General features: G+C 59.4%; 55 protein-coding genes (2 of these 55 cut by a window edge). 32 read left to right on the forward strand and 23 right to left on the reverse strand.

The genetic code is table 11. The features are described 5' to 3' along the window. Positions 1-706, reverse strand: the 5' portion of a protein-coding gene (locus tag BWR59_RS04770) for an acyl-CoA dehydrogenase (protein WP_081564504.1). The gene continues 476 nt to the left of window position 1, outside the view; the window shows 706 of its 1,182 coding nt (coding positions 1-706); the start codon lies at positions 704-706; its stop codon lies off the left edge, out of view. 174 nt (positions 707-880) lie between these two features. On the opposite strand from BWR59_RS04770, the gene BWR59_RS04775 reads away from it, so the two are divergent. The 10 genes from BWR59_RS04775 (at position 881) to BWR59_RS04820 (ending at position 10,765) form a co-directional block, all read left to right on the forward strand. After that, positions 881-1,777: a LysR family transcriptional regulator gene (locus BWR59_RS04775; protein ID WP_081564505.1), complete on the forward strand. Its 897-nt coding sequence runs from the start codon at positions 881-883 to the stop codon at positions 1,775-1,777. Between the two features lie 436 nt (positions 1,778-2,213). Then, a complete protein-coding gene (locus BWR59_RS04780; protein ID WP_081564506.1) occupies positions 2,214-3,335 on the forward strand; it encodes a Re/Si-specific NAD(P)(+) transhydrogenase subunit alpha in 1,122 nt (373 codons plus the stop codon). An 11-nt stretch (positions 3,336-3,346) separates the two neighbouring features. Next, on the forward strand, positions 3,347-3,682 hold the full coding sequence (locus tag BWR59_RS04785) for an NAD(P) transhydrogenase subunit alpha (protein WP_081564507.1): 336 nt from the start codon (positions 3,347-3,349) through the stop codon (positions 3,680-3,682). Further along, on the forward strand, positions 3,682-5,127 hold the full coding sequence (locus BWR59_RS04790) for an NAD(P)(+) transhydrogenase (Re/Si-specific) subunit beta (RefSeq protein ID WP_081564508.1): 1,446 nt from the start codon (positions 3,682-3,684) through the stop codon (positions 5,125-5,127). The genes BWR59_RS04785 and BWR59_RS04790 overlap by 1 nt, the downstream gene beginning before the upstream one ends. 191 nt (positions 5,128-5,318) lie before the next feature. After that, the gene (locus BWR59_RS04795; protein ID WP_081564509.1) at positions 5,319-6,812 is read left to right on the forward strand and encodes an acetyl-CoA hydrolase/transferase family protein; all 1,494 of its coding nucleotides are present in this window, start codon (positions 5,319-5,321) and stop codon (positions 6,810-6,812) included. Between the two features lie 319 nt (positions 6,813-7,131). Further along, positions 7,132-7,347, forward strand: a complete 216-nt coding sequence (locus BWR59_RS04800) for a DUF1127 domain-containing protein (protein ID WP_062386508.1) — start codon at positions 7,132-7,134, stop codon at positions 7,345-7,347. 374 nt (positions 7,348-7,721) lie between these two features. Beyond that, a complete protein-coding gene (locus tag BWR59_RS04805; RefSeq protein WP_081564510.1) occupies positions 7,722-8,039 on the forward strand; it encodes a DUF2388 domain-containing protein in 318 nt (105 codons plus the stop codon). 105 nt (positions 8,040-8,144) lie between these two features. Then, positions 8,145-8,450, forward strand: coding sequence for a DUF2388 domain-containing protein (locus BWR59_RS04810; RefSeq protein WP_081564511.1), 306 nt, complete (start codon positions 8,145-8,147; stop codon positions 8,448-8,450). 36 nt (positions 8,451-8,486) lie between these two features. Continuing rightward, on the forward strand, positions 8,487-8,807 hold the full coding sequence (locus BWR59_RS04815) for a DUF2388 domain-containing protein (protein WP_062386499.1): 321 nt from the start codon (positions 8,487-8,489) through the stop codon (positions 8,805-8,807). After that, complete coding sequence (locus BWR59_RS04820) at positions 8,804-10,765, forward strand: DUF4105 domain-containing protein (protein WP_081564512.1); 1,962 nt, start codon at positions 8,804-8,806, stop codon at positions 10,763-10,765. Before BWR59_RS04815 ends, BWR59_RS04820 begins: the two co-directional genes overlap by 4 nt. 12 nt (positions 10,766-10,777) lie before the next feature. Here the strand turns inward: BWR59_RS04820 and BWR59_RS04825 are convergent, their stop codons facing one another. Next, positions 10,778-11,179: a GFA family protein gene (locus BWR59_RS04825; protein ID WP_081564513.1), complete on the reverse strand. Its 402-nt coding sequence runs from the start codon at positions 11,177-11,179 to the stop codon at positions 10,778-10,780. 324 nt (positions 11,180-11,503) lie between these two features. Between BWR59_RS04825 and BWR59_RS04830 the strand changes: the two genes are divergently transcribed. The 9 genes from BWR59_RS04830 to BWR59_RS04870 all read left to right on the forward strand — a co-directional run bounded on the left by BWR59_RS04830 (position 11,504) and on the right by BWR59_RS04870 (position 21,894). Further along, positions 11,504-12,811 carry a CitMHS family transporter gene (locus tag BWR59_RS04830; RefSeq protein WP_081564514.1) on the forward strand — a complete coding sequence of 436 codons (1,308 nt, stop codon included), beginning with the start codon at positions 11,504-11,506 and terminating at the stop codon, positions 12,809-12,811. A gap of 67 nt (positions 12,812-12,878) precedes the next feature. Beyond that, positions 12,879-13,646, forward strand: a complete 768-nt coding sequence (locus tag BWR59_RS04835; protein WP_081564515.1) for a TerC family protein — start codon at positions 12,879-12,881, stop codon at positions 13,644-13,646. Between the two features lie 259 nt (positions 13,647-13,905). After that, a complete protein-coding gene (locus tag BWR59_RS04840; RefSeq protein ID WP_081564516.1) occupies positions 13,906-15,549 on the forward strand; it encodes a Na/Pi cotransporter family protein in 1,644 nt (547 codons plus the stop codon). Positions 15,550-15,616: 67 nt separating this feature from the next. Continuing rightward, positions 15,617-16,999 (forward strand): pitrilysin family protein, encoded by a 1,383-nt coding sequence (locus BWR59_RS04845; RefSeq protein ID WP_081564517.1) that lies wholly within the window; start codon positions 15,617-15,619, stop codon positions 16,997-16,999. Positions 17,000-17,162: 163 nt separating this feature from the next. Next, entirely contained in the window at positions 17,163-18,338 is a 1,176-nt protein-coding gene (locus BWR59_RS04850) for a DUF5924 family protein (protein ID WP_081564518.1), read from the forward strand. 10 nt (positions 18,339-18,348) lie between these two features. Beyond that, the gene (locus BWR59_RS04855) at positions 18,349-19,518 is read left to right on the forward strand and encodes an ABC transporter permease (RefSeq protein WP_081564519.1); all 1,170 of its coding nucleotides are present in this window, start codon (positions 18,349-18,351) and stop codon (positions 19,516-19,518) included. Next, positions 19,515-20,321: an ATP-binding cassette domain-containing protein gene (locus tag BWR59_RS04860; protein WP_081564520.1), complete on the forward strand. Its 807-nt coding sequence runs from the start codon at positions 19,515-19,517 to the stop codon at positions 20,319-20,321. The genes BWR59_RS04855 and BWR59_RS04860 overlap by 4 nt, the downstream gene beginning before the upstream one ends. Then, complete coding sequence (locus tag BWR59_RS04865) at positions 20,321-21,259, forward strand: MlaD family protein (protein ID WP_081564521.1); 939 nt, start codon at positions 20,321-20,323, stop codon at positions 21,257-21,259. The genes BWR59_RS04860 and BWR59_RS04865 overlap by 1 nt, the downstream gene beginning before the upstream one ends. Further along, positions 21,256-21,894, forward strand: a complete 639-nt coding sequence (locus BWR59_RS04870) for an ABC-type transport auxiliary lipoprotein family protein (RefSeq protein ID WP_081564522.1) — start codon at positions 21,256-21,258, stop codon at positions 21,892-21,894. Before BWR59_RS04865 ends, BWR59_RS04870 begins: the two co-directional genes overlap by 4 nt. Here BWR59_RS04870 and BWR59_RS04875 read toward each other — a convergent pair. The 6 genes from BWR59_RS04875 to BWR59_RS04900 all read right to left on the reverse strand — a co-directional run bounded on the left by BWR59_RS04875 (position 21,867) and on the right by BWR59_RS04900 (position 27,449). Further along, entirely contained in the window at positions 21,867-23,105 is a 1,239-nt protein-coding gene (locus BWR59_RS04875) for a spore maturation protein (RefSeq protein WP_081564523.1), read from the reverse strand. The two genes, BWR59_RS04870 and BWR59_RS04875, sit on opposite strands and share 28 nt — an antisense overlap. A gap of 140 nt (positions 23,106-23,245) precedes the next feature. Next, the gene (gene gltP, locus BWR59_RS04880) at positions 23,246-24,577 is read right to left on the reverse strand and encodes a glutamate/aspartate:proton symporter GltP (RefSeq protein ID WP_081564524.1); all 1,332 of its coding nucleotides are present in this window, start codon (positions 24,575-24,577) and stop codon (positions 23,246-23,248) included. A gap of 713 nt (positions 24,578-25,290) precedes the next feature. Continuing rightward, positions 25,291-25,758 (reverse strand): inhibitor of vertebrate lysozyme family protein, encoded by a 468-nt coding sequence (locus tag BWR59_RS04885; protein WP_081564525.1) that lies wholly within the window; start codon positions 25,756-25,758, stop codon positions 25,291-25,293. 2 nt (positions 25,759-25,760) lie between these two features. Continuing rightward, complete coding sequence (locus BWR59_RS04890) at positions 25,761-25,925, reverse strand: DUF1328 domain-containing protein (protein ID WP_002555679.1); 165 nt, start codon at positions 25,923-25,925, stop codon at positions 25,761-25,763. Between the two features lie 88 nt (positions 25,926-26,013). Then, on the reverse strand, positions 26,014-26,298 hold the full coding sequence (locus BWR59_RS04895) for a hypothetical protein (protein ID WP_081564526.1): 285 nt from the start codon (positions 26,296-26,298) through the stop codon (positions 26,014-26,016). Positions 26,299-26,594: 296 nt separating this feature from the next. After that, entirely contained in the window at positions 26,595-27,449 is an 855-nt protein-coding gene (locus BWR59_RS04900; RefSeq protein ID WP_081564527.1) for a BON domain-containing protein, read from the reverse strand. Between the two features lie 263 nt (positions 27,450-27,712). On the opposite strand from BWR59_RS04900, the gene algB reads away from it, so the two are divergent. Then, positions 27,713-29,059: a sigma-54-dependent response regulator transcription factor AlgB gene (gene algB, locus BWR59_RS04905; RefSeq protein WP_081564528.1), complete on the forward strand. Its 1,347-nt coding sequence runs from the start codon at positions 27,713-27,715 to the stop codon at positions 29,057-29,059. 10 nt (positions 29,060-29,069) lie between these two features. Then, on the forward strand, positions 29,070-30,857 hold the full coding sequence (locus tag BWR59_RS04910) for a KinB sensor domain-containing domain (protein ID WP_081564529.1): 1,788 nt from the start codon (positions 29,070-29,072) through the stop codon (positions 30,855-30,857). Between the two features lie 13 nt (positions 30,858-30,870). Here the strand turns inward: BWR59_RS04910 and BWR59_RS04915 are convergent, their stop codons facing one another. The 6 genes from BWR59_RS04915 to BWR59_RS04940 all read right to left on the reverse strand — a co-directional run bounded on the left by BWR59_RS04915 (position 30,871) and on the right by BWR59_RS04940 (position 37,974). Continuing rightward, positions 30,871-32,490, reverse strand: coding sequence for an EAL domain-containing protein (locus tag BWR59_RS04915; protein ID WP_081564530.1), 1,620 nt, complete (start codon positions 32,488-32,490; stop codon positions 30,871-30,873). Positions 32,491-32,571: 81 nt separating this feature from the next. Then, positions 32,572-33,348: an N-acetylmuramoyl-L-alanine amidase gene (locus BWR59_RS04920; protein ID WP_081564531.1), complete on the reverse strand. Its 777-nt coding sequence runs from the start codon at positions 33,346-33,348 to the stop codon at positions 32,572-32,574. Between the two features lie 98 nt (positions 33,349-33,446). Continuing rightward, on the reverse strand, positions 33,447-35,627 hold the full coding sequence (locus tag BWR59_RS04925; protein WP_081564532.1) for a GGDEF domain-containing protein: 2,181 nt from the start codon (positions 35,625-35,627) through the stop codon (positions 33,447-33,449). Further along, on the reverse strand, positions 35,624-36,502 hold the full coding sequence (locus BWR59_RS04930; RefSeq protein WP_081564533.1) for an endonuclease/exonuclease/phosphatase family protein: 879 nt from the start codon (positions 36,500-36,502) through the stop codon (positions 35,624-35,626). The genes BWR59_RS04925 and BWR59_RS04930 overlap by 4 nt, the downstream gene beginning before the upstream one ends. A gap of 9 nt (positions 36,503-36,511) precedes the next feature. Then, positions 36,512-37,153: a thiol:disulfide interchange protein DsbA/DsbL gene (locus BWR59_RS04935; RefSeq protein ID WP_081564534.1), complete on the reverse strand. Its 642-nt coding sequence runs from the start codon at positions 37,151-37,153 to the stop codon at positions 36,512-36,514. Between the two features lie 203 nt (positions 37,154-37,356). Further along, positions 37,357-37,974: a c-type cytochrome gene (locus BWR59_RS04940; protein ID WP_081564535.1), complete on the reverse strand. Its 618-nt coding sequence runs from the start codon at positions 37,972-37,974 to the stop codon at positions 37,357-37,359. Between the two features lie 175 nt (positions 37,975-38,149). On the opposite strand from BWR59_RS04940, the gene yihA reads away from it, so the two are divergent. Then, entirely contained in the window at positions 38,150-38,785 is a 636-nt protein-coding gene (yihA, locus tag BWR59_RS04945; RefSeq protein WP_081564536.1) for a ribosome biogenesis GTP-binding protein YihA/YsxC, read from the forward strand. A 351-nt stretch (positions 38,786-39,136) separates the two neighbouring features. Here the strand turns inward: yihA and polA are convergent, their stop codons facing one another. After that, positions 39,137-41,902 carry a DNA polymerase I gene (gene polA, locus BWR59_RS04950; RefSeq protein WP_081564537.1) on the reverse strand — a complete coding sequence of 922 codons (2,766 nt, stop codon included), beginning with the start codon at positions 41,900-41,902 and terminating at the stop codon, positions 39,137-39,139. A 74-nt stretch (positions 41,903-41,976) separates the two neighbouring features. Here polA and BWR59_RS04955 point away from each other — a divergent pair, with 74 nt between their 5' ends. Then, positions 41,977-42,267: a DUF2782 domain-containing protein gene (locus BWR59_RS04955; protein WP_081564538.1), complete on the forward strand. Its 291-nt coding sequence runs from the start codon at positions 41,977-41,979 to the stop codon at positions 42,265-42,267. A gap of 34 nt (positions 42,268-42,301) precedes the next feature. Beyond that, entirely contained in the window at positions 42,302-43,252 is a 951-nt protein-coding gene (locus BWR59_RS04960; protein WP_081564539.1) for a homoserine kinase, read from the forward strand. 122 nt (positions 43,253-43,374) lie between these two features. Here the strand turns inward: BWR59_RS04960 and znuA are convergent, their stop codons facing one another. Continuing rightward, on the reverse strand, positions 43,375-44,301 hold the full coding sequence (znuA, locus tag BWR59_RS04965) for a zinc ABC transporter substrate-binding protein ZnuA (protein WP_178111213.1): 927 nt from the start codon (positions 44,299-44,301) through the stop codon (positions 43,375-43,377). A gap of 66 nt (positions 44,302-44,367) precedes the next feature. On the opposite strand from znuA, the gene zur reads away from it, so the two are divergent. The 4 genes from zur (at position 44,368) to BWR59_RS04985 (ending at position 47,307) form a co-directional block, all read left to right on the forward strand. Beyond that, a complete protein-coding gene (gene zur / locus BWR59_RS04970) occupies positions 44,368-44,850 on the forward strand; it encodes a zinc uptake transcriptional repressor Zur (protein ID WP_081564541.1) in 483 nt (160 codons plus the stop codon). Next, on the forward strand, positions 44,850-45,662 hold the full coding sequence (gene znuC, locus BWR59_RS04975) for a zinc ABC transporter ATP-binding protein ZnuC (protein ID WP_081564542.1): 813 nt from the start codon (positions 44,850-44,852) through the stop codon (positions 45,660-45,662). Before zur ends, znuC begins: the two co-directional genes overlap by 1 nt. Continuing rightward, on the forward strand, positions 45,655-46,437 hold the full coding sequence (gene znuB, locus BWR59_RS04980; protein WP_081564543.1) for a zinc ABC transporter permease subunit ZnuB: 783 nt from the start codon (positions 45,655-45,657) through the stop codon (positions 46,435-46,437). Before znuC ends, znuB begins: the two co-directional genes overlap by 8 nt. A gap of 156 nt (positions 46,438-46,593) precedes the next feature. Then, positions 46,594-47,307 (forward strand): PA5502 family lipoprotein, encoded by a 714-nt coding sequence (locus tag BWR59_RS04985; RefSeq protein ID WP_081564544.1) that lies wholly within the window; start codon positions 46,594-46,596, stop codon positions 47,305-47,307. Positions 47,308-47,453: 146 nt separating this feature from the next. On the opposite strand, the gene katE is transcribed toward BWR59_RS04985, so the two are convergent. Next, positions 47,454-49,613: a catalase HPII gene (katE, locus tag BWR59_RS04990; RefSeq protein WP_081564545.1), complete on the reverse strand. Its 2,160-nt coding sequence runs from the start codon at positions 49,611-49,613 to the stop codon at positions 47,454-47,456. A gap of 393 nt (positions 49,614-50,006) precedes the next feature. On the opposite strand from katE, the gene BWR59_RS04995 reads away from it, so the two are divergent. From BWR59_RS04995 to BWR59_RS05005, 3 genes are all read left to right on the forward strand, one after another. Beyond that, positions 50,007-51,014, forward strand: a complete 1,008-nt coding sequence (locus tag BWR59_RS04995) for a methionine ABC transporter ATP-binding protein (protein WP_081564546.1) — start codon at positions 50,007-50,009, stop codon at positions 51,012-51,014. Further along, positions 51,014-51,688, forward strand: coding sequence for a methionine ABC transporter permease (locus BWR59_RS05000; protein ID WP_062386400.1), 675 nt, complete (start codon positions 51,014-51,016; stop codon positions 51,686-51,688). Before BWR59_RS04995 ends, BWR59_RS05000 begins: the two co-directional genes overlap by 1 nt. Positions 51,689-51,753: 65 nt before the next feature. Further along, positions 51,754-52,527, forward strand: a complete 774-nt coding sequence (locus tag BWR59_RS05005) for a MetQ/NlpA family ABC transporter substrate-binding protein (RefSeq protein ID WP_081564547.1) — start codon at positions 51,754-51,756, stop codon at positions 52,525-52,527. A 169-nt stretch (positions 52,528-52,696) separates the two neighbouring features. Here BWR59_RS05005 and BWR59_RS05010 read toward each other — a convergent pair whose 3' ends face one another. The 5 genes from BWR59_RS05010 to BWR59_RS05030 form a co-directional block, all read right to left on the reverse strand. Continuing rightward, on the reverse strand, positions 52,697-53,329 hold the full coding sequence (locus tag BWR59_RS05010; RefSeq protein ID WP_081564548.1) for an SCO family protein: 633 nt from the start codon (positions 53,327-53,329) through the stop codon (positions 52,697-52,699). Continuing rightward, entirely contained in the window at positions 53,326-54,225 is a 900-nt protein-coding gene (gene cyoE, locus BWR59_RS05015; RefSeq protein ID WP_081564549.1) for a heme o synthase, read from the reverse strand. Before cyoE ends, BWR59_RS05010 begins: the two co-directional genes overlap by 4 nt. Before the next feature lie 89 nt (positions 54,226-54,314). Further along, entirely contained in the window at positions 54,315-55,370 is a 1,056-nt protein-coding gene (locus BWR59_RS05020; RefSeq protein WP_081564550.1) for a COX15/CtaA family protein, read from the reverse strand. A gap of 10 nt (positions 55,371-55,380) precedes the next feature. Beyond that, positions 55,381-55,974, reverse strand: a complete 594-nt coding sequence (locus BWR59_RS05025; RefSeq protein WP_081564551.1) for a hypothetical protein — start codon at positions 55,972-55,974, stop codon at positions 55,381-55,383. Then, positions 55,940-56,716 carry an SURF1 family protein gene (locus BWR59_RS05030; RefSeq protein ID WP_081564552.1) on the reverse strand — a complete coding sequence of 259 codons (777 nt, stop codon included), beginning with the start codon at positions 56,714-56,716 and terminating at the stop codon, positions 55,940-55,942. Before BWR59_RS05030 ends, BWR59_RS05025 begins: the two co-directional genes overlap by 35 nt. 71 nt (positions 56,717-56,787) lie before the next feature. Here BWR59_RS05030 and BWR59_RS05035 point away from each other — a divergent pair, with 71 nt between their 5' ends. Further along, on the forward strand, positions 56,788-56,991 hold the full coding sequence (locus BWR59_RS05035; RefSeq protein WP_081564553.1) for a twin transmembrane helix small protein: 204 nt from the start codon (positions 56,788-56,790) through the stop codon (positions 56,989-56,991). Positions 56,992-57,070: 79 nt separating this feature from the next. On the opposite strand, the gene BWR59_RS05040 is transcribed toward BWR59_RS05035, so the two are convergent. After that, on the reverse strand, positions 57,071-57,144 hold the final stretch of the coding sequence (locus BWR59_RS05040) for a cytochrome c oxidase subunit 3 (RefSeq protein WP_081564554.1). It continues 811 nt past the right edge of the window; the window shows 74 of its 885 coding nt (coding positions 812-885); the start codon falls outside the window, past its right edge; it ends in the stop codon at positions 57,071-57,073.

A 57,144-nucleotide genomic window follows, 5' to 3' on the forward strand; every position in this document is an offset into this window, starting at 1 on the left:
GGAAGATGTTTTCTTCTGGCACAAACACGTTATCCATCACGATCTCGCCGGTGATGGAGGCACGCAGGCCGACCTTGCCGTGAATCGCTGGAGCGCTGAGGCCCTGCCAGCCTTTCTCCAGTACGAAACCGCGAATGTCGCCAGCATCGTCTTTCGCCCACACAACAAAGACGTCAGCGATTGGGCTGTTGGTGATCCACATCTTGCTGCCACTCAGGCGATAGCCGCCTTCGACCTTTTTAGCGCGGGTGATCATCGCGCCCGGATCGGACCCATGATTGGGCTCTGTCAGGCCGAAACAGCCAATCCACTCTCCGGACGCCAGCTTGGGCAGGTATTTCTGTTTCTGGGCTTCGGTACCGAACTCGTTGATCGGCACCATCACCAAGGAGGACTGCACGCTCATCATCGAGCGGTAGCCTGAGTCGATCCGCTCCACTTCACGGGCGATCAGGCCGTAGCACACGTAGTTCAGACCGCTGCCGCCGAATTGCTCGGGGATCGTTGCCCCCAGCAGGCCAATTTCACCCATTTCGCGGAAAATTGCAGGATCGGTCTGTTCATGACGGAAAGCTTCAAGGACGCGAGGAGCGAGTTTGTCCTGAGCGAACTGTTCTGCGCTGTCACGAACCATGCGCTCTTCTTCGGTGAGCTGCTGGTCCAGCAACAGCGGGTCGATCCAGTTGAAGCTTGCCTTACCACCCATGACCATCTCCTCGCAAAATGACGTTCCCGAACAATGCCGGGAAAACTCGTGGGTTGATCCTAGGCCCGGTTCGGCACTACAGCAAACGAGGATTTCGCATAGCGTTGTGATAATTTCTCACTTCGAAACTGCTAAATACGGTGGAATTCTTTTCGACGAGTGAGGTTCACGTACATGCGCCGCAAAATTCCCAGCACTGCAGCACTGGTCAGTTTCGAAGCAGCCGCTCGTCACGAGAGTTTCACAAAGGCTGCCGAAGAGCTTTCGCTCACCCAAAGCGCAATTTGCCGACAAATAGGCAGCCTGGAAGAGTTCCTGAATGTGGAACTGTTCCGACGCTCCCGTAGAGGCGTAAAGCTGACAGAAGCGGGACTTTCCTACAGCCGGCGTGTCGCGACGCAGCTCGATGCAGTGGAGCGTGACACGCTGTCAGTGATGGGCCATCAAGGTGCCAATGTCATCGAACTTGCGGTTGTGCCTACCTTCGGAACCCAATGGTTACTGCCACGACTGAAGGACTTTCAGCATCAACACCCTGATGTGACCATCAACCTGACCAATCGCACCCGGCCTTTTCTGTTTGCCGATACCGACTTCGACGCCGCGATCTACTTTGGCGATGCCGACTGGTCCGGTACGGAATCTCATCGGCTCATGAGCGAGAATCCGATGCCAGTCTGTAGTCCCGCTATGCTGGGCGACAAAACCCATCTCAGTGCCCGCGAACTGTCCGAGTTGCCATTGCTGCAGCAGACCACGCGACCTTATGCCTGGCGTCAGTGGTTCAACGGGATGGACATGAATGTGGCCCGGGACATGACAGGTCCAAGATACGAGCTATTCTCCATGCTCGCTCAGGCGGCCATGCACGACATGGGCGTTGCGCTCATTCCACCGTTTCTGATTCAGCGGGAGCTGGCCGAAAAGCGCCTTGTGGTGGCCAATTCGCATGCGTTATCGAGCGTGAAGGCCTATTACCTGATGATTCCGGAACGCAAAGTGGAATCGGCCTCCTTGAAGGCATTCCGCGACTGGCTCGTCCGCCAGGCTGAGAGCTATGCCCTGCCTTGATTCCGCCGCAGAAGGTGGCAAATTCGAATTGTGTAGTAAGCCTCTGCACAGACCTACAGATATCCGCTTTTGTCGCATTTAAGAAACACTTCTGTTCTTTATCAAAAACAGGCTGCAAGCGTTATATGACGGGCCTTTCAGGGTAATTTGCCACCATTCTGCTGATAGATAGAAAAAAAACTTCCAACACCTCATATCGCGCTACAGCCCTTTATCTGTATGGCTTTCAGCGATTCATTGCGTCAAACGGTCACAGGGTGACTTGTAGTTAAAGACACGTCGCGTTACAGAATTCCTTGAAGGCCCCCTATTACACCTGCAAAATGCCGCGCCCCGCCTTGTCTTGCGGGGACGTGGTGATCGCTACCCCAGACGCGCCATCCGCAGTGCGCTGGCCTATTTTCAAAAGATAAAAAGATCACGCAGGAGATTTGACGTGCACATTGGTGTCCCTCTAGAAACCCAGTCCGGTGAAACTCGGGTTGCTGCAACTCCGGAAACCATCAAGAAGCTCATTGGCCAGGGTCATAAGGTCACCGTCCAGTCTGGCGCCGGCATTACCGCCAGTGTCACGGACAGTGCCTATGAAGCGGCAGGTGCTTCAATCGGCAGCGCTGCCGATGCCTTCGGCGCCGAGCTGATCCTCAAGGTCGTCGCGCCCAGCGACAGTGAACTGGCTTTGATCAAGGCCGGTACTGTCGTCATCGGCATGCTTAACCCCTTCAACAACGAGATCATTGCCAAGATGGCCGAGTGCGGAATTACCGCTTTCGCCCTCGAAGCCGCACCACGGACTTCCCGTGCGCAGAGTCTCGATGTTCTGTCCTCGCAAGCCAACATTGCCGGCTACAAGTCGGTGCTGTTGGCGGCGCATCACTATCCGCGCTTCATGCCGATGCTGATGACCGCTGCCGGTACGGTGAAAGCTGCCCGCGTATTGATCCTCGGTGCAGGCGTTGCCGGCCTGCAAGCTATCGCCACCGCCAAACGCCTTGGCGCAGTGATCGAGGCTTCCGACGTTCGCCCTGCGGTGAAGGAACAGATCGAGTCGCTGGGCGCCAAGTTCGTCGACGTGCCTTACGAGACTGACGAGGAGCGCGAAGCGGCGGTAGGCGTGGGCGGCTATGCGCGACCAATGCCGGCCAGCTGGATGCAGCGTCAGGCTGTGGCCGTTCACGAACGCGCCAAACAGGCGGATATCGTGATCACTACCGCGCTGATTCCGGGCCGCAAGGCGCCGGTGCTGCTGAGTGCCGAAACCGTGTCGCAGATGAAGCCCGGCTCGGTGGTCATCGACCTGGCCGCGGCCCAGGGCGGCAACTGCCCGCTGACCGTGGCTGATCAAGTAGTGATCGAGCATGGCGTGACCATCGTCGGCCACACCAATCTGCCCGCATTGGTCGCTGCCGATGCTTCTGCTCTTTATGCACGCAACCTGCTGGACTTCCTGAAGCTGGTCTTAACCAAGGAAGGTCAGTTCGAGATCAACCTCGAAGACGACATCGTCGCCGCGTGCCTGATGTGCCGCGACGGCCAGATCGTCCGCAAGAACGGCTGAGGATAAAAACAATGGAAGACATGCTGATCTCCCACGGCATTTATAACCTGATCATTTTCGTGCTGGCCATCTACGTCGGCTACCACGTGGTCTGGAACGTCACCCCTGCGCTGCACACCCCGTTGATGGCCGTGACCAACGCCATCTCGGCGATCGTCATCGTCGGCGCCATGCTGGCAGCTGCACTGACCGTCACTCCACTGGGCAAGACCATGGGCACCCTCGCCGTCGCACTCGCGGCGGTTAACGTATTTGGTGGTTTTCTGGTTACCCGCCGCATGCTGGAAATGTTCAAGAAAAAGGCTGCTCCTAATAAGAGCCCAGCCAAAACTGAGGTGCCGAAGTAATGAGCATGAACCTCGTCACCCTGCTGTACCTCGTTTCAGCCATCTGTTTCATCCAGGCCCTCAAAGGCCTATCGCACCCGACCACCTCCCGTCGCGGCAACCTGTTCGGCATGCTCGGCATGGGCCTGGCGGTGCTGACCACGATTGGCCTGGTGTTCAAGCTGGCTGCGCTGTCCACCGACGGCGCCAGCGCCGGCATCGGCTACATCATCGTAGGCCTTTTGGTCGGCGGCACTGCCGGCTCGATCATGGCCAAGCGCGTTGAAATGACCAAGATGCCAGAGCTGGTCGCCTTCATGCACAGCATGATCGGTCTGGCGGCTGTGTTCATTGCCATCGCGGCTGTAGTCGAACCTCAGTCGCTGGGCATCGTCGCGCATCTGGGCGACTCGATCCCGACTGGCAACCGTCTGGAGCTGTTCCTTGGCGCGGCGATTGGTGCAATCACCTTCTCCGGTTCGGTCATCGCCTTCGGCAAGTTGTCGGGCAAGTACAAGTTCCGCCTGTTTCAGGGCGCACCGGTACAGTTCCCCGGTCAGCACAAGCTGAACCTGATCTTGGGGCTGGCCACGCTGTTCTTCGGACTGATGTTCATGTTCACCGGCAGCCTATTCGCCTTCAGCGTGATGCTGATCCTGGCGTTCGTGATCGGTGTGCTGCTGATCATCCCGATTGGCGGCGCGGACATGCCGGTGGTCGTGTCGATGCTCAACAGCTACTCGGGCTGGGCGGCGGCAGGTATCGGATTCTCGCTGAACAACTCGATGCTGATCATCGCAGGCTCCCTGGTGGGTTCGTCGGGTGCGATCCTGTCGTACATCATGTGCAAGGCCATGAACCGCTCGTTCTTCAACGTGATCGGGGGTGGTTTCGGTGGCGCGGCAGATGCGGGCGCAGCAGCAGGCAGCAAGGAAGCCCGCCCGGTGAAATCCGGTTCGGCTGACGACGCAACGTTCCTGCTGACCAATGCCGACACCGTGATCATCGTGCCGGGCTACGGGCTGGCGGTGGCACGCGCGCAACACGCGCTTAAAGAGCTGACCGAGAAGCTGACTCATCGGGGCGTGACCGTGAAGTATGCGATCCATCCGGTGGCCGGTCGTATGCCTGGCCACATGAACGTCCTGCTGGCCGAGGCCGAAGTGCCTTACGATCAGGTGTTCGAGATGGAGGACATCAACTCCGAGTTCGGTCAGGCCGACGTGGTGCTGGTGCTCGGCGCCAACGACGTGGTCAACCCTGCGGCGAAGAACGATCCGAAGTCGCCTATCGCCGGCATGCCGATTCTGGAAGCCTTCAAGGCCAAGACCATTATCGTCAACAAGCGCTCGATGGCCAGCGGCTATGCCGGTCTGGACAACGAACTGTTCTACCTGGACAAGACCATGATGGTTTTCGGTGACGCGAAGAAAGTCATCGAAGACATGGTCAAGGCTGTCGATTAAACGCCCTATATCGCAACAAAAACGAACCCTCGGCGCGTGCATCGGCCGAGGGTTTTTTACATCCTGTGTAACAGTGTTTTGTTCTGAAAGCCGCTAATTAGAGCCCTCAATTGCGACCTTGGTCGTGGGACGAAAAAAACTCAAATCTCTAGACTTGGCCGCTCGCATCCTCGTCTCGAGATAAAAAATCCATGCACCGTGAACGTATCCGCCTGCCTTCTTTAATGAGCAAGGTAATGAGCGCGGCCGATGCCGCTTCCCTGATCAAGGACGGCATGACCGTCGGCATGAGTGGCTTCACACGCGCAGGCGAAGCCAAAGCCGTACCGAAAGCGCTGGCTGAACGCGCCAAGGCTTCGCCGCTGAAGATCAGCCTGATGACCGGCGCCAGCCTGGGCAACGATCTGGACAAGCAACTCACCGAAGCCGGGGTACTTTCCCGGCGCATGCCCTTCCAAGTCGACAGCACACTGCGCAAGGCAATCAACGACGGCTCAGTGATGTTCATCGACCAGCATTTGTCCGATACCGTTGAGCAACTGCGCAACCGCCAGATCAAGCCAGTGGACATCGCTGTCATCGAATGCGTGGCGATCACTGAAGAAGGCCATCTGGTCTTGAGCACTTCTGTAGGCAATTCTGCGAGCTTCGCAATCCTCGCGGAACAGGTGATCGTCGAGATCAACCTCTCGCAGCCACTGGAGCTCGAAGGCCTGCACGACATCTATATACCAACCTACCGTCCGACACGCCTGCCGATCCCTGTGCTCAAGGCGGACAGCCGCATCGGCAGCCAGGCGGTAAAGATCGATCCGGCAAAGATCGTCGGCATCGTGATCAGCGACCAGACCGACTCACCTTCAACTGTACTGCCCGCCGACAGCGATACCCAGGCCATCGCGGGCCATCTGGTTGAATTCTTCAAGAACGAGGTGCGCCAGAATCGCCTGACCAATCAGCTGATGCCGCTGCAGGCTGGTGTCGGCACTATCGCCAACGCGGTGATGACTGGCCTGATCGACTCGCCATTCCACGGCATGGCGATGTATTCCGAAGTGCTGCAGGACTCAACCTTCGACCTGTTCGAAGCCGGCAAGCTGGACTTCGCCTCGGGATGTTCGATGACCCTGTCTGAACGCAAGCACGACGCGGTCTTCAACAACCTTGAGCAGTACAAACCAAAACTGTTACTGCGCCCTCAGGAAATCTCCAACCATCCGGAGGTCGTGCGCCGTCTTGGCATCATCGGCATCAACACCGCGCTGGAGTTCGACCTGTACGGCAACGTCAACTCCACCCATGTCGGCGGCACGCGCATGATGAATGGCATCGGCGGCTCGGGGGACTTCGCCCGCAACGCCCACCTGGCGATCTTCGTCACCAAGTCCATCGCCAAGGGCGGCGCCATTTCCAGCGTTGTACCGATGGTGAGCCACGTAGACCATACCGAACACGACGTAGATATTCTCGTGACCGAGATCGGACTGGCCGACCTGCGCGGCCTGGCGCCTCGTGAGCGCGCTCGCGTAATCATCGACAACTGTGTGCATCCCGCGTACCGCGAAGCACTCAACGATTACTTCCGCAGGGCCTGTGCGATTGGAGGACATACCCCGCACGTACTGCGCGATGCACTCAGTTGGCACCTGAACCTGGAAGAAACCGGCCGCATGCTGGCCGTGTGAGAAAACAGTTTGGAATTGGCGACGACCTTTCGTCGCCACTTTCGAATGACTGAACGCTGTTCCGGCAAAAACTGTACTGCTGTACCGGTTGTTTTGAGCCCTCAAAACTCGCCTTTCACTATTCCAGCGCACAAAACGCACCAATTTTGTGCCGACCGATACAGTTGCCCCATTTCCGAACAAAACAGTGACCTCTCACAGTTAACTGGAGCATCACAATACAAGTGAACTGTGTCTGGAGAGAGCAGGGCAACGAGAGGAAGATTGGCACCAATCAAGTCACTATCTAATCCCGCCACAAGCGGAAGGAAGAAGCACCATGGAACGCACCGTCAGTTCCGAACTGTTCTACGAAGAAACCGCTCAATCCGCTAAAGCCTCGTTGCCGCTGCGTATGTTCGCCAACCTGATGCTCTGGCAGCGTCGTCTGTCCAGCCGCCACCAGCTGGCCCGACTGGATGCTCGTCTGCTGGCTGACGCCGGTATCAGCGAATCCCAGCGTTACGAAGAGCTGAGCAAGCCGTTCTGGCGCTAAGTTAGCGTCTGCTGGTCCCAGGCCGAGAGCCTCTCACCAGCAACCCGAATTGTTCAAACAAAACCCGTCGCAGGTAACTGCGACGGGTTTTGTCATTTTAGAGCTTTGCAAATGAAACGTATCTATAACCGCAATAGGTACAGTTAATAAAAACCATAAAACCACCGTTACAGTACAGATTCCACGCTAGCTGTAGCCACTCCAGCGAGGGGGTAGCAAGGGAAAAAAACGGCACTGGCATTTGGCCGGGATAGTGCTCAAGCTGCCTGTTACGCTAGTCTTACGGCACCTCTTACCCCTACGCCAGCGAGACAGCTCTGCTCATCGCCAGATTTGCGCGTGTGGTTTCCCTTTGTTCCTCGTGGAGTTCAAACATGTCTCGCCTTCGCCTGTTGAGTGCAGCTGTTCTTTTGACCGTTGCAGCGGGAGCTCAGGCTTCCAGCTTCGTAGTGACCACCGACACCACCGTTCGCGCTCTGGACGCTTCGTCCAACGCCACGTCGAAAATTTCCTCCTCCTTCCATGACGACAAGATCGTTCTGGCCGCACGCGACGACGCAGCCAGCTTCGTAGCTTCCCAGGGCGACATTCGCGGCGCCAAGCTGGAAGGCGCCATGCGCCACATTCGTGAGGTCGCACCCACCCTTCAAGCTTCGGATGAACAACTGGCACAGGCGATTCTTGCGATCTGATTCAGCATCGCGACAGGTTTCGCAACCGATGCTCCGGCCTCTGGACTAGCTCTGGCCGGGGCGTTGCGCTAGCCTTGCGACTCGTTTTGCCGATACCGAAGACTCATGCATTCATTGACTCGCCTGTTGATTGCAGCGACTGCCAGCCTGATATGCGTCACTCAGGCTCAAGCGTTCGACACAACCACACAAAGCCTGATCAAAAGCGGGTATGCCACCACCCAGGTGACGACCGGGCCTTTCGATAACAAATTGATACTTGCCGCCCAGGATGATGCTGCAGCGTTCATAGCCAGTGATGGCCAACTGCGAGGAGCACGACTTGAGTCCGCGCTGATGTATCTGCGCCAGACCCAGCCAAAACTTCATGCCAGCGACCTTGAACTGGCGCAGGCAATCCTCGTCCAATAATCACTTTCTGCATCTTCTGTATTCTGGAGCCGTTACATGCGTACCCCGTTGATCGCTGCTGCCCTCGGCCTGCTGTTGCTGACCGATGTCGCGCACGCGCAAACCCTCAAAGCCACCAGTAACATTGTCGTTCGCGCGCTGGGTCGCAGCGTCGATTTCACCTCCGACACCACGTCTTCGGTCCGCAACTGGAAAATGGTCGTGGAAGCTCAGGACGATGCCGCCAGCTACGTCGCCACCAATGGCGCGATTCACGGAGCCCAGCTGGACGCTGCATTCGCCACCCTGCGCGAACGTCTGCCGGAAGCCCGCAACGCCAGTGATCAGGACCTCGCCGAAGCCATCCTCGCACTGTGAGGCGCCTGGCCGTCTGGCTGCTGGCGTCGGCGCTCTCGCTGATCTGCACGAGCGCCTTCGCTGATCTTGGCCTGTCGCTGTACACCGACGGGCTTGATCCTGCACAACAGAAAGCCAGCCAGACGCTGCTCGACGAAGCCATGGCGCACTTGCCGCCGATGTTCATCAGCAAGCTGGATCGTAAAGTCGAAGTCCGCTGGACCGACGACATGCCGTCCAACGCCTACGGGCGCGCGGACGGCCCTTATCGCCTTGATCTGAACCAGCGCCTGCTCGCGGGCCTGACCGACGGCAGCGCTGCCACCACCAAAACCAATCGCCCCCACGGCACTGTGCGCGAAGAGATGCTCGCAACAGTCCTGCATGAACTCACGCATATTTATGATCATGCTCAGCTCTGGTCCCCCGAAGACCGCAAGCTGATCATCGCCTGCGCGCGCCAGGGCAACAGCATGGGCAAGATCGGGCTGCGTGACAGCTGCCGCGGCCAGACCGAACGACGCTTTACTCTGAGCGACGATCCGCGCCTGCTGGACCTCGCTGGCTGGCCTCAATACGTCGGGCGGCGAGGGGAGCGCGAGGAACGCAACGGCCAGGTCGCCCGCAGCCCGGATATCTACGAAATCAGCAGCCCGCTGGAATTCGTCGCGGTCAACATGGAGTACTTTCTCCTCGATCCGGCCTACGCGTGCCGTCGGCCCGCGCTCTACGACTACTACAAAAAGCTGTTCAACTGGGCGCCTGCCGCCAAGAACGACTGCCCGACTTCCTTTCCTTACCTCAATGCCGGTAATGACTTCGCCCGCGAGCCGCTGGGCAAGCTGGACCCAGAGCGTGTGTATGAAGTCGATTATCTGCTGGCCGAAGCCAACCAGAATCTGGTGAGCCGCTGGGGCCACAGCATGCTGCGTCTGGTGATCTGCAAACCGGGACGACCACGCGGTCCGGATTGCCGCCTGGATCTGGATCAGCATCTGGTGCTGTCTTACAGGGCCTTCGTCAACGACCTGCAACTGTCCAGTTGGAGCGGGCTGACGGGCGCCTATCCGTCGCGCCTGTTCGTCCTGCCGTTGGGGCAGGTGATCGATGAGTACACCAAAACCGAACTGCGCAGCCTGGCGTCGGTGCCGCTGAAGCTGTCTCGCGAAGAAATCGAAGGTCTGGTTCAGCATTCGGCGGAGATGCATTGGGCGTACGACGGCAATTACTGGTTCCTGTCCAATAACTGCGCGGTGGAGAACCTCAAGCTGTTGCGCAGCGGCACCAACGACCCGCGCCTTATCGGCCTGGACAGCATCATGCCCAACGGTTTGCTCGAAGTGCTCAAGGGCAGAGGGCTGGCGGACACCAGCGTGCTGGACGATCCAAAGAAGGCGCTGCGCCTGGGTTACCGATTCGACTCCTACCGTGATCGCTATCAGGCGATGTTCGACGTCTTGCGCAAAACCACGACCGTGAAACAAACCACTGTCGAAGACTGGCTTTCACTGCCCGCCAAAGAGCGACGCCCCTATTTCGCTCAGGCGGATTTGCGCACCAGCGCCGCAATGTTGCTTCTGGAACAGGCGGCGCAGCGCCGGCAGCTGTTGCTGGCGCAGGACGAGGTCAAGCAGCGTTATCTCAGCGCGGTGGAGAAGAAGGACAACGGCGTGTCCAAGGCCACCGGGACGCTGCAGGATATTCTGGCCAACAGCGGCTTCCTCAGTCGCCCCGCAGAATTGCTCGGTAGCGGCGGCTATGGCTTGCCTCAGGAAGGCGAGTGGACGCGTCTGGAACAAGAAAGCAGCCAGCGACAGAAGCAGCTGCAACGGCTTACCGGCGATCTGGACAAAGAGGTGAGGGCGCTGCTGGAACCTGACCGCGCCGAGGAAATCGCCGCGACCGACGAGAATCTCAAGCAGGTGGGTGAGCATCTGCGGGCATTGCACAAGGCCGCTGGCGGGTTGGAGCTGCCATGAGCTTCACACTGACTAGACGGCTTCTTCAGGTTCCCCCGGTAAATGCTCATCCAGATGCAGCCAGGGCAATCGGCTGTCGGTCCAGATATGCCTGTCGGCAGGCGCGAGCTCAGGGTGGTCAAGGGTGGCGATGGTGACGTCCATGGTCTCAGGGCTATTACGACTGAACAGCGCAGCCTGCGCCCCGCAGTTATTGCAGAAGAATCGCACGCAGGTCGGGCCTGAGTCATACGCTGCGGGGCTGCCAGCCAGCCATTTGAAAGCGTCGAGCGGCACCGTGATCCAGGTCACTACGATCCCGCCTGAGGTACGCCGACAGATCGAACAATGACAATGGGCGATGTCGCGCAGTGGCGCATCGAGCTGATAGCGCAGATTGCCGCAATGGCATCCGCCGGTATGCGTGTCACTCATGGTCATTCTCCCGATGATGTTTAAGGTCTGACTGCCTCTTGGCCCAATAACTTCATTTTTCCTACAGCGACCAACGTCACGTCAACGAAAGCTGGCTGAAAGCTAAGCCATTTAGCATCCCCCCACCGCCGGCGACAGACCGGTCAGCCAGGACGAACACTCTTTGAGGTTCTCCGGCCCATCTACAACAACAATTCGGTGATTCTGATGCTCGCTCTTGCTCCGCTGTACCCCTCATTCGCCCCCGACTCCATGCGCCGCTCGTACTGAGCTGATTGCGTCGTCTCGTCCGTTTTCACGTCGCGTAACGCCTGGAGTATTTCTATGTTGACCTTCCTCGGCTTTGCCATGGTCGTCGCCTTCATGTACCTGATCATGAGCAAGCGCCTGTCAGCGCTGATTGCCCTGATCATCGTGCCTATCGTGTTCGCCCTGTTCGGCGGCTTCGCCTCGGACATCGGCCCCATGATGCTCGCGGGCATCACCAAGCTGGCGCCCACCGGCGTGATGCTGATGTTCGCCATCCTCTATTTCGCCCTGATGATCGACTCCGGCCTGTTCGACCCGGCCGTGCGCAAGATTCTCAAGCTGGTCAAAGGCGATCCGGTAAAAGTGTCCGTCGGCACTGCCGTGCTGGCACTGGTTGTCTCGCTGGACGGCGACGGCGCCACCACTTACATGATCTGCGTGGCTGCGATGCTGCCGCTGTACAGCCGTCTGGGCATGAGCCCGCGCATCATGGCTGGGCTGATTATCCTGGCCGGCGGCGTGATGAACATGACGCCATGGGGTGGCCCGACCGCACGTGCGGCCAGCGCGCTGCATGTAGACCCGTCGGACATCTTCGTACCGATGATTCCAGCGATGCTGGCAGGCGTGATCGCGATTCTGGTGATCGCTTACTGCTACGGCAAACGCGAACGTGCGCGTCTCGGCGAGCTGCATCTGCCGGGCGATGAAGTCGATCACAGCGAAATCAGCGTTTCGCAGTTCCCGGATGCCCGCCGTCCAAAGCTGATCTGGTTCAACGGCGCGCTCACTCTGGCGCTGATGGTTGCCCTCATCATGGGCCTGCTGCCGCTGCCGGTATTGTTCATGATCGCGTTCAGTATCGCGATGATCGTCAACTATCCGTGCCTGCAAGCGCAGAAGGATCGCGTCGCGGCCCACGCCGGTAGCGTGCTGGCAGTGGTCGGGCTGATCTTCGCGGCCGGTATTTTCACCGGTATCCTGTCAGGCACCGGGATGGTCGATGCGATGTCGAAAAGCCTGCTGGCAGTGATCCCAGAAGCGATGGGGCCTTATCTGGCGGTCATCACGGCGGTCGTCAGCATGCCCTTCACCTTTTTCATGTCCAACGATGCGTTCTACTATGGCGTGCTGCCGGTACTAGCCGAAGCCGCCGCGCACTACGGCATCAGTCCGGTGGAAATGGCACGTGCCTCGATCGTCGGTCAGCCCGTCCACCTGCTGAGCCCGCTGGTCCCGTCGACCTACCTGTTGGTGGCCCTGGCCGGTATCGAATTCGGCGATCACCAGCGCTTCACCCTGAAATGGGCCGTGCTGGTGTGCGTGTGCATAATGATCGCCGCGCTGCTGATGGGGATCTTCCCCGCCTTCAGCAGTCTATAAGGCAAACGAACTCCCTCGCTGGCGGACAACCGGCAGCGAGGATCAGACAAGCTCAAAGGAAAATGTAATGGAATGGCTGACCAACCCTGAGATCTGGGTTGCTTTCTTAACCCTGACTGCCCTGGAGATCGTGCTGGGTATCGACAACATCATCATGATCTCGATCCTGGTCAGCCGCATGCCCAAAGCCATGCAGCCGCGCACACGGATCTTCGGTCTGGCGCTGGCGATGGTCACGCGCATTCTGCTGTTGCTGTCGATTACCTGGGTCATGCGCCTGACCGACGACCTGTTCGTGGTCATGGGGGAGGGCATTTCCGGCCGCGACCTGATCCTGTTCTTCGGTGGTTTGTTCCTGTTGTGGAAAAGCTCCCAGGAGATCTACCACGGCATGGAAGGCGAGGAAGAGCAGCTTGATGAGCCTAAAGGCAAGGGCGGGCTGTTCATATACACCATCATCCAGATCGCGATCATCGACATCGTGTTCTCGCTGGACTCGGTCATCACTGCGGTCGGCATGGTCTCCCACGTGCCGGTGATGGTGGCTGCGATCATCGTCGCCGTGCTGATCATGATGCTGTGCTCGGGCGTCATCAGCGAGTTCATCGACAAGCACCCCTCGCTGAAAATGCTGGCGCTGTCGTTCCTGATCGTCGTCGGTACCGTGCTGATTGCCGAATCCTTCGACGTGCATGTGCCTAAGGGCTACGTCTACTTCGCCATGGCGTTCTCGCTGGCGGTCGAAGCTATCAACATCAAAATGCGCACCGCGATGGCGAAAAAGAAGGCCATGAAGGACCCCGTGAAACTTCGCAAGGACGTTCCGGGTCAATAACATCCGATGCGTTGTAGATGAGACAGAAAACGGGGCGTCGTTCAGCGCCCCGTTTTTTTGGCCGGGAAAAGGTCAAACGACTGATTTGTTACAGATTTGTTTCAACAAAGAATCCGCTGTGCCATGCTGGCAATAAGGCCTCAGGCCGACTAAAGCTTTAGTTGAGCATGCTGATCAGGACAAGGCCCAAGCGCTTTCGCTCGCTACACGCTGTACTTTCATTTCTTGCCCATTGGGCACTTAACAGGGGGCTTTCCGTATGCTGACCCTGCTCGATTTGCTTTCTGCCGTCGCGCTGTTGATCTGGGGCACGCACATCGTTCGGACCGGTATTCTGCGCGTCTACGGCTCGCAGCTGCGCCGTGTCCTCAGCCAGAACATGTCCAAACGTCCGCTGGCCTTCGTCGCCGGCATCCTTGTGACCGCGCTGGTGCAGAGCAGTAACGCCACCGCGATGCTGGTGACGTCGTTCGTCGGCCAGGGCCTGATGGGCCTGACGCCAGCCTTGGCGATCATGCTGGGTGCCGATGTCGGTACGGCCATGATGTCACGGATCCTGACGTTCGACTTATCGTGGCTCTCTCCGCTGCTGATTTTTCTCGGGGTGATCTTCTTCCTGTCGCGCAAACAGACTCGCGTTGGCCAGCTCGGCCGAGTCGGTATCGGGCTAGGTCTGATCATTCTGGCGCTACAACTGATCGTTACCGCTGCCGCGCCTATCACTCAGGCTGCCGGCGTGAAGGTGTTGTTCGCGTCCCTGACTGGCGATCTTCTGCTCGACGCGCTGGTCGGTGCGATGTTCGCGCTGATTTCCTATTCCAGCCTGGCGGCAGTGCTGCTGACCGCAACTCTGGCGGGTGCAGAGATCATCAGCTTGCCAGTGGCGATCGGTCTGGTGATCGGCGCCAACATCGGCAGCGGTCTGCTGGCGTTCCTCAGCACCAGCATGCAGAACGTCGCCGGGCGCCAGGTCGCGCTGGGCAGCCTGCTGTACAAACTGATCGGCCTGCTGTTGATCATCCCGGTGCTGACGCCGCTGGTTAACTGGATGGACACGCTGAACGTCAGCCCGTCGAGTCTGGTGATCAGCTTCCACGTGATCTACAACTCGTTGCGTTGCTTGATCATGCTACCGACAGTCGGACCAATGGGCAGGCTGTGCGCTTCGATTCTGCCGCAACAAGCTGAGGTCAACGGCTCGGTCAAACCTCGCCACCTCGATCTGGCGGCACTGGCGACACCGAGCCTGGCGCTGGCCAACGCCGTGCGCGAAACCCTGCGCATGGGCGACCTGATCGACAGCATGCTCAACGCGATGCAGGAAGTGCTGCGTGGCAACCAGACCGCCGTGACCCAGGAAGTCCGTCGCCTCAACGACGACATCGAAGTCCTGTACAACGCAATCAAGCTGTATCTGGCGCAAATGCCCAGGGAAGACTTGAGCGATCAGGACAATCGCCGTTGGGCTGAAATCATCGAGCTGTCGATCAATCTCGAACTGGCCAGCGGGCTTATCGAGCGTATGCTGCGTAAGGTCCAGCAGCAGAAGACTTCGCAGCGCCGTTCGTTTTCTGACGTGGGCCTGGAAGAGCTCTCGGGTCTGCACGAGCAATTGATGGCCAACCTGCGTTTGGGTCTGTCGGTGTTTTTGAGCGGCGACCCGGAGAGCGCGCGCCAGTTGCTGCGTGAGAAACGTCGTTTCCGGGCACAGGAACGGCGTCTGGCCCATGCCCATGTCAGCAGACTGCAACGTAAAATCGTGCAAAGTCTGGAAACCAGTTCGTTGCACCTTGAACTGATCGCCGACATGAAACGCCTGAATTCACTGTTTTGCAGCAGCGCCTATGCCGTTCTTGAAAGTACTGACACCGGAGCCTTGTCCAGCGAAAGCCAGCCAGAATAATCGAGGTGAACGCCGGGGCCGGACTGAAGTCTGTTACACATACCGGCCCGCAAGGAAGCCCGTTTTTATGCGTTGCCTGCTGTTCGTTTGCCTGTTTCTGACATCTCTTTGCTCCGTAGCCCTGGACCGCTTTCAGGTGGAAGGCTACGTATTGCCCAACGGTTTGCAGCTGCTGCTCAAGCCCGCCGAAAAAGGGCATGTGTCCATTCGCCTGGTGGTGGGCATCGGCTTCGACGACTTCCCCTGCAATGACAAGGAGCTGCCTCACCTGCTTGAGCACTTGCTGTTCAGCGGTATCGACAATTCTGGCGAAGGCGGCCTGGAGCAACAGATGCAGGCGCTGGGTGGGGAGTGGAACGCCTTCACCAGTAACACTGACACCACTTTCGTGATTGAGGCGCCAGCGCAGAATCAGCGCAAGGTGCTGGACCTGCTGCTCAATGTACTGACGCATACGCAGATCAATCAGGCCAATCTGGACACCGCCAAGCGCATCGTCGAACGCGAGGACGGCGGGCATTATTCCCACCTGCAACGCTGGCTCGACAAACGCGACCTGGGCCACAGCGCCGGCAATCAGTTGGCCGTGGAACTCGGACTCAAATGCCCTGAGCGGCCGGAAGTCGATCACCTGACCCTGGACCAGATCGAGACCATTCACGACAACTGGTACGCCTCCAACAACATGACGCTGATCATCGTCGGGGACCTGGACAAGCTGCTGCCGGCCTATCTGGAGCGGACTTTCGGCCAACTCAACGCCGTCGACCCGACCGAGCATCCGCCGCTGCCAGCCATCAGTGAAAAAGCCGAGCCTGAGCGCACGCTGATTCGCGGGGCACTAGGGGACGGCGCCAAACTGCACTTGTTGTTCACCGAACCCGACATGGGAGAGCAGCACGATGAGACATGGGATCTGGTGAAGTCCTACCTGGACTGGGCGCTTTACAGCGAGCTGCGTCTGGACAAGGGCTACTCCTACGGCCCTTGGGCGGATCGCGAAGCCTTCGGCGACACCGGGTTTCTCAGCCTGAACGCCGATCTGGCACGCGAAGATGTAGGTGCAGCAGTTGCAGCAGTCCGCTCGATGCTGGAAAGATTGCGCAAGGAGGGCATGGACCCTGCGACTTTTGCCCGCCTGCAGCAAGCATCGATCGCGAAACAGGCCTGGGCGGTGCAGGGCAACAGCGCGCTGGCCGATTATTACTGGGGCGCGCTGAACGACTATGACGACGGCCGCTTCGAAGATCCGGCCAAACGCACCCGAGGCGTCAGCCTGGATCTGGCCAACCGGGCGATGCGTCAGTTGCTTGCCCAACCGGGGTACCTGCGAATTGAAGAACCGCTGGTCAGCTATGACGAGTTGTATGAGATCGGGGTTGCGCTGGTCGTGCTGGTGGCATTGGCTGTTTTCTGGCGCTGGCGTGTTTACAAAAGACGGCCTTTGTAACTGTTTGCGGAAATCCTGTTGCAGCACGGCTTGCCGGCGCCGGCGCCTTTAAAGTTGTTACCGCCGGCAAGTCGGATGGCTACAGGACTGCGCATCAGGTCAATCGCAACAGGATGTTGGTATCCTGCGCAGGTTATCTCCCAACGCTAAAGTGATCACCGAAATGCCGGACCTCAACGCCCTCATGCAGAACTCCCTCGTACAGCGCGTACTGGAGTTCATCAAGCGCTACCCGGGGCTGATTGCGTTCTTCGGTTTTTGCTCGGGAATCGGCAGCTTCATTCTGGTGGACCGCCAGGCCAAGCTCGCCACCTGGATCACGGTGATCATGCTGATCAGCTGGGTCTGGCTGATGGTGGAAAACAGCGCCGTCGCCCTGATCGCGAAGGTGTTCAAACGGGAAATCCCGCAACCCTTGCTGCGTTACGCCACCCAGATGATCCATCAGGAAAGTCTGTTTTTCGTCCTTCCGTTTTTTTTCATCACCACCACCTGGAACAGCGGGCAACTTGCGTTCACGGGGCTTCTGGCCGCAGCCGGGCTGGTTTCGATCATCGATCCGCTGTACTACAAGTGGCTGGCGCCGCGTCGCTGGCTGTTCATGGCGCTGCACACGCTTACACTGTTCGCCGCGCTGCTGACCGCTCTGCCGGTCATTCTGCATCTGACCACCGCCGAGAGTTATAAATTGGCGCTGATCACAGCGATGCTGTTGTCGTTTCCCAGCCTGGCTTCAAGTTTCCCGATCAACAACTGGAAGCGCGGGCTGGGCCTGGTCGTCATGACTCTGGCCATCGGCGGCGCAGGCTGGATGCTGCGATCCTGGGTGCCGCCGGCGACCCTGTGGCTGACCGAAGTGGCCGTCAGCACACAATTCGACAATCAGAACCGCACCCCGGGTGAGAGCATCGAGCAGGTCGGCGTCAATCAGTTGCGCAGCAGCGGGCTGTACGCCTACACCTCGATCAATGCCCCGCGCGGCCTGGATGAGCGGATTTATCACGTTTGGCGCCATAACGGTGAAGAGGTCGATCGAATCGCTCTAGACATCCACGGCGGACGTAAGGAAGGCTATCGGGCGTGGACTCACAAACAGAATTTTCCGCCGGACGTGCTCGGCAAATGGCAGGTGAGGGTGCTGACAGAGGATGGCCAGATGATCGGCGTATTGCGTTTCGAAGTGACGGACACCGACCAGCCTGCGGTCACCCGCAAGAAGATCAAGCCTGCAGGCCTGAAGCCCGGCGCAGACACCTTCGGCCCCAGTGATTCCGATTCGGACAAGGCCGATGACAAATCGCCAGCCCAGAGCCCGTCCGCCCCGACCAAAAACAACTAATCTCGACGCTATGACCCCATCGATCACCCTCGCCAACAGCGCGCCGAAGGTTTGCGGCAGCGTCAGACTGGATACTTCGACCCAACCCACAGCCCTGTGGATTGGCGGAGACTGGACGCTCGCTCACTACCACCAACTCAAGCGCCAGACCGATGCGCTGAGTGACGGCTTCGGCGCCTCCACGCACGTGGACATGAGCGAGCTGGGCGCTCTCGATACTGCCGGCGCGTCGTTGCTGGTGGAATTGTTGGGTGTTCAACGCCTGCGCTTGCTTGCGGTTCAGGCACCCAATCTGCCGGAATCCAGCCGCGCGCTGATGCAGACGATTCAGAGTGCGCTGTGTGATTATTGCCAGCCAATGAAAGACCCCGAAGTCGCGGTCGGCACCCAGTTGCTGGCGCGTATCGGTTCGGCCGTCGAAGTGATCTGGACCGACACCCTGCAACTGCTGGGTTTCGTCGGGCTGATCCTGCAAACCTTTGTCACTACCCTGTTCCGTCCCAAGCGCTGGCGCACTACTTCGGTGATTGCCCACATCGAGCAAATCGGTCTGGACGCCGCGCCCATCGTCGCGCTGCTGACGTTTATGGTCGGCGCAGTGGTCGCATTCCTTGGCGCCACGGTGCTCAAGGCTTTCGGCGCGACAATCTTCACGGTCGACCTGATCGGGTTTTCCTTTCTGCGGGAATTCGCCGTTCTGCTGACGGCAATTCTTCTGGCGGGCCGTACGGCAAGTGCCTTCACCGCGCAGATCGGCTCGATGAAAGCCAACGAAGAACTCGACGCCCTGCAAACGCTTGGCTTGAGTCCTACCGAACTTCTGGTACTGCCTCGCGTCCTCGCGCTGCTCATCTCACTGCCGATGCTGACTTTTCTGGCGATGATCTGCGGCATTGTCGGGGGTGGCGTGGTGTGCGCCTTGTCACTGGGGATTTCGCCCGCGATGTTCCTTTCGCTGATGCAGGCTGACATCGGCGTTCAGCACTTTCTGGTGGGCATCGTCAAAGCGCCGATATTCGCCTTTTTCATCGCTGCGATTGGCTGCCTGGAGGGCTTCAAGGTCGAAGGTAGCGCCGAATCGGTAGGCGCTCATACGACGTCGAGCGTGGTGCAATCCATCTTCGTGGTGATCGTGCTGGATGCACTGGCCGCGATGTTTTTCATGGAGCTTGGCTGGTGACCCGACGTTGCGTGCAACCCGACGAGGCCGTGATTCAGGTACGCGGCCTATGCAACCGCTTTGGCCTGCAGGTCGTTCATGAAAACCTCGATCTTGACCTTTATCGCGGGGAAATCCTCGGGGTAGTCGGCGGATCGGGCAGCGGCAAGTCGGTGCTGTTGCGCAGCATCGTCGGTTTGCAGCGGCCCGCTGAAGGCAACATCCGAGTGTTGGGTCAGGACCTTCTGAATCTGTCTGATAAAGCCCGCTCTCAAGTCGAGCGACGTTTCGGCGTGCTGTTTCAGAAAGGGGCGCTGTTCTCCTCACTGACCATCACCGAGAACGTTGCCTTGCCTTTGATCGAACACGCCGGGCTGAGCCGTGAAGAGGCCGAGCATCTGGCGGGCATCAAGATGGCCTTGGCGGGCCTGCCGCTCTCAGCCGCCCACAAATATCCGGCTTCGCTGTCCGGTGGCATGATCAAACGGGCGGCGCTGGCCAGGGCATTGGCGCTGGACCCCGACATTCTATTCCTTGATGAGCCCACCGCTGGCCTCGACCCGATAGGCGCGGGCGCATTCGATCAGTTGATCCTGACTTTACGTGATGCCTTGGGCCTGAGCGTGTTCATGGTCACCCACGACCTGGACACGCTGTATACCATCACCGACCGGGTTGCGGTGCTGTCTCAGAAACGCGTGCTGGTGGCCGATAGCATCGACAGGGTTTCGGCCTACAAAGACGACTGGATTCACGAATACTTTCATGGCCCGCGCGGCCGTTCGGCCTACGCAGCGGCCACCCACCCACACGAGGTCTCATGATGGAAACCCGCGCCCATCACGTCTTGATCGGCCTGTTCACGGTGATCGTGGTCGCCGCCGCGCTGCTGTTCGGCCTGTGGCTGGCCAAATCCAGCGTCGATACAGCATTCAAGGATTATCAGGTGGTGTTCAACGAGGCCGTGACCGGGTTGTCCCGTGGCAGCCCGGTGCAGTACAGCGGGATCAAGGTCGGCGACGTCGTCCAGCTGCGTCTCGACCCGCAGGACCCACGCCGTGTGCTGGCGCAAATTCGGGTCGCCGGAGAAACCCCGATCAAGCGCGACACTTTCGCCAAGCTCGCCCTTAACGGCATCACCGGTACCTCGATTATTCAGCTCAGCGGCGGCACACCACAGAGCGAAGAACTCAAGGGCGAGGACGGCAATCTGCCGGTGATCATCGCCTCGCCATCGCCGATCTCGCGCTTGCTCAACGACAGCAACGACCTGCTCACCGGCATCAACGTGTTCCTGCACAACGCCAACGAGCTTCTGTCATCCAAGAATGTTCAGGCGCTGAGCAAGACCATGGAGCATCTGGAGCAGACGACGGCTGTCATTGCAGACCAACGGGAAGATATCCGCCAGACCCTCAAGCAACTACTGGCGCTGAGCAAGCAGGCCAGCACCACGCTGGATCAGACCTCCACCGCTATGCGCAATGCGAATCTGTTGTTCACGGTCGACGGAAAGCAGGCGATCGCTACCGGTCAGGCTGCGATGCTGTCACTGCAACAGAGCACCGACACCATCAACCAGTTGGTCAAAGCCAACAAGGACTCGGTCAACGGCGGGCTCCAGGGTCTGGGTGAACTGGGCCCAGCCATTCGTGAGTTGCGCGAAACCCTGACCTCGCTCAAGACCATTTCCCGCAGTTTGAATGCCAACCCCAGCGGCTACCTGCTCGGTAGCGACAAGAACAAGGAGTTCGAGCCATGAGGCTTGCCGGTCACTCATTCCCTCGACTGTTACTGGCAAGCGCACTGTTGATGCTGGGCGCCTGCTCGATTCTGCCCAAGCAGGAGCCGTCGGATGTCTACCGCCTGCCAACCGCAGCAACTACGGCCAAGGCAGCAACGCCCGCGCCGTGGTCGCTGCGGGTGGTCAAGCCCAAGTCCAGCGAGACCCTCGACAGCCCGCGGATCGCAGTCATCCCGCAAGGCGACGTGATCAGCAGCTATAAAGGTGCGCGCTGGAGCGATCCTGCGCCTGTGCTGCTGCGCAATCGTCTGACCGACGCGTTCTATCGCGACGGCCGAATCCAGTCGCTCAGCACCGACGACAGCAACCTGCAGGCGGATTTCGAACTGGGCGGCGAGTTACAGGCGTTTCAAAGCGAGTATCGCGGCCAGGCTATCGAAGTGGTGATCAGGCTGGATGCGCGACTGGCTGACGACCGTCAGCGCATCGTCGCCAGTCGGCGCTTCGAAGTGCATCAGCCGGTCGCTGACAAGCAAGTCTCAGCCGTTGTGGCCAGCTTTGGGCAAGCCAGCGATACGCTGACCGCCCAAGTGCTGCAATGGACCGTGGAGCAGGGCCAGAAGCATTACACCGTCGAGCCGAAGAACCAGTAGCAGACACAGATCGCGGCAATCACGCCCGCAAGTTCCGCCAGTAGCGCGCAGCCCACGGCGTGGCGCGCGCGCTGGATGCCGACCGCGCCGAAATACACTGCCAGCACGTAGAAGGTGGTTTCGGTGCTGCCCTGAATCGTTGCTGCGACCAGAGCCGGAAAACTGTCGACGCCTTGAGTCTTCATCGTCTCGATCAGCATCGCCCGTGCGGCGCTGCCAGAGAACGGCTTGACCAGAGCGGTCGGCAGGGCGTCGACGAAACGCGTGTCCAGGCCCATCCACTGAATCACATGGCGAATGCCTTCCAGTGCAAAGTCCAGCGCCCCTGACGCCCGCAGCACGCCCACGGCGCACAACATCGCCACCAGATATGGCAGCAGATTCCTGGCGACGTCAAAGCCCTCTTTGGCGCCCTCGACGAACGTTTCGTACACCTTGACATTACGCAGCGCACCGACCACCAGAAACAGCATGATGATGCCGAACAGCGTCAAATTCCCCAGCACCGAAGACAGGCTGGCCAGCGCCGTGGCCGACAGACCGGCCAGTACGGCCATGAAGCCGCCGAGCAGCAAAGCGCCAGGGATCAGGTACGCCAGCACTACCGGGTCCCACAGACGCAAGCGTTGCATGACTGCCACCGACAGCAGGCCAACGAGCGTTGAGGCGCTGGTGGCCAAGAGGATTGGCAGGAACACCAGCGTGGGATCGACCGCGCCTTGCTGAGCGCGATAGACGAAAATGGTGACCGGAAGCAGGGTCAGGGAGGAGGCATTGAGCACCAGAAAGAGAATCTGCGCGTTGCTCGCCACTGTCTGGCTGGGATTGAGGTCCTGCAAGGCACGCATGGCCTTGAGGCCGATCGGCGTCGCCGCGTTATCAAGACCCAGGGCATTGGCCGCGAAGTTCAGCGTGATCAGGCCCAACGCAGGGTGGCCAGCCGGGACTTCCGGCATCAGACGGCGAAACAGGGGCCCGAGCACTTTCGCCAGCCAGTCGACGATACCCGCCTTCTGCGCAATGTTCAGGAAGCCGAGCCACAGGGTAAGGGTGCCGAACAGCACCACCATCACTTCCACCGACAGCTTGGCCATGGCGAAGATGCTTTCTACCATCGCGGCAAAAATGCCCGAGTTACCGCCCACCAACCATTGGGCCAGCGCAGACACCGCCGCGACCACAAAAAAACCAAGCCATAGGCCGTTGAGCATCAGTGAATCCCCTCGCAAGATGCGGGGATGATAGCGGCGAGGGACGAAACAACAAACCCCAAGGACCGCTACAGGTCACTCATAAGTCATATAAAACAAACCCCGCACTTGGCGGGGTTTGTGTTGACGCTACTCAGCGATCAATCGACAGTCGACTGACCCGCTGGCAGGGATTCCTTGCTGCGCCAGTGCGGCAGGGAATTCCAGTAGCGCTCGCCCTTGGCGTCGTCGTACATGCCTTCCCAGCGCGCGATGACCAGAACCGCCAGCGCGTTTCCGATCACGTTCAGCGCAGTACGCGCCATGTCCATGATGCGGTCGACACCGGCAATGAACGCCAGGCCTTCCAGCGGAATGCCGACGCTGCCCAGAGTGGCCAGCAGCACCACGAACGAAACACCCGGCACGCCAGCGATGCCTTTGGAGGTGACCATCAGGGTCAGCACCAGCATGATCTGTTGGCCGATCGACAGGTCGATGCCGTACAGCTGCGCGATGAACAACGCGGCGATGCTCTGATACAGAGTCGAACCGTCGAGGTTGAACGAGTAACCAGTCGGCACCACGAAGCTGCTGATGGCCTTCGGCGCGCCATAGGCTTCCATCTTCTCGATCACGCGCGGCAGCACGGTCTCGGAACTTGCAGTGGAGTAGGCCAGCACTAGCTCATCCTTGAAGATGCGCATCAGCTTGGTCACAGAGAAGCCGAACAGACGGGCGATCAGGCCCAGCACCACGAACGCGAAGAAAGCGATGGCGACGTAAACCAGAATCACCAGCTTGGCCAGTGGCAGCAGTGAGGCGAAACCGAAGTTGGCGACGGTCACGGCAATCAGCGCGAAAACACCGATTGGCGCGTAGTTCATGATCATGTGAGTGACCTTGAACATGGTTTCCGAAACGCCCTGGAATACCTTGACCAGTGGCTCGCGTACTTCAGCGTTGAGGCTGGACAGACCCAAACCGAAGAACACCGAGAAGAAGATGATCGGGAGCATGTCGCCACGGGCAACAGCGGCGAAGATGTTCGACGGGATCAGGTTGAGGATCGTCGCAATGAAGGCGTGATCGTGCTGCACTTCGGCGGTGGTCTTCTCGTACTGCGAGATGTCCACGGTGCCCAGCGTGCTCATGTCGATGCCGGTGCCCGGGTGGAACACGTTGGCGAGCAACAGGCCGACGACGATGGCGATGGTGGTGACGACTTCGAAGTACAGGATCGTTTTCAAGCCAATCCTGCCCAGCTTCTTCGCGTCACCCACCCCTGCAATGCCCACAACCAGCGACGAGATCACGATCGGAATCACGATCATCTTGATCAGGCGGATAAAGATGTCACCTGCAGGTTGCAGGATATTGCTGATCCACCAGGCCTTTTCAGCACTGAAGTGGTTGAGCACAGCACCCAGTGCAATGCCCAGCACCAGTCCGATGAGGATCTGCCAGGCGAGGCTCAGTTTTGCCTTCTTCATGTCATTAACCTTGTTGTAGTTGGCATGGACATTTCTCACCGACGTTTTCGATTTCACTCTTGTGAAGCTGCATCGAAGCGTGGATGCCCTTGGATCTGTCCAGAAGGTCTCTGCAAATGAGCGTCCGAGCTCTCGGCAGGCGGAAAAAGGGCGCAACTATTCCTATCCAGCCCTTCAGCGTCTAATGCCGTAAATGACTACGTCATGCCGAATCGGCATGAGAGAAATCAAAGGGTTAGCAAATACCGCCCCAAAACGAGGCAATGGCTGTCAGCACTTTTATGCTGCGAAGTGGCTAAAACGTCGCCTGCAGACAGGTTGAGGCAGAAACAAGGGAGGCAAGTGACAAAATGGTCACGCACGACCGAGATGCCCTCCACAGGCCTTTTTTCTCGATATACGGTCGCAAGCACGGCCAGATTTAAGGGCGATCCTGAGAGGAGCGAAATAGAAGGGAACGTAAGAGAGGGAATAAAGCGAGATTTGCGCGTCGCAAGCCCATGATCGGATCAGCGCCAATCGGCCAATCTGATAATGGACTTGCGTAGCGGCTTCCTGACCCGGCCCACGAATGGGAGTACTCCCTGTACACCTGGGTCGCTCCAACCATTCCCTTGATCAAAACGTCCCGGCCCCTTGGTCACGCACATACCCTCCTCGGGTTGTGCGGCTTTCGGGAAGACCCGATTAGGTTCGGTCTTCCTTCATTTGAATCAGTACCAATTCGGATCTTTCTTGAGCTGTTCCTTCAAAAGACCTTGCATGCCCTCATCAGGCTTGCCGAGGAATCGATAGTCCGCATGGCGTGTCGGCGACTTGTCAGCCGGCAGGCCTGCTGGCACTTCCACCAACATGGCGTAGGCGTGTTCCTTGTCCAGGCTGAACGCCACGATGAGCCGTTTATTGATGCACGTGTCCTGGGTTTCGCAGAGAGGCCCTACCAGGTATTTGTCACCATCCTCGGTCACCGCGTTCATCTGATCGGACGTACCGGACAGATTGATTACCCAATCGGGCAGACGCTCTTCTTTCTTCACGACACTTGACCAGGTCTGGCGATACTCGGGGTCGGAGTTAAGTAACTCGTTGACCCGTGCCTGACCGTCGTTCGCCGCCATTGCCATGGCGCTGGCGCTCGTCAGGAGCGCCAGCGTCAATGCATGGAAGGGCTTGCGGACCATGGTCAGCCCCGTCCGCGACGACCGAAGAAGAACGACACGACGAACATCACCAGAAACACGACAAAGAGAATCTTGGCGATACCCGTGGCGGTGCCTGCGATACCACCGAAGCCCAGTACAGCTGCAACGATAGCGATGATCAGAAATGTGATAGCCCAGCTCAACATGGTGATTCTCCTTACTGTTTTTAATTTCTAGCCACACCGAGGCATCGGGTTTGACCCTCGGCGTAGATTGCGTCTCTGACGTCGAGGGTCAGAAGACCCAACTCTGCTGACGCGGCGCCTGGTCAATGGCAGTCGCCGCTTCGTCAACCGGTTGCAGGCTCAGCGCGACATCCGTCGCTTTCAGCGCACTCGCTTTCGCGAAAGGAGCGCTGTGGCTGTAGGCATGCTCAATCTGGGTGGTGTCCTGGGTCTGGTTCCAGTGGTTGAACTGTTGAACGACGATCAACGTAATCATCAACGCCAGGCTGGCGAACAAACCTTGCTGCACGTGCAGTGGGGAAATACGCAGTTTGGCGAGAGATTGAGTGTTCATTCAGCGGGCTCCAGGAAATCTTGTTGGCCGACGATGCAGACCTTTGTTACCTGAGATATTGCAGCCGCTGTGCCAGCTTTTTAATCGAGATAAAAACCATATAAATCAGTCACTTAAATACACGTGACAGACACCTCTTACACGCAAGCTGCACGATTGAACATTTGGCATCGTGCGTATTGCACGAACAGAAGGTAAGGCTCGACAAGTTGACGTGTAGCAGCCGGGCTTACTGGGAGCAGCAATTTACAAGCCATCGCCGCCAGCAAAGCCGGCCTGCTACAGAGCGTGCACGATTACCCCGCGCTACGCGCCATGACCCGCAACGTATCGGCATCCACGCCTTTCACGCCGCGAATATTGCGAGCGATCTCGACCGCCAGTTCCTTCTCGGCGTAATTGGCAACGACCCCGTCCAGACTCACCACGCCGCTCTTGGTATCCACCTTTATATTCAGGCCATCGAGATTACGGCTATAGATGAGGCTGGATTTGACCTTGCTGGTGATCCACGCATCACTGAACTCCTCGCGAACACTGTTGGCCTGCGCCTCGTTCTGCTCCTTGATAGCCTGGGTGTCGCGGGCGCTGACGCTGATCAGGTTATTCACCTCGGTCACGCCATCGGTGTTACTGGCAAGACTGCCCGCCAGTTGCTTGGCATCCGCGTCCTTTGCCTGGCCTTTCAACGTCACCACCCCTTGCGCAGCAGCGACCTCGATGTTCAACCCCTCAGTGACGCTGTTCCATAGCAGCTTGGATTTGATGGTGGCCGTGAGTGTTGCGTCGTCGAAGCGCTGAGCCATATTGGCCTTGGTGCCGGGTTCGGCCGCGACCTGGGGGTCGATCTGCAGTTGGTTGTCGACCTTGTTGATGCCTTGGGTATCGCTTGCGATCTGGGTGGCAAGATCCTTGTCGACCTGGTTTTCCACCTTGCCCGTCAGCACGGCAGTCCCCTGTTCGACCTTCACGCCGATATTGAACGGGCTCAGATGGCGGTTAAGCGCAAACGCGGTCCAGATCGAACCTTCCTGGCGCGCCTGAGCCAGTTGCGTTTGCAAATCGCCCTGAGCAGCCTGGGCAGCAATGGGCGTGATGCCGATCAGGCTTGCGGCGGCCATCGCCAGGGCGATTTTCTTCAGCGGTTGCATGGCAAATCTCCAGATATTTCCAAAAGGACTACTGGAGAGACTTTTCAATTGCCGAGACGTTCTGTTGCACCTGCCCATCCAAAAACACGCCGCGATGGCCCTGCCAGGCAGATTTTCGATGCCGTACGCGGCAGATCAATGATTTATCTGATTTTTTGGCAGATCACTAACATGCAGTGCGTTGAATCAATCAGAATGAACCATGCAACTTGCCCGATTATTCCGGGACTAACCAAGATCATTCATTTAGGAGCGTAGGAAAAATGGAAGCAGCCACTGAGAATCAGGGCCGTATTCTGCTTGTGGACGATGAGTCCGCCATCCTTCGCACCTTCCGCTATTGCCTGGAAGATGAAGGCTACAGCGTCGCCACCGCCAACAGTGCGGCACAGGCCGAAGCGCTGCTGCAACGTCAAGTGTTCGACGTGTGCTTTCTGGATTTGCGTCTTGGGGAAGACAACGGGCTGGACGTGCTGGCGCAGATGCGCATTCAGGCGCCATGGATGCGCGTGGTGATCGTGACTGCGCATTCCGCCGTGGACACGGCGGTGGACGCGATTCAGGCTGGCGCCGCCGATTATCTGGTCAAGCCCTGCAGCCCCGACCAGTTGCGTCTGGCGACCGCCAAGCAACTGGAGGTCCGTCAGCTGTCGGCACGCCTCGAAGCGCTGGAAGGCGAGGTGCGCAAACCCAAGGACGGCCTGGACTCCCACAGCCCATCGATGATGGCGATTCTGGAGACGGCGCGTCAGGTGGCGAACACCGACGCCAACATTCTCATTCTGGGTGAGTCCGGTACCGGTAAAGGTGAACTGGCACGGGCTATCCACGGCTGGAGCAAGCGGGCGAAGAAAGCCTGCGTCACCATCAACTGTCCGTCCCTGACCGCGGAGCTGATGGAAAGCGAGCTGTTCGGCCATAGCCGCGGCGCGTTCACCGGTGCCAGCGAGAGCACCCTCGGGCGAGTGAATCAGGCTGATGGCGGTACATTGTTTCTCGATGAAATCGGTGACTTCCCACTGACCTTGCAGCCAAAATTGCTGCGCTTCATCCAGGACAAGGAATACGAGCGCGTGGGCGACCCGGTGACTCGTCGCGCTGACGTGCGCATCCTTGCGGCGACCAACCTGAACCTGGAAGACATGGTTCGCGAAGGCCGCTTCCGCGAAGACCTGCTGTACCGCCTTAATGTGATTACCTTGCACCTGCCGCCGCTGCGTGAGCGTGGCGAGGACATTCTGACTCTGGCTGACCGTTTCCTTGCGCGCTTCGTCAAGGATTATGGCCGTCCGGCGCGGGGTTTCAGCGAGGATGCCCGCAGCGCGCTCCTCAACTATCGCTGGCCCGGCAACATCCGCGAGCTGCGAAACGTGGTGGAACGTGCCAGCATCATTTGCCCGCAGGAGAAGGTCGAGGTCAGTCATCTGGGGATGGCCGAAACGCCAACCAACAATGCACCACGTGTCGGTGCGGCATTGAGCCTGGACGAGCTGGAAAAAGCGCACATCGGCGCCGTGCTGGCGACCAGCGATACCCTCGATCAAGCGGCACGCACGTTGGGGATCGATGCCTCGACGCTGTATCGCAAGCGCAAGCAGTACAACTTGTGACAGGTCGCTTATGAAGTTCGCGATAAAGTTGCGCACCCGGCTGTTCCTCAGCATTTCGGCGCTGATGACGGTCGCCTTGCTAGGCCTGCTGTTGGGACTGGTCAGCGTCATGCAGATGGCCAAGTCTCAGGAGTCGCTGATTCGCCACAACTTCATTACCCTCGATATCGGTCTCAAACTGCGGCAGAACCTGGGCGATCAACTGGTCATGCTGCTCAAGAGCAGCCCGGACGAAGCGGCGCTGCAGCACAATCAGAAGCAATTCCAGGACCTGCTGGATCAAGGCATCGATCACGATCAGCAAACCAACACCCACAGCGGCTTCGAGAAGGCACGTCTGGACTATGCGCAATTCCTGAGTGCCCTTCAGCAGTCCAATGATCCGGCCAACGCGCTAAACGACGACAAGGCCGTGACCAATGCCTTCAACACGCTGCGCAACGGGCTGCTCGATGCCCACCGTCAGGCGCTGGAAAACATCAGCCAGGCCGAGACAGCCTCTCGCACCCGCGCGCTATGGGTCGCTGCGCTGCTGGGGCTGGTCGGGCTCGCGGTGCTGGCCATCGGCTTCGTCACCGCGCACGGCATCGCTCGCCGCTTTGGCGGGCCGATCGAAGCGCTGGCCAAGGCCGCGGACAACATTGGACAAGGCAACTTCGAAGTCACCCTGCCGATCTCCTCCTCATCGGAAATGAACCAGCTGACTCGCCGTTTCGGCATCATGGCCGAGGCCTTGCGCCAGCATCAGGTGACCAACGTCGATGAACTGCTCGCCGGGCAACAACGGCTGCAAGCGGTGCTCGACAGTATCGACGACGGCCTGCTGATGATTGATCGGCAGGGGCGGCTTGAACACCTCAACCCGGTAGCGCAACGCCAGCTCGGCTGGGAAGAAAGCAAACTCGGCCAGGGTCTGGGGGAAGCCTTGGAGCGTCCGGAGCTGGATCAGCAGCTCCATCTGGTCTTGCGCGGCGGCATGCTGGAGCGGGCGCCCGAAGACCTTTCCATCGAGATTGATGGCGAAACCCGATTGCTGACTTACAGCCTGACTCCAGTCAGCCATACCAAGGGTCATATTCTCGGCGCCGTGATGGTGCTGCACGATGTCACCGAACAGCGCGCGTTCGAACGGGTGCGCAGCGAGTTCGTCCTGCGCGCCTCCCATGAATTGCGCACACCGGTTACCGGCATGCACATGGCGTTCGGGCTCTTACAGGAGCGCGTGCACTTCCCGCCGGACTCCCGCGAAACGGACTTGCTGCAGACCGTCAACGAAGAGATGCAGCGGTTGATGCAGTTGATCAACGACCTGCTGAATTTTTCTCGTTATCAGAACGGCCTGCAAAAGCTGACCCTCGCGCCATGCGATGTCAACGAGCTGCTCGAAGAGGCGCGGCAGCGCTTTGCCGAATCGGCGCAGGAGCAGGATGTGGTGGTGCTCCTGGAAATGCAGGAGCCGTTGCCACGCTTGCAGGCCGACAAGGGGCAGCTCGATCGCGTCCTCGACAACCTGCTGGACAACGCGCTGCGCCATACGCCGCAATCGGGGCTGATCCGCCTGCAGGCGCGTCGGCATGGAGAGCGCTTGATCATTAGCGTGGAAGACAACGGCGAAGGCATCGCCTACGGACAGCAGGCACGAATATTCGAACCCTTCGTTCAGGTCGGCCGCAAGAAAGGCGGGGCAGGTCTGGGGCTGGCACTGTGCAAGGAAATCGTGCAGCTGCACGGCGGGCGCATGGGTGTGTACTCAAGACCGGGGCAGGGTACGCAATTCTACATGGCCTTGCCGCTGTAACGCGTCTTCTGGCTCAAGCCACGTCATCGGTCCGCCGACCCGCGCTACGACGCCCACCCGTGACTAATTCCGTAAACTTGCTTGCAGTCAGTGGTCGTGCAAACAGCCAGCCCTGGCCGTAGATCACGCCTTCGCTCTTGAGCAGCAAGGCCTGGGATTCGAACTCGATACCCTCGGCAATCACTCGCAATTGCAGCGCATGGGCCATGCGGATGATGTGCGGCGCGACCCCGCTGCTGGCCGCGTCATGGCCCAGCGCGTCGATGAACGCCTTGTCGATCTTCAGGCAATCCACCGGCAAAGTCTGCAAATAGGCGAGACTGCAGTAACCCGTGCCGAAGTCATCGATCAGCACTTGATGGCCGCGATCACGCAGGGCTTGAAGATGATTACGCGCGACCACGACGTCAACCAGCCCGCGCTCGGTGACCTCAAAGGCAATCTGCCGGGGCGCCACCCGGTGCAGGGCGAGCAGTTTCGCAGTCACCCGGCCAATACGCGGGGCCATTACGTCACAGGCGGCTAAATTCACCGAAATATAGAGATGGGGATTGGCGCGCAATAGCTGCCCCAACTGCTCCAGCAACTGCTGCAGCACAAAGTCAGTGATCTGACGGATCTGGCCGGTATTTTCCGCCAAGGGAATGAACAGATCAGGGCTGGTCAGCGTGCCATCGGGTCGTCTCCAGCGCACCAAGGCCTCAGCGCCCACGCATAAGCGGGTATTCAGGTCAAAAATAGGTTGGTAGAGAACCTTCAGTTCACCACGGCGCAGGGCGCCATGCAGCTCGCCGCCCAGCGACTGGCGCTGACGAACCAGTTGCAACACCAGAATCCCGATGCACAACGAAATCAGCACACTGGCCGGCACCAGAAGCCACCAGGCACCGGTTATCTTTTGCTGCAAGCCGTTGCGAGGAGTAATTAACACCAGCTGATATTCCGGACTTTGCGTCGGCATCCGGTAAACCAGCTTGTCCTGAGTGGTGATCAGCGTCTCGGCGGAGGTCGGGGTCCAGTCGGGCGTCGGGGGCCAGGTCTGCGCCGGGCCTAAAACCGGAACCGCTTTGGAGCCCTGATCCAGCACCACTACCAGACTGCCGCCGGCAGGCAGGTCCACCACATCGGTGAGGTGGCCGCGGGAGGTCGATACACGAAACTCTCCGCGCCCGAGCATTAGGGACGCCAGGTTGTCGTCAGGCTGTGTGGAGGTGTTCAGCCAGTAGTCGTAAGTCGGGCCGCGAATGTCCGGCGCGCGCGGCTTGCCGATCATGCTTTGGCGGGTCCAGCTGGAACAGAACTGGGTATCGTCGACGTAGGCGACTTCATAAATGAAGCGGAAGCGCGAATTGACCTGCCGCAACTGCTCGATCATCTCGGGGCTGCAGCCCCGCAAAGGCTGGGCCTCGAGCAGATCAAGGCCCGCACGTAACTGGCCGAACAGTTGCTCCAGACGCACAAGAAAACGTTCGCCCTGGGCATTCATTTGAGCACTTTCTTCCTGTCGCGCCTGATGCATTGCCAGGCCAAAGCTACCCGCCAATAGCACGGCCGCGCTCAACAACGCTGCCAGCAATGCCAGGAGGGAAGGGCGATAGAGAACTGAGCGCAGCTGCGGTGAAGCCGTGAACATCGGCCGATATCCAGATGAATACCAATGAGGTATAGCAACAAGCGCGGAAATAGCCCGCCAAAAACCGACGCTATGGGCAATTTAGTGCCTGAGGTTCAACACCTGAAGGATAGCTGCACTTTGCAGATCAGGTTCGCCGTCGAACTTCTGCGGGCGATAATGCATCTGGAACGCCCCCAAGACGTGGCGTGTGGCCAAATCCCATTCGCCTGTCTGCGGCGTTGGATAGCCCAGTAAAGCCAACTGCTGCTGGAACCATGAAACACTTGGCAACACACCCATCATTTGCGCCTGACGCTGCGCGACTTGTTGCTCGTCGGGCCAGATACCCAGGCCTTCTGCGGCCAGGCGCTTCCATGGAAAGAGCGGGCCTGGATCGAGTTTACGCAGCGGGGCGATATCGCTGTGGCCGATCACATGCCGCGGCTCGATCTTGTTGCGTTTGACGATGTCCTTGAGCAGCACGATCAATGCCTTGATCTGCGCTTCGCTGTAGGGATACCAAAGGCGACCGGTTGGCGTGTCCCGGTAGCCCGGGTTGACGATCTCGATACCGATGCTGCTGGAGTTCAGCCACGTGCGGCCATCCCACTCACTTTCACCGGCATGCCAGGCGCGCTGGCTTTCATCTACCAGTTTGTAGGTCGTGGCCGGGCCGTCGCCGATCAGATAATGCGCGCTCACTTCGCCATGAGTCAGCAACGCCAGCGAGCGATCAAGAGGCGCGGAGGTGTAGTGCACCACCACGAACTGGGCGCGGCTGTCGAAATTGACCGAAGGATGACTGGTGTCGAGCTTCGGACCGCTGGAGCAGGCTGTGAGAAGCAGGGCCAGGAAAAATGCGCAAAAAGGCTTCATAAAAGGCAGAACACATAGGCAAGTAATGCAACAGTGTAACGTAATGCCAACCCCGCGCTCAAAAATGCTCGTCCACCCACGCGACGCCGTTCGTAACGTCATCCCTGCTCTATACGGTTACGCCCCTTGTCTTTCGCTCGATACAGCGCCTGATCGGCACGCTTTAGCACCAGGTCACTACGTTCACCTGGCTTGAAGAGCGTGATCCCCATCGAAACGGTGACAGTCACCGGCTCGCCCTTGAAATGGAAAGGGCACTGCTCGATGGTCAAGCGCAGCCGCTCCAGCAGTGCCAGGCCGTCAGCCATTTGCGTGTGAGGAAGGAGAAGAACGAATTCCTCGCCGCCGAATCGGGCCAGGAAATCCGAGGGGCGCAGGCGTTTTTCCAGTTGCGAGGCAATGATCTTCAAGACCTTGTCGCCCGCCAGATGGCCGTAACCGTCGTTGATGCGCTTGAAATGATCGAGGTCAAGAATGCCCAGCAACAAGCTGGAACGATTTTTCTGCAGCAGATCGACCTCTTGATCCAGACGCTCGTTCCAGGCCGCGCGGTTCGGCAAACCGGTGAGGGTATCGATCAGTGCCTTTTGTCGCTGCTCTTCAAGGTGCGCTCGGAAGCCCAGCGCTTCCTGCTCCATGGTCGCCACCCGACCGGCGAGCGATTGCAGGCGCGAGGCGACTTCCTGCTCCCGCTGATCACGCTGCCTTTGGTGCTCGTCCATGGTACCCAGCAAACCTTCCAAACGACTCTCCAGCACATGTTTCAGGCTATTGAGATCGGCCGCTTCCTGCACGCTGCTCTGTAAACCGCCGACGTGCTCGCGTAGCTGATCGTTCAGCTCCCGAGAGGCGGACTGTTGGCCCGCATGGTCGTCGCTGGCGGCTTGCAGATTGCTCTGGAACGACTCAAGGCGCTCGTTGAGCTGTTTGAGGTAAAGCTCGAATTCGTGCTGACCGCTGTCGGTAATCGCCAACATCAAAACGGCGAGATCGTCCAGGATCGGCAGCAACTCATACCAGTTCAACCCATGTTCAAGACGCGTACGCATCGCTTCGGCCTGCGGCCGATGGTGCTCTGGCAGCGTCAGATCGTTGAGCAACCCCAGCAGGGTTTCTTCAATGTGAGCCGCTACCGAGCTATAGCTGGGTTCTGGGGAGGAGGGCAGTGCGTAAGGCCCATCCTCCTCAACCACGCCTTGCTCATCGGGATTTTCGTCAGCGTTCGTTTCGTCGCCCGCCGCTTGCGCCTTGATCGCCTGGTCTTCAGCCGCTTCGGCCTCGGCCTGTTCGACGGCTTGCTCTTCATTGTTCGCGGCAGAGTCGCTGGTCACTTCAGCAGGTTCTGAATCAACTACTGCCACAGCGTCTTCGGCTGGCGCTGGCGCCAGGGCTTGCTCAGCAAGCAGTGATTGCGCCTGGGCATTGGTTTTTTCAGACTCAACAGCTTTTGGCAAAGGCTCATCGGTGGGTATGAGCTCGCTCACCTCGGCTTTCGCAGCCGGTACGGCAGCAGCTGCTTGAGGAGACTCAGCAGCCGCCACCGAAGCCTCAGCGGCTGCGACTACTTCGGCAACCGGTTTCTCAACGATTATCGCGGGCTCGGCCGCGGCAGGCGCTTCATTGGTCCATTGCGCCGTTTGCGGTGCCGAACGCTCGGCGAAGGGCTCGTCGGCAGCATCATCACCGCTTGCCGCCATAGGTTTGGCTGCTGGTACGACGGGAAGAGCGGTTGGGGCAGGGGATTCTTCTTCGGCCTCGCGGCTGCCAAACAGGCGCTGGAGAAAACCAGGCCGCGCGGCCTCCTCAGGGTGCTCTATCTGAGAAAGCGCCTGCCCCTGCAAACCACTCAACTCGCTTAGAAGCAGCGGCAGCTCACGGGCCTGGTTGACCCGATCTTCAAGGTTTTTTGCAAAGCGTTTGAGAGGTTTGGCCACCTCACGGGGCAGCGGCAATGCCTGCAACTGCGCGACCAGGGAGGTCAACGCCGTGCCCATCTGCTCGACGCGCTTTTCGCGGCGCTGCTCGGAGTCGAGCACGGCTTTCTCCAGCCGAGGAATCAAGGCAGCCAGCCCCGCGTCCATGTCGTCCTTGCGCACGACCTCGCGCATTTCCTTCATGCACTGATCGACCGCCTTGTCAGCCCCCTCCGCCGCCAGGCTACTGCGTACCAGGCCCCGACGCAGCAAGTCCAGACGCGCATTCCAGCGCTTTTCCAGTCTGTCTTGTTGCTCGATGCTCTTGAGGTATTTTTCTTTCCAGCGTTGGGCTTCGTCGCTCATTCCGAGGGTCCGAGAGGAGATGTGCTTGTTATCGGCAGCGAGTCACCAATTAATGAGGCTGGCAAGCGAATCTCCACCGCAACCGGCAGATGATCGGAAATGGGCTGAGCCAGCACCTGCACTTTTTCAAGCGTAAGGGTCGGGCTGAGAAGGATGTGGTCCAGGCAGCGCTGAGGACGCCAGCTTGGAAAGGTCGCTTCGATCTGGGGCGCGAGCAGGCCCAGATCACGCAACGGAGAGAGCTCCAGCAGGTCGCTGGCATGGGTGTTCATGTCGCCCATCAGCACCTGATGTTTGTATCCGCCAATCATCTCGCGGATATACGCCAGTTGGCGGGTACGAACGCGGGCCCCAAGCGCCAGATGCATGACCACCACGATCAGCGCATCTTCGCCTTCGCCGAAACGCACCAGAATGGCGCCACGCCCGGCAGGGCCAGGCAATGGATGGTCTTCGATATCCCAAGGGCGCAGACGGCTTAACACGCCGTTGCTGTGCTGGGCGAAGCGTCCGAGGTTGCGATTGAGTTGCTGATGCCAGTACGGAAAGGATCCGAGCTGGGCGAGGTGTTCGACTTGATTGACGTAGCCTGATCGAAGGCTGCCGCCATCGGCTTCCTGCAAGGCGACCAGATCGTAGTCGTTGAGCAGGTTGCCGATTTTCTGCAGATTTCCGGCGCGACCGTTGTGGGGCAGCAGATGCTGCCACCCACGGGTCAGGTAATGCCGATAGCGCTCGGTACTGATACCTACCTGGATGTTGAAGCTGAGCAACCGGAGCCGGCCATCGGCTGGCAATCCGGTTTCCTGCAGGTGTCGCTCGTTGACCTTGGCCGAGTGCCGGGCAACGATGCGTTCAGTACCCCAGCGCGTCATGGCCGGCGCTTACTTGGCGGTCAGCGTTGCGCGCTCTTTGGCGATCAACTGATCGGCCACTTGCAGCGCTTGCTCTGGACCACCGGCAGTGCCCAGGTCAAAACGGTATTTGCCGTTGACGATCATGGTAGGAACGCCAGTGATTTCATACTTCTTGGCCAGTTCCTTGTACTGGGCGATCTTGCCCTTTACGGCGAACGAGTTGAAGGTTTCGAGGAACTTGGTCTTGTCGACGCCCTGAGTGGCAACGAACTCGGCCATGTCGTTCGGGTCGGTCAGACGCTTGCCGCCTTTCTGGATGGCATCGAAGACTGCGGTGTGGACTTTCTTCTCGACACCCATGGTGTCCAGAGTGATGAACAGCTGACCGTGGGCATCCCATGGACCGCCGAACATCGCAGGAACGCGGATGAAATGAACGTCAGCGGGGAGTTTTTCAACCCATGGATTGATCACCGGCTCGAAAGCGTAGCAGTGTGGGCAGCCGTACCAGAACATCTCGACGACTTCGATCTTGCCTGGCTCGGAAACAGGGACGGCGCTGCTCAGCTCGACATATTGCTTGCCGGCTTCGATCGGCTCTGCAGCTTGAGCGGTGAGACCGAACAGGCTGGTGAAAACCAGAGCGGCGCTGAGAATCAGATTACGCATGCTTAACTCCTGGGCATGAAAAGTCACCTCGACGGCCGCAGTTGGACCGGGCGGGGTGATGTGAGTTCGCAAGTGTAACGCCTGCGCGCACAAAAAAGGGCAGCCGTTCGCTACCCTTTTTGGCCCGCCCGAGCGGGAAACGATGTGCAAAGGTTTCAGAGCCTGAAACCGCCCTATTCAGGGGCTCTCGCCTTAATCGAGGCTTAATGCAGGCCCTGTATGTAGGCCGACAACGCGTCGATATCCTTGTTGCTGAGCTTGGAGGCAATCGAGCGCATGACCATGGTGTCGCCATCGTTGGTGCGGTCACCTTCGCGGAACGCTGTCAGCTGCTTTTTCACGTAATCGGCATGTTGCCCACCCAGATGCGGAAAGCCGGCAGCGGCGTTGCCAGCGCCGTTGGGCGAGTGGCATCCGGTACAGGCAGGCATGCCCTGATCAAGTTTGCCGCCGCGAAACAGAGCCTCGCCCCGTGCGACCAGATTGGCATCGGCGGCGCCGACGCTGCCTTTCTGGCTGGAGAAATAGGCGGCGATATCGGCGAGATCCTGCTCATTGAGGTTGTTCAGCAGGCCGGTCATCTCGAGAACGACACGTTTGCCGTCCTTGATCTCATGCAGTTGCTTGAGCAGATAGCGCTGACCTTGTCCGGCCAGTTTGGGGAAGTTGGGAGCGGGACTGTTACCGTCCGGACCATGACAGGCGCCGCAGACTGCGGCTTTTGCCTGGCCTGCCGCGGGGTCGCCGACTACCGCGTCTGCGGCGTTTGCGGCACCAGAGATGCCCAAGATCAACAGCAAACTCATCCATAGCTTGTTCATCGGCTAATCCAGTACGTTTTATTGTTGGTGTAAGGTTAGTCCGGCTTCTGCGAACTTCATCCTTCGGGTGGGACAAAGCACACACAAAATCTGCGGCATTATATACTTGCGTCCATTAAACGGAAACGACACCCCGTTGCCGCACCACTGCAGCAACGCCCTCACCGGATATCCCATGCAACTCAAGAACCCGATCCTCGGCTTGTGCCAACAAGCCAAGTTCATGCTCAGCGCCGCCAAAGTCGACCAGTGCCCCGATGACGAAGGCTTCGAAGTGGCCTTCGCCGGCCGTTCCAATGCTGGCAAATCCAGTGCACTGAACACCCTGACCCACGCCAGCCTCGCACGCACCTCGAAAACCCCGGGCCGCACTCAGCTGTTGAACTTCTTCAGTCTGGACGACGATCGGCGTCTGGTCGACTTGCCGGGCTACGGTTATGCAAAAGTCCCGATTCCGCTCAAGCAACACTGGCAGCGTCACCTCGAGGCGTATCTGGGCAGCCGGGAGAGTCTGAAAGGCCTGATCCTGATGATGGACATCCGCCATCCGATGACCGACTTCGACCTGCTGATGCTCGATTGGGCAATTGCCAGCGGCATGCCGATGCACATTCTGCTGACCAAGGCGGACAAGCTGACCTTCGGCGCGGCCAAGAACACGCTGCTCAAGGTGCAGTCGGAAATTCGCAAGGGCTGGGGCGATGCCGTGACTATCCAGCTGTTCTCGGCACCCAAGCGCATGGGCCTGGAAGAAGCGTACACCGTGCTCGCCGACTGGATGGAACTTGAAGACAAGGTGCCTGCGGCGTAAATCGCAGGCAAAAAAAACCCCGGACTTCATATGGGGAGGGGAAGTTCGGGGTCTAAGTCCAGACCACTAGGGAGAGGTCCGGATATCTGCCAACACTTAACACAACATAGGAGCATGAGTGGCTACGTCAGCCACTCGCAAACTCTGACCGGGGTTTGTCCGCAGAAGTTCAAAATCTGCGGAAATTTAATGTGGGCAGACTCATCCCACGCTTGAGTCGAGCCGCAGGCAATCACGACTTCCAGGCGAACGCTCTGTGACAGCGCGGCTTGCCGGCGGTAGCGATCCCGAAGCCGCCACCGCCGGCAAGCCGTACCGCTACCGGACCGGCCGCAGTTGATCAAATGATGATCAATGCGCCTCATCCCAGTTATTCCCCACACCCACTTCCACCAGCAGTGGCACGTCCAGGTCCGCGGCGCCGCTCATGTGCACGCGGATTTCCTGGCTGATCTGCTCGACCAGATCCTCACGCACTTCCAGCACCAGTTCGTCGTGGACCTGCAGAATCACGCGAGCATCGAGACCTGAGCTTTCCAGCCAGCCGTTCACTGCCACCATCGCACGCTTGATGATGTCCGCCGCCGTACCTTGCATCGGCGCGTTGATCGCCATGCGTTCGGCACCTTTGCGCAGGGCCTGGTTCTTGGCATTGATATCCGGCAGGTACAGGCGACGACCGAAGATGGTCTCGACGAAGCCTTGCTCGGCCGCCTGCGTGCGGGTGCGTTCCATGTATTCGAGCACGCCGGGATAGCGCGCGAAGTATCGATCGACGTAAGCCTGCGACTGCTTGCGGTCGACGCCGATCTGCTTGGCCAGACCGAACGCGCTCATGCCGTAGATCAAACCGAAGTTGATCGCCTTGGCGCTGCGGCGCATGTCATTGGTCACCTCCGGCAACTCCACGCCAAACACTTCGGCCGCCGTCGCACGGTGGACGTCCAGGTCGTTGCGGAAGGCATGCAACAGACCTTCGTCCTTGGCCAGGTGCGCCATGATCCGCAACTCGATCTGCGAGTAGTCCGCAGCCAGCAGCTTGTAGCCCTTCGGCGCGACGAAGGCCTGACGGATCCGGCGGCCTTCTGCTGTACGGATCGGGATGTTCTGCAGGTTAGGATCGCTGGAGGACAAGCGCCCTGTCACCGCTACTGCCTGATGGTAGGAGGTGTGAATACGGTTGGTGCGCGGGTTAATCTGTTCAGGCAAACGGTCGGTGTAAGTGCTTTTCAGCTTACTCATCGAGCGGTACTGCATCAGTACCTTGGGCAGCGGGAATTCCTGCTCGGCCAGTTCTGCCAGCACTGCTTCGGCCGTCGAAGGCTGGCCGGTGGCGGTCTTGCTGATGATCGGCATGCCGAGTTTTTCGTAGAGGATCACCCCTAGCTGTTTCGGCGAGCCGAGGTTGAATTCCTCACCAGCAATGGCAAAGGCTTCACGCTCAAGCTCGGTCATCTTGTTGCCCAGCTCGACGCTCTGAATGCCCAGCAGCTTGGCGTCGACCAGCGCGCCCTGACGCTCGATGCGCGCCAGGACCGGCATCAGCGGCATTTCGATGTCGTTCAAAACCGGCGCCAGCGTTGGGGTCTTGTCGAGTTTTGCCTGCAGGACTTCATGCAGGCGCAGGGTCAGATCCACCTCTTCGGCGGCGTAGGTCCCGGCCTGCTCCAGCGCGATCTGATCGAAAGTCAGCTGCTTGGCGCCCTTGCCGGCGATGTCCTGGAAGTTGACCGGTGTGTGATCCAGATACTTGGCCACCAGGCTGTCGCGATCATGGCGAGTCGCCGTTGAGTCGAGCACGTAGGATTCGAGCATGGTGTCGAACTTCACACCCTGCACGCTGATGCCCTGATTCTGATCGCCGCCTATTGCGCAGTTCGCCAGCAGGTTGATCGCGAATTTGGCGTGCTGGCCGACCTTGATTTTGCTCGCGTCCTCCAGCATTGGCTTGACCGCCTTGAGCACGGCGTCGCGTTCCAGTTGCTGAGGCACGCCCATATAGGAGTGGGTCAGCGGGATGTAACAGGCTTCGTGAGTCTTGATCGCGAACGACAAGCCGACGATCTGGGCGCGCTGAGCATCGGTGCCGTTGCTCTGTACGACGAAGGCGAACAGCTTGGCGGCTTCGAGCTTCTTCAACCACGCGTCGAACTGGGTTTGCTCGAGAATCAGCTCGTATTGGGCCTCGATGATTGGCGCAGCTTCTTCGACAGGCGCGATCTCGGTACCTTCCTGCTTGGCCTCACGCTGCAAATCGGTGATCCAGCTCTTGAACTCAAGCTCGGTGTACAACGCCAGCAAGGCTTCGCGGTCAGGTTCGCCGCAATGCAGCGCGTCCAGTTCGATATCCAATGGCACGTCGACCTTGATGGTCGCCAGCTGATAGGAAAGGAAAGCCATGTCCCGGTGCTCTTCTAGCTTGGCCGGTAGCGTTTTAGCGCCGCGGATCGCCAGCGTAGGAACCTTGTCGAGGTTTTCATACAGCTCTTTCAAGCCGCCATTGATCCCGACCAGCAGACCCGCCGCGGTTTTTTCGCCCACGCCGGGAACGCCGGGGATGTTGTCGACTTTGTCGCCCATCAGAGCGAGATAATCGATGATGTGCTCAGGACCGACGCCAAATTTCTCTTTCACGCCAGCCACGTTCAGCACGCTACCGGTCATGGTGTTGACCAAGGTAATGTGCCCGTCGACCAACTGAGCCATGTCCTTGTCGCCGGTGGAGATGATCACCGGGCGGTCGGCCGCAGCACTGCTGCGCGCCAGAGTGCCGATCACGTCATCGGCCTCAACGCCTTCGACACACAGCAGCGGGTAACCCAGACCCTTCACGCAATTGTGCAGGAAGTCGATCTGTACGCGCATGTCATCGGGCATGCTCGGGCGATTGGCCTTGTACTCGGCGAACATTTCGTCGCGAAAAGTCCCGCCCTTGGCGTCGAACACCACGGCGAACGGGCTTTCGGGATACTGTTTGCGCAGGCTCTTGAGCATGTTCAGCACGCCCTTGACCGCACCGGTAGGCAGGCCCTTGGACGTGGTGAGTGGCGGCAGCGCGTGGAAGGCGCGGTACAGGTAAGAAGAACCGTCCACCAGGACGAGGGGCGCGAGACTCATGTGCAGGATCAACCTTTTCGGCGGGGTCGGCGCTAGAATGCGAGGACCGTTGACGACAAAGGAACAAGGTTATCATGCGTACGCTAAATCGCCTGTTACTGGTCAGCCTGGCAGCAGCTTGCCCCTTGGTGGTGGCTGCGGCCGACGATGAGGCGCCCTCGCCGGAACCTGATGTCACGATCCGCAAGGACGGTGACAATTTCATTCAGGAGTACAAGGCGAACGGCTTCGTTTATGCGGTAAAAATCACGCCGAAGTACGGCAAGCCGTATTATCTGGTACGCGCCGACGGCACAAGCGGTCAGTTCATTCGTTCGGATCAACCGGACATGCTGATACCCCAATGGGTACTATTCAGCTGGTAACGCCCTACATTCACTTTTTGCTGGCAGTGTTCATATGTCCGTTTTTACTCCCCTGGCTCGGCCCGAGCTGGAAGCTTTTCTCGCCCCGTACGGGCTCGGCCAACTGCGTGATTTCCAAGGCATCGCAGCCGGAAGTGAAAACACCAACTTCTTCATCAGCATGGAACACGGCGAGTTCGTGCTGACACTGGTCGAGCGCGGCCCGGTGCAGGAAATGCCGTTCTTCATCGAACTGCTGGATGTCCTGCACGAAGCCGATTTGCCAGTGCCGTATGCCTTGCGTACCACGGACGGCCAGGCACTGCGTGAACTCAAGGGCAAACCGGCACTGCTGCAACCGCGCCTGTCGGGCAAACATCCTACCGAGCCCAATACCCAACACTGCGCCCAGATCGGTGAGCTGATGGCGCACATGCATCTGGCGACCCGGGAAAAGCCCATCGAGCGCATAACCGACCGTGGTCTGAACTGGATGCTGGAAGAAGGCAGCAATTTCATTTCGCACCTGGGCGAGGCCGAAGGCGCGCTGCTGAAGCAGTCCGTCGAGGAAATAGAGCGCACGAAACCCGGAATCATGTCATTGCCACGCGCCAATGTGCACGCCGACCTGTTTCGCGACAACACGTTGTTCGAAGGCACGCACCTGACGGGCGTGATCGACTTCTACAACGCCTGTTCCGGCCCGATGCTGTACGACGTGGCGATTGCCGTGAATGACTGGTGTTCGTTCGAGGATGGCAAGATCGATGCCCCACGCGCTCGTGCGATGTTAGGCGCCTACGCGGCACTGCGCCCGTTCACTGCTGCCGAAGCCGAGCTGTGGTCGACCATGCTGCGCGTGGGTTGTGTGCGGTTCTGGTTGTCGCGCCTGATCGCTGCCGAGAGTTTTGCCGGTCAGGACGTGCTGATCCACGACCCGTCTGAATTCCGCCAGCGCCTGGAACAGCGTCAGGAAACGCATATTCCGTTGCCGTTTGCGCTGTAAGCATCAGACCTGTAAGCGCTCAAGCCGCCGATTCTGTAGCCGTCCGGCTTGCCGGCGGCTGCGATCCTGAAGCTGCGAACGCCGGCAAGCCGGACGGCTACAGCGATATCACGCGTTGAGGGTTACAAACTCTCAAGACACCCCGCCAGGTCATCCGCCAGCTTGCTCAGCAACTGCTCGTAGCCTTGAGCGGTAGCGGGGGTGTATCCGCCCAGACCATCAAGCTCCGCCAGCTTTACCGGCAACCCCGCACTCAGCGTGTCTGCCAGACGTGGACGCAGCGGGGGCTCGCTGAACACGCAGGTCTTGCCGTATTCAGCCAACCGCGCGCGCATGGCGGCGACGTGCTGGGCGCCGGGCTGCACTTCACTGCTGACGGCGAACACTCCAGCATGCTTGAGCCCGTAGGCCTCTTCGAAATAATCGAAGGCCTCGTGGAAGACGAAATATCTCTTGTCGGCAATGCCTGCCACGCGTTGTTTGATTTTCGCGTCCAGCGCATCCATTCGATCATCGAACGCCTTGACGTTGCTGTCATAACGCGCGGCATTGGCTGGATCGGCCTGACTCAGGTCAGCCGCCATCTTCGCTGCGATTACCCGCGCGTTGACCGACGACAGCCACAAATGCGCGTCGACGCTGCCCGGGCGGTGATCATGGTCATGTTCGTCCTCATCGCCATCATCGTCATGGTGATCGCTGCTGGCGGTGAAGTGCCGCAAATGCATGCCCGGCAACGACTGAACCGGAACCGATGCCTTGCTTCGGCCCGCCAGCACGCGCGGCAGGAAGGTTTCCATGTCCGGGCCGATCCAGTAGAGCAGGTCGACGTCCTGAACACGCCGTACGTCGGAAGGGCGCAGTGCGTAATTATGAGGCGATGCCCCCGGTGGCAGGAGGACTTCCGGCACCGCGACGCCGTCCTGAACGGCCGCTGCAATCAGCTGCAGCGGCTTGATGCTGGTCAGCACGCGAACTTCGGCCTGGGCGGAAGCAATTGCGGAAATACCGGTGATGAATACGACAAAAAGTAAAAAAAGTCGGGACACGATGACCACTCATGGGGGCAGGAACGGGTAACATAATAACGTCTCTCTCAATAGTCGTCGCCGCCCATGTCTAAAACACCACTGGCCAGTCGCCCCCACGATCACTCTCATTGCGTGCACAGCGCACTCGCCGAAGCCGATGCCCTGTGCGCTGGCAAAGGCCTGCGCCTGACCGCTCTGCGTCGTCGCGTACTGGAACTGGTCTGGCAAAGTCACAAGCCGCTGGGCGCGTACGACATCCTTGCTGTATTGAGCGAGGAAGACGGTCGTCGTGCCGCCCCGCCCACGGTTTATCGCGCGCTGGACTTCTTGCTGGAGAACGGCCTGGTGCACCGCATTGCGTCGCTGAACGCCTTCGCGGGCTGTAATCACCCGACTCACGCGCATCAGGGGCAGTTTCTGATCTGCCGCGAGTGCCACGCCGCCATTGAGCTGCAGCACGGGGCAATCAGTTCGGCCATCGTCAACGCAGCCAACGAGGTCGGCTTTGACGTAGAAGCCCAGACCGTCGAAGTCGTCGGTGTGTGTGCCGGTTGCAAGGCCGCCTGATGAGCGACGCACTGATCCGCCTGAAGGACGTCAGCGTCACTCGCGCCGGCCAGAGCGTGCTGGAAAACATCCAGCTGAGCGTCAGTCCCGGCGAGATCGTCACGTTGATCGGACCGAACGGCGCAGGCAAGACCACGCTGGTACGCGCAGTGCTCGGCCTGCTCAAGCCAGATTCGGGTGAAGTCTGGCGCAAGCCGAGATTGCGCGTCGGCTATATGCCGCAAAAGCTTCACGTCGATCCCACCCTGCCGCTGTCAGTCCTGCGTTTTCTGCGGCTGGTGCCGGGTGTAGATCGTGAAACCGCACTAGCCGCGCTGGTTGAAGTCGGCGCCGAAAAGGTCATCGACAGCCCGCTGCAAGGCATCTCCGGCGGCGAGATGCAGCGGGTTCTGCTTGCCCGCGCGCTGCTGCGTGAGCCCGAGCTGCTGGTCCTCGACGAGCCTGTGCAGGGCGTCGACGTTGCAGGTCAGGCCGAGCTGTACGCGCTGATCACCCAACTGCGCAATCGCCACAAGTGCGGCGTGCTGATGGTGTCCCACGATCTGCATCTGGTGATGAGCACCACCGATCAGGTGGTCTGCCTGAATCGCCACGTCTGTTGCTCCGGTCACCCCGAGCATGTGAGCAACGATCCGGCGTTCGTCGAGCTGTTCGGCCAGCACGCGCCGAGTCTGGCGATCTATCACCACCATCACGACCATGCCCACGATCTGCACGGCGAGGTTTGCCAACCGGCGCCCGCCTCCGATCACAACCATGATCACACCCATTCCCACAATCATGACCACGGGGACAGCTGCAAGCATGGCTGATTTTTTACTCTATGCCTTGCTCGCAGGCCTTGCTCTGGCGGTAGTGGCTGGCCCTCTCGGGTCTTTCGTGGTCTGGCGGCGGATGGCCTATTTCGGCGATACGCTGTCCCACGCCGCACTCCTCGGCGTGGCGCTGGGCTTTCTGCTGGACATCAGCCCGACCATCGCAGTGACGGTGGGCTGTCTGCTGCTGGCGATCCTGCTGGTGACCTTGCAACAACGCCAGCCACTGGCTTCGGACACACTGCTGGGCATTCTTGCGCCGAGCACGCTGTCGCTGGGTCTTGTGGTTCTGAGCTTCATGCGTGAAGTGCGAATCGACCTGATGGGTTATCTGTTCGGCGATCTGCTTGCGATCAGTCCCACCGATCTGGCCTGGATTCTTGGCGGCAGCGCGGCCGTGCTGGTGCTGGTCTGCGCGCTGTGGCGGCCGCTGCTGGCGATCACCGTGCACGAAGAACTGGCCACCGTCGAAGGTCTGCCGGTGGCCGCCCTGCGCATGACACTGATGCTGCTGATCGCCGTCGTCATCGCCGTCGCGATGAAAATCGTTGGCGTTCTGCTGATCACCTCGCTGCTGATCATTCCGGCAGCTGCGGCACAGCGTCACGCCCGTTCGCCCGAGCAAATGGCCTTGGGCGCCAGCTTAATCGGCATACTCGCCGTGTGCGGCGGGTTGGCGTTGTCCTGGTTCAAGGACACCCCTGCGGGCCCGTCGATCGTAGTCTGCGCCGCCGCACTATTTCTGCTGAGCTTCGTTTTGCCGAAGCGGTAGAACCTTGTGCCGGAAGAACAGTCATACTCCGCAATAATTGAATGGCGGCAATATGCAATGACCTGCGCGGGGCCGCCGATGGTCATCAGTTATTTTCGGTGCAAGGCACTTATGTGTAGACTTGCTCGTTTTTTGCGCAAATAGAGAATCGCAGGAATGAAGCCGTTCGCCTCCCGTTATCTGCTGCTTGCTGCATTTTCCGTCCTGTTGGTCGCCTGCCAGAGCAAGCCTGTCGAAGAGCCCGCGCCTGTCGCGCCGCCCGATGCGTACCAGCAGCTGGAGCAGAATATTGCAAGCAGCGAGCTGGCCACCGCTGAAGATCAGTTGGCAGCGCTGCAAGGCAAAAATGCTGATGATCCGCGCCTGGAGCAGTACCAGCGCCAGTTGGCCGAAGCGTATTTGAGCCGCAGCCAGATCGTGCTGCAGAAGGGTGATGTCAACGCCGCAGCCACTGCGCTGAGCCGTGCCCGGGCGCTGATGCCCAAGGCTCCGGCATTGACCAGTGGCGTCAACGGCGCCATCGCCAATGCGCGCAAGGCCGAGCTGGACAAGGCCGAGGCCGAGCTGAGGGCGGCTGAGGCCAAGCGCACAGCCAGGATCATTGATCCAAGCATTGAAAGCACGACCATCGAGTTGAAAATCACTGACTCGAAGCAATTGCGTCGACAGTTGAATGACATCGCAGCTGACGTTACCGCGTTCAATTGCGACGTAATCGTTCAGGTCCCACGCACGGATGATTACCCATGGCTGGCAACCTTGCTGACCAAGCGTGTGGACAAGATCAACCCGGATTTCGAATTGCAGATCCAGCGTCAAATCGAGAAAACCGAGCCTGCGCAGATCATTCTGAAACCCGCCAAGCTCTGATCAAAATTTGATCAACAAAAAAGGCGTTGCCCTCACAGGCAACGCCTTTTTTATTGAGAATTTCCCTAGCCACTGCTGCCCATGTGGGAGGGACCGTCGTAACCGCCGATCCCTCCCACGGTCATCCTCTGGCCTCGAACGTAAATTCAGGCCGGAATCGCCTTGGCTTTCGGCTCCCGCGCCCAAACCCGGTGCTGCTTGATAGCATCGAAGAACGCGGCGAACGACTTGCTATCCGAGACTGCCAACAGCCCTGCGTCAGCTTCCAGCCGCAGGAGATCGATCAGCTCTTTGGCTTCCCCTGCGTAGGCGATGGCTTTCAGGTGCTTGTAGGCCTCCAGCACGTAATGCAGCGCCACGCCGTTCCCACTCAAGGCTTTCACCGAAGCAGCGCCGCCCGGGATGAAAACAGCATCAAATGCAATTGATGGCAGACCTTCAGCCGAGGCATCTACAGCCAGCATTTTCCCTCCTGCCGTTTTCACCGGCGCCGAGGTAGGGCCGAGGATCTTGGCGTGAGCGGCTTCAGCTTCCAGCGCGGCTTTCATGGCTGCCACCGCTTTGTCGTCCACGCCGTCCGCCACCAGAATCGCTACTTTGCGCGAGGCGATGTCGCCGGACAGCAGGTTCACCTGGCTAAGCAAAGGCGACTTATCCACCGTCGGCTTGCCAGTCTTCTGCGCCTTGACGGTCGGACCCTTAGGCGCGGGCAGGCCGAGGTTGGCAGCTACACGGGTGGCCAGCGTCATGTCGATATTGGCCAGGATCTCATTCACTTCGCGAGCGCGAATATGTTCGCGTTCGACCTTGCCCAACTCGAAGCTGTAGGCCGCGATGATGTGCTCTTTCTCGTGTTCGCTCATGCTGTTGAAGAACAGCGTGGCCTGAGAGAAGTGATCGCCAAACGAAGGGCTGCGCTCACGCACCTTGTGCGCTTCGACACGCTCCTGGTATGTCTCGAAGCCGCCATCTTCGGGGCCTGCAGGTGTCTCTTTCGGCCAGCCGCCATCAATGGAGTTAGGCTCGTAGGACGCCCGGCCCTTGTCGATGGTCATGCGATGCTGTGCATCACGCTGGCCGCTGTGGTTCGGCGAAATCGGACGGTTGATCGGGATCTCGTGAAAGTTCGGCCCGCCCAGTCGGCTGATCTGAGTATCGGTGTAGGAAAACAGACGTCCCTGCAGCAAGGGGTCATTGGAGAAGTCGATACCGGGCACCACGTGGCCGGGGCAGAACGCGACTTGCTCGGTCTCGGCGAAATAATTGTCAGGGTTGCGGTTGAGCACCATTTTCCCGAGTGGCGTCACAGGCACCATTTCCTCAGGGATGATCTTGGTTGGGTCGAGCAGGTCGAAATCGAACTTGTGCTCGTCCTCTTCAGCCACGATCTGTACCCCAAGCTCCCATTCGGGATAGTCACCCGACTCGATGGACTCCCACAAATCGCGGCGATGGTAGTCGGTGTCCTTACCCGCCAGTTTCTGCGCCTCGTCCCACAGCAGCGAGCACGTGCCGTACTTGGGCTTCCAGTGGAATTTCACGAACGAGGATTTACCTTCGGTATTGATCATGCGGAAGGTATGAATGCCGAAGCCCTGCATGCTGCGAAGGTTCTTGGGAATGGCCCGGTCAGACATGGCCCACAGCACCATGTGCGCGGACTCGGGCACCAGCGAAACGAAATCCCAGAACGTGTCGTGAGCCGAGCCGCCAGTGGGAATCTCGTTGTGCGGCTCAGGTTTTACCGCGTGCACGAAGTCCGGAAACTTGATCGCGTCCTGGATGAAAAATACCGGCATGTTGTTGCCGACCAGGTCGTAGTTGCCTTCGGCGGTGTAGAACTTCACCGCAAAGCCACGCACGTCACGCACGGTATCGCCGGAGCCGCGCGGCCCTTGAACAGTGGAAAAACGCACGAACACCGGGGTTTTCTTTCCCGGATCGCGGAGGAATTCGGCTTTGCTGAGTGCTGAATGATTCTCGTAGCTCTGGAAGTACCCATGGGCAGCGGTACCGCGAGCGTGAACGATGCGCTCTGGAATACGCTCATGGTCGAAGTGCGTGATCTTCTCACGCATGATGAAGTCTTCGAGCAACGACGGGCCACGGTTGCCTACTTTCAGCGTGTTCTGATTATCGGAAACCTTTACGCCCTGATTGGTGCGCAGGGCCTGGCCGGTAGCGTCGGAGCGAAACTGCTCCAGGCTTTCGATCTTTTCATTAGTGTTGCCCCGATCCAGTGTATCGGTGCCTGCCAGGTCGCTTTTGGGTGTCGGACTTACAGGTGCTGGTTTCTTCGTAGCCATCAGTCTAAAACTCCTCGGTTCAGGCAGCTCTTTTCTCGTTCTTCCGTGGGGAAAGTCGGTATGAGCTCGTAAGCAGGAATCTCCTGATTAATTCAGGGGGGAAATCCCGGCGCTTAAGTAGTGACTGAGGATAAAAACGGCCGTTCCGTGTTTTTTCAGACCTTTGGTCTAACGTTGCATCACCTGCCCGTGACTCGCCGTTATGACCGTTCGGCAGGTGCGGTGCTAAATAAATGCTAAGAAATCTGGGCCCAACCCCGGCCTGACAGGCTAAAATGCGCGCCCGGTTTATCCAGCCGAGGCGGTCAGCGGCTCAATCTCGCCGGTCGCCCCAGCAGCGTTCGAGACTTTTCTCACGCTGAACTTCTACCGCGCCCCCACAAGGTTCGCTACGTGATCGAGTTTCAAAACGTCCATAAAACCTATCGGGTTGCCGACAGGGAAATTCCCGCGCTGCACCCCACCAGCCTGCGGGTCGAAGACGGCCAGGTATTTGGTCTGATCGGCCATTCCGGTGCGGGCAAAAGCACCATGTTGCGGCTGATCAATCGTCTGGAAGCGCCAAGCGGCGGCAGGATCCTGGTCGACCACGTCGATGTCACCGCACTGGACGCCGATGGTCTGCGTGGCTTTCGTCGTCAGGTCGGGATGATCTTCCAGCACTTCAACCTGCTGTCTTCCAGGACCGTGGCCGATAACGTCGCCATGCCGCTGACCCTGGCCGGTGACATGTCCCGTGCGCAGATCGACCAGCGAGTGGCCGAGTTGCTGGCCCGGGTCGGTCTGTCCGATCACGCGAAGAAATACCCGGCGCAGCTCTCCGGCGGCCAGAAACAGCGCGTCGGTATCGCCCGTGCCCTGGCGACCAAACCAAAGATTCTGCTGTGCGACGAGGCCACCAGTGCCCTCGACCCGCAGACCACGGCTTCGGTGCTGCAACTGCTGGCCGAAATCAACCGTGAGCTGAAGCTGACCATCGTGCTGATCACCCACGAAATGGACGTGATTCGTCGCGTCTGCGATCAGGTTGCCGTGATGGACGCCGGCGTCATCGTCGAGCAAGGCGCGGTGGCCGATGTGTTCCTGCATCCGAAGCACCCGACCACTCGCCGTTTCGTGCAGGAAGACGAGCAGGTCGACGAGAACGATCAGAACAGCGACTTCGCTCATGTTCAGGGGCGCATCGTGCGTCTGACCTTTCAGGGCGAAGCGACCTACGCGCCGCTACTCGGAACCGTCGCCCGGGAAACCGGCGTGGACTACAGCATCCTGGCTGGCCGCATCGACCGCATCAAGGACACTCCTTACGGGCAACTGACGCTCGCCATCACTGGCGGCGACATGGACGCCGCGTTCGCCCGCTTCACTGCGGCTGACGTTCACATGGAGGTCCTGCGCTGATGGATACCCTGATCAATCTGTTTTCCAACGTCGACTGGTACGAAATCTGGGTCGCCACCGGCGATACCCTGATCATGCTCGGCGTGTCCCTGGCCTTCACCGTGCTGCTCGGCCTGCCTCTGGGCGTGCTGATGTTCCTCACTTCGCCCCGCCAGCTGCTCGAGAACAAACCGGTGTACGCCACGGTCGGCCTGATCGTGAACATGCTGCGGGCCTTGCCGTTCATCATCCTGCTAATCGTGATGATGCCGCTGACCGAAATCATCACCGGCACTTCGCTGGGAATTCTCGGCACACTGCCGCCACTGATCGCCGGCGCCACGCCGTTCTTCGCCCGCCTGGTAGAAACCGCGCTACGTGAAGTGGACCGCGGGATCATCGAAGCGATTCAGGCGATGGGCGCCACCACACGGCAGATCATCGTCAAGGCGCTGCTGCCTGAAGCGCGTCCGGGCATTCTTGCAGCGATCACCGTCACCGCGATTGCGCTGGTGTCGTTTACCGCCATGGCGGGTGCCGTGGGCGCAGGCGGTCTGGGTGACCTGGCGATTCGCTACGGATATCAGCGCTTCCAGAACGATGTGATGTTCGTGACGGTCGTATTGCTGCTGGTGCTGGTGCAGATTCTGCAAACCGTGGGCGACAGACTGGTCGCGCACTTTTCACACCGTTAACCGATTTCGCCGGTCATTGACCGGTAAATGCGCGCCGAACAGCGCGCATTTCAAGGAGTAGAACCATGAAGAAGCTGTTGGCCGTATTCGCTGCAGTGGCTGCATTTTCGGCCCATGCCGATGAAACCCTGACCGTCGCGGCCACCGCCGTGCCGCACGCCGAGATTCTCGAATTCGTCAAACCGGCACTGGCCAAAGAAGGCGTGACGCTGAACGTGAAGGTCTTCAACGACTACATTCAGCCCAACGTGCAGGTCGACCAGAAGCGCATGGACGCCAACTTCTTCCAGCACCAGCCGTATCTGGACGAGTTCAACAAGGGCAAGGGTACGCATCTGGTGAGCGTGGCCAAGGTCCACGTCGAGCCGTTCGGTGCCTATTCGGACAAGATCAAGAACCTCGCCGACCTGCCTGATGGCGCAACCGTGGCCCTACCAAACGATGCGACCAACGAAGGCCGCGCGTTCCTGTTGTTGGTCAAAGCCGGTCTGATCACGCTGAAGGACCCGACCAGCATCACTGCCAAACCGAGCGATGTGCAGCAGAATCCGAAAGCGCTGAAATTTCGCGAACTGGAAGCCGCGACCCTGCCGCGCGTGCTGACTCAGGTCGACCTGGCGCTGATCAACACCAACTACGCGCTGACCGCCAAGCTCGATCCGACTAAGGATGCGCTGATCATCGAAGGTCAGGAGTCGCCATACGCGAACATTCTGGTGACCCGCGAGGACAACAAGGATTCGCCAGCCATCCAGAAACTGGTCGCCGCGTTGCACAGCCCAGAAACCCGGGAGTTCATCGAGACCAAGTACAAGGGTGCCGTGGTTCCGGCGTTCTGATCGAACGCGGTGCTCGCCGCAGCTCTGACTGCTACAGGTCTGATGTTGGATGATCGTTCCCACGCTCCGCGTGGGAACGCCGATCAGGTCGCTCTGCGCCCACTGTGGCGCGGAGCGTCATAGGATGCATGCCCACCCGGAGTGTGGGAAAGATCATCCATCCTGCCTTTTACTTCCTCTGCACCAACCCCGGCAATTGCGCCACCAGCTTCTGGTTGTTCAACGGCGCGCGGATGAAACCGCGTTGGGTGCCATCGGGACCGAGGAGGGCGAGGTTGCCGCTGTGGTCGACGGTGTAGTTCGGCTTGCTGGTATCCGCCGGAATGAACGGAATGCTCACCGCATTCGCCAGCTTCTGAATGCTGTCCACTGGCGCGGTCAGGCCCACGAACTGTTTATCGAAATAGCCCAGGTAGGTCTTGAGCTGCTGCGGCGTATCTCGATTGGGGTCGACGCTGACCAGGACGATGCGCAATTTGTCCACGGCCTCTTTCGGCAGTTCGCTTTTGATCTGACGCAATTGGGCGAGGGTGGTCGGGCAGATGTCCGGGCAGAAGGTGTAACCAAAGAACAGCAGCGTCCACTTGTCTTTCAGGCTGTCCAGCGACACCGGCTGACCATCCTGATCGGTCATTTTCAGGTCAGGCACATTGCGGCTTTGCGGCAGCAGAATCACACCCGCATCGATCAGCGCGGTCTGGTCGCCCTGACCCTTGCCAGACAGCACTCGGTTGACAGTCAGGCCCAGCACCACCGCAACGATGGCCACGAGAATGAAGACGGTTTTTTGGGTTCGGGTCATAAATTCAACAATAAGTAGTGATCTACGAGCAGCGCGATGAACAGCAGCAGCAAGTACCAGATCGAGTACTTGAAGGTGTTGATCGCGGCGTGCGGCCGGCTGCCACGGTACAACACCACAGCCCAATGCAGAAAGCGAATCCCCAGCACACTGGCGCAGGCCAGGTACAGCACCCCGCTCATCTTGATCACGAAGGGCATCAGGCTCACTGCCAACAACACGCAGGTGTAGAGCACGATATGCAGCTTGGTGTAATGCTCGCCGTGGGTCACCGGCAACATCGGGATCTTGGCCTTGGCGTATTCCTCCTTGCGATGAATCGCCAGCGCCCAGAAGTGCGGCGGCGTCCAGGCGAATATGATCAGCACCAGCAGCAACGGCTCGGCCGTGACGTGCCCGGTGACAGCGACCCAGCCGAGCATGGGCGGCGCGGCACCGGCCAGACCGCCAATGACGATATTCTGTGGCGTCGCACGCTTCAGGAAGCCGGTATAGATCACCGCGTAGCCAAGCAGCGACGCCAGGGTCAGCCACGCGGCCAGCGTGTTGGTGAAGGTAAGCAACAGCGCTTGACCACTGATTGCCAACAGCGCGGCAAAGGTAAGGGCCGCTGCAGGCGAAACGCGGCCTTCGGCGATGGGGCGCTTATGGGTCCGAGCCATCAGGGCATCGATGCGCCGGTCCACCACATGATTGACCACGGCTGCACCACCGGCGCACAGCGCAATCCCCAGATTGCCGAACACCAGTACCACCCACGGCACGCCAGCCCGAGTGGCGAGAAACATGCCCACCAGCGAGGTGATCAGCATCAGTACCAGAACCTTGGGCTTGGTCAGCTCCAGATAGTCCCGCCACAGCGCCTGGCGATGCTGCTCGCCGGTGGTGGTTGTCATCCGCTTGTTTCCTTCTCTGATCGAACGTAAAAAAAGCCACTCCCGGCATACCGAATCTTTGCTGCAGAAGTGAGCTCAGTGCTTCAATCTCAACGATGTGGCCCCAGGTGAAGAAGCACATGGGCGTGTTGCCAGAAGCTGGGAGCGTGTCTTCGTGAGGTTGCATACAACGGCCGAACCCGGTAGTTGATCAGGGTCATGGTCAGCATCAACGCTGCGCCCCCAGCGTTATGAGCGACAGCCGTTGCCAATGGCAGGTGGTACAGCACATTGCTGACGCCCAGCCCGACCTGAACACCCAGCGCCAGCACCAGCAAACCCGCCAGGCTTTTGAGGCCGGCGCGATGCATCTGCCAGGCCAGCGCAAGCAATGAGAGCGTCACTAGCACTGCGCCGATGCGGTGGGTCAGGTGAATCGCAGTTCGCGCGGTGCTGTCCAGCTTGCCACCGAGATAATTGGGGCCGATGTGCTGGGTCAGATGAAAGCCATTGGCGAAGTCGGCCTCCGGCCACCACTGACCCTGACAGGTCGGCAGGTCTGTGCAGGCCATGGCCGCGTAGTTGGAGCTGACCCAGCCGCCGAGGGCGATCTGCAGCCCCACCAGCACCAGACCGACCGCCGCCAGACGCCGCAAGCGCGGGCCAATCTGCGGCATCGGCGAGAACGCCCCACTCAGGCGAAGCGTCAGCAGAAACAACAGGCTAAGCGTCGTGATGCCGCCCAGCAAATGCGCCGTGACCACCTGCGGCCAGAGCTTGAGCGTTACCGTCCACATGCCGAACGCGGCCTGTGCGAACACTACCCCCACTAATGCCAACGGCAGCCCCACCGGTTGATCGACGAAATGCCGCCGATGCCAGGCCTGCACGCCGAGCATCATGATCATCAGCGCCAGACCACCCGCGAAATAGCGATGGACCATCTCGTTGCGACCCTTGTGCTCTTCCACCGGAGCATCTGGAAAATGCAGCTCGGCATGAGCCAGCTGCACCTCGCTCTTGGGCACGCTGATGAAGCCATAACAGCCGGGCCAGTCAGGGCAGCCAAGGCCGGCATGGGTCAGTCGGGTGTAGGCGCCGAGCAGCACGACCACCAGCGCCAAGCCGGTTGCAAACAGTGCGAGACGAAATCCGGGCCTGGTCATCATGACCCCCTTATCCGATGTTCGACAGTTTCAGCAATTGGCGCAGATCGTTGAGCAAGTCCTTGCCGTTGACCTGCGCGCCATAGCGAAGCACGAGATTGCCGTGAGGATCGACGATCCACAGTTGCGGCAGGTCAACGCCCGGCGCCGTGCGCTGGTAGCGCTTGAGGTCCAGCGGGTAACGTTGCAGCTGCGGATATTCGCGGGTCAGTTTGGCGTCGTACTCGGGATCGAGCGGCTGAGTGGTGGTCAGCGCATGGCTGGCGCGGGAGGCATCACGCCCCAGCCCGATCTGCACCTGCCGCGCCAGATACACCAGTTGCTGGCAGTCGGCTTCGCATTGGTCGGGCGCGGTCACCAAGAGCTGCCAGCGTTTCTCGTCGGCCTGCACGCCCAGTTCGGTGCGGCTCTCGCCATTGCCGATCAGTTCGCCATGAAAGCTGCGACTGTCCGGCACCCAGAACTTGAACTTGTACATGCTGGTGGCCAGGATCATCGGCCCGAGCGCTACCAGCAGAACCAGAATCAGCTGCAACCGCCCTCGACGCCGATTCTTCGGCGGCCGGGTTTCAGACATGCTGGCTGGATTCATCGCTGTTCCCATGCGGTTTCTCCTTCTTTTTATTTTTTTGGTCAGTGCGCTTGGCAATCCGAGGCTGGCTGAAGCTGAGATACAGATAAAGCCCGACCAGCGCCGTGGCCATGGCGAACCACTGCACCGCATAGCCCAGATGCTTTTCCGGGCTCATGGCGACTACCGGCCAGTCGGTGCGATAGGCCGCCGGCCCTGCTTCGAGCCGCAGTTCATGGGCAAAGCCTTCGCGACTCAGCTCCGGCCAGACCTTGGCCGGGTCCATCGCCGTGACCAGTTTCGGCCAACTGCCGCTCTGCGCATCGGGGTGCAACTGGAAGGTCGCGCCTGGAGACAGGTAAACCCAGGCGTCCAGATTCAGCGATTGCGCAGGGGTATCGAATACCGGCGGTGTACGTCGGTCCGGCCAGGGCAACCAGCCGCGGTTGACCATCAGCCACAGGCCGCTCGACTGGTCATGAAAGGGCTGAATCAATTCGACGCCAGCCTTGCCGTCACGGGTGCTGTTATCCAGTAGGAGGCTGTGCTCGGCATCGAAGCTGCCGCGCAGCTGGACCCGGCGATAAGCAGGATCGGCAGTGGTCGGCAGTAACTCGGCGGACATCGGCGGCGCGGCCCGGCGCTCGGCATAATTGGCGAGCATGACGCGCTTTTCCTCACCCCGATTAAATTGCCAGCAGCCCAGCGAGATCAGCACCGGCAGCAGCACAAGGACCACCAGCGTGGGCGCAATGCCAGGCCGAAAGCGCTTCATTACGCTTCCCGCGCCTGCTGACGAGCCACACCTATACTCCCTTGCATAGCGTTTGCTCCCGGAGTTACCCGATGCTCAAAGCGGCCATTGTTTTTATGCTCATCGCCACGGTGGTCAGTCTGTTCAGCGGCCTGTTCTTTCTGGTCAAGGACGACGCGTCATCCACCCGGCTGGTCAAGGCGCTCACCGTGCGCGTGACCTGCGCCGCCATCACCTTGGTGTTGATCGCCTATGGGTATTTCAGCGGGCAGCTTGTCTATCACACGCCCTGGTAAAAACCTCACCCACACTGATATCCACCTTTAGCACCGACCTGTGGGAGGGGGCTTTGCATTCATCCCGCGGACATCGCCTTCAAAGCACATACACAAATACGAACAACCCCACCCAGACCACATCCACGAAGTGCCAGTACCAGCTCGCCGCCT

Source organism: Pseudomonas sp. Bc-h (genome assembly GCF_002080045.1).
GTDB lineage: Bacteria > Pseudomonadota > Gammaproteobacteria > Pseudomonadales > Pseudomonadaceae > Aquipseudomonas.

Coding starts and splice junctions, on each gene's coding strand:
- BWR59_RS04775 (WP_081564505.1), top strand. CDS start 881: ATGCGCCGCAAAATTCCCAGCACTGCAGCACTGGTCAGTTTCGAAGCA.
- BWR59_RS04785 (WP_081564507.1), top strand. CDS start 3,347: ATGGAAGACATGCTGATCTCCCACGGCATTTATAACCTGATCATTTTC.
- BWR59_RS04790 (WP_081564508.1), top strand. CDS start 3,682: ATGAGCATGAACCTCGTCACCCTGCTGTACCTCGTTTCAGCCATCTGT.
- BWR59_RS04795 (WP_081564509.1), top strand. CDS start 5,319: ATGCACCGTGAACGTATCCGCCTGCCTTCTTTAATGAGCAAGGTAATG.
- BWR59_RS04800 (WP_062386508.1), top strand. CDS start 7,132: ATGGAACGCACCGTCAGTTCCGAACTGTTCTACGAAGAAACCGCTCAA.
- BWR59_RS04805 (WP_081564510.1), top strand. CDS start 7,722: ATGTCTCGCCTTCGCCTGTTGAGTGCAGCTGTTCTTTTGACCGTTGCA.
- BWR59_RS04810 (WP_081564511.1), top strand. CDS start 8,145: ATGCATTCATTGACTCGCCTGTTGATTGCAGCGACTGCCAGCCTGATA.
- BWR59_RS04815 (WP_062386499.1), top strand. CDS start 8,487: ATGCGTACCCCGTTGATCGCTGCTGCCCTCGGCCTGCTGTTGCTGACC.
- BWR59_RS04825 (WP_081564513.1), bottom strand. CDS start 11,179: ATGAGTGACACGCATACCGGCGGATGCCATTGCGGCAATCTGCGCTAT.
- BWR59_RS04830 (WP_081564514.1), top strand. CDS start 11,504: ATGTTGACCTTCCTCGGCTTTGCCATGGTCGTCGCCTTCATGTACCTG.
- BWR59_RS04835 (WP_081564515.1), top strand. CDS start 12,879: ATGGAATGGCTGACCAACCCTGAGATCTGGGTTGCTTTCTTAACCCTG.
- BWR59_RS04840 (WP_081564516.1), top strand. CDS start 13,906: ATGCTGACCCTGCTCGATTTGCTTTCTGCCGTCGCGCTGTTGATCTGG.
- BWR59_RS04845 (WP_081564517.1), top strand. CDS start 15,617: ATGCGTTGCCTGCTGTTCGTTTGCCTGTTTCTGACATCTCTTTGCTCC.
- BWR59_RS04850 (WP_081564518.1), top strand. CDS start 17,163: ATGCCGGACCTCAACGCCCTCATGCAGAACTCCCTCGTACAGCGCGTA.
- BWR59_RS04855 (WP_081564519.1), top strand. CDS start 18,349: ATGACCCCATCGATCACCCTCGCCAACAGCGCGCCGAAGGTTTGCGGC.
- BWR59_RS04865 (WP_081564521.1), top strand. CDS start 20,321: ATGGAAACCCGCGCCCATCACGTCTTGATCGGCCTGTTCACGGTGATC.
- BWR59_RS04870 (WP_081564522.1), top strand. CDS start 21,256: ATGAGGCTTGCCGGTCACTCATTCCCTCGACTGTTACTGGCAAGCGCA.
- BWR59_RS04875 (WP_081564523.1), bottom strand. CDS start 23,105: ATGCTCAACGGCCTATGGCTTGGTTTTTTTGTGGTCGCGGCGGTGTCT.
- gltP (WP_081564524.1), bottom strand. CDS start 24,577: ATGAAGAAGGCAAAACTGAGCCTCGCCTGGCAGATCCTCATCGGACTG.
- BWR59_RS04885 (WP_081564525.1), bottom strand. CDS start 25,758: ATGGTCCGCAAGCCCTTCCATGCATTGACGCTGGCGCTCCTGACGAGC.
- BWR59_RS04890 (WP_002555679.1), bottom strand. CDS start 25,925: ATGTTGAGCTGGGCTATCACATTTCTGATCATCGCTATCGTTGCAGCT.
- BWR59_RS04895 (WP_081564526.1), bottom strand. CDS start 26,298: ATGAACACTCAATCTCTCGCCAAACTGCGTATTTCCCCACTGCACGTG.
- BWR59_RS04900 (WP_081564527.1), bottom strand. CDS start 27,449: ATGCAACCGCTGAAGAAAATCGCCCTGGCGATGGCCGCCGCAAGCCTG.
- algB (WP_081564528.1), top strand. CDS start 27,713: ATGGAAGCAGCCACTGAGAATCAGGGCCGTATTCTGCTTGTGGACGAT.
- BWR59_RS04910 (WP_081564529.1), top strand. CDS start 29,070: ATGAAGTTCGCGATAAAGTTGCGCACCCGGCTGTTCCTCAGCATTTCG.
- BWR59_RS04915 (WP_081564530.1), bottom strand. CDS start 32,490: ATGTTCACGGCTTCACCGCAGCTGCGCTCAGTTCTCTATCGCCCTTCC.
- BWR59_RS04920 (WP_081564531.1), bottom strand. CDS start 33,348: ATGAAGCCTTTTTGCGCATTTTTCCTGGCCCTGCTTCTCACAGCCTGC.
- BWR59_RS04925 (WP_081564532.1), bottom strand. CDS start 35,627: ATGAGCGACGAAGCCCAACGCTGGAAAGAAAAATACCTCAAGAGCATC.
- BWR59_RS04930 (WP_081564533.1), bottom strand. CDS start 36,502: ATGACGCGCTGGGGTACTGAACGCATCGTTGCCCGGCACTCGGCCAAG.
- BWR59_RS04935 (WP_081564534.1), bottom strand. CDS start 37,153: ATGCGTAATCTGATTCTCAGCGCCGCTCTGGTTTTCACCAGCCTGTTC.
- BWR59_RS04940 (WP_081564535.1), bottom strand. CDS start 37,974: ATGAACAAGCTATGGATGAGTTTGCTGTTGATCTTGGGCATCTCTGGT.
- yihA (WP_081564536.1), top strand. CDS start 38,150: ATGCAACTCAAGAACCCGATCCTCGGCTTGTGCCAACAAGCCAAGTTC.
- polA (WP_081564537.1), bottom strand. CDS start 41,902: ATGAGTCTCGCGCCCCTCGTCCTGGTGGACGGTTCTTCTTACCTGTAC.
- BWR59_RS04955 (WP_081564538.1), top strand. CDS start 41,977: ATGCGTACGCTAAATCGCCTGTTACTGGTCAGCCTGGCAGCAGCTTGC.
- BWR59_RS04960 (WP_081564539.1), top strand. CDS start 42,302: ATGTCCGTTTTTACTCCCCTGGCTCGGCCCGAGCTGGAAGCTTTTCTC.
- zur (WP_081564541.1), top strand. CDS start 44,368: ATGTCTAAAACACCACTGGCCAGTCGCCCCCACGATCACTCTCATTGC.
- znuC (WP_081564542.1), top strand. CDS start 44,850: ATGAGCGACGCACTGATCCGCCTGAAGGACGTCAGCGTCACTCGCGCC.
- znuB (WP_081564543.1), top strand. CDS start 45,655: ATGGCTGATTTTTTACTCTATGCCTTGCTCGCAGGCCTTGCTCTGGCG.
- BWR59_RS04985 (WP_081564544.1), top strand. CDS start 46,594: ATGAAGCCGTTCGCCTCCCGTTATCTGCTGCTTGCTGCATTTTCCGTC.
- katE (WP_081564545.1), bottom strand. CDS start 49,613: ATGGCTACGAAGAAACCAGCACCTGTAAGTCCGACACCCAAAAGCGAC.
- BWR59_RS05000 (WP_062386400.1), top strand. CDS start 51,014: ATGGATACCCTGATCAATCTGTTTTCCAACGTCGACTGGTACGAAATC.
- BWR59_RS05005 (WP_081564547.1), top strand. CDS start 51,754: ATGAAGAAGCTGTTGGCCGTATTCGCTGCAGTGGCTGCATTTTCGGCC.
- BWR59_RS05010 (WP_081564548.1), bottom strand. CDS start 53,329: ATGACCCGAACCCAAAAAACCGTCTTCATTCTCGTGGCCATCGTTGCG.
- cyoE (WP_081564549.1), bottom strand. CDS start 54,225: ATGACAACCACCACCGGCGAGCAGCATCGCCAGGCGCTGTGGCGGGAC.
- BWR59_RS05020 (WP_081564550.1), bottom strand. CDS start 55,370: ATGACCAGGCCCGGATTTCGTCTCGCACTGTTTGCAACCGGCTTGGCG.
- BWR59_RS05025 (WP_081564551.1), bottom strand. CDS start 55,974: ATGGGAACAGCGATGAATCCAGCCAGCATGTCTGAAACCCGGCCGCCG.
- BWR59_RS05030 (WP_081564552.1), bottom strand. CDS start 56,716: ATGAAGCGCTTTCGGCCTGGCATTGCGCCCACGCTGGTGGTCCTTGTG.
- BWR59_RS05035 (WP_081564553.1), top strand. CDS start 56,788: ATGCTCAAAGCGGCCATTGTTTTTATGCTCATCGCCACGGTGGTCAGT.